At 64.9% G+C, this 53,105-nt stretch carries 61 protein-coding genes and 7 tRNA genes; 38 read left to right on the top strand and 30 right to left on the bottom strand.

Going from position 1 to position 53,105, the window contains the following annotated elements; genetic code table 11:
* Nucleotides 1-29: 29 nt before the first annotated feature.
* A complete protein-coding gene (locus BSG17_RS21540; RefSeq protein WP_089827450.1) occupies nt 30-791 on the bottom strand; it encodes a class I SAM-dependent methyltransferase in 762 nt (253 codons plus the stop codon).
* A 210-nt stretch (nt 792-1,001) separates the two neighbouring features.
* Nucleotides 1,002-1,568 (bottom strand): hypothetical protein, encoded by a 567-nt coding sequence (locus BSG17_RS21530; RefSeq protein ID WP_089827448.1) that lies wholly within the window; start codon nt 1,566-1,568, stop codon nt 1,002-1,004.
* Between the two features lie 289 nt (nt 1,569-1,857).
* On the opposite strand from BSG17_RS21530, the gene fdhF (BSG17_RS21525) reads away from it, so the two are divergent.
* Nucleotides 1,858-3,942 (top strand): formate dehydrogenase subunit alpha, encoded by a 2,085-nt coding sequence (gene fdhF, locus BSG17_RS21525; RefSeq protein WP_089827447.1) that lies wholly within the window; start codon nt 1,858-1,860, stop codon nt 3,940-3,942.
* A 112-nt stretch (nt 3,943-4,054) separates the two neighbouring features.
* On the opposite strand, the gene fdhF (BSG17_RS21520) is transcribed toward fdhF (BSG17_RS21525), so the two are convergent.
* From fdhF (BSG17_RS21520) to BSG17_RS27270, 3 genes are all read right to left on the bottom strand, one after another.
* Nucleotides 4,055-7,357 (bottom strand): formate dehydrogenase subunit alpha, encoded by a 3,303-nt coding sequence (gene fdhF / locus BSG17_RS21520; protein WP_089827446.1) that lies wholly within the window; start codon nt 7,355-7,357, stop codon nt 4,055-4,057.
* A 1-nt stretch (nt 7,358) separates the two neighbouring features.
* Nucleotides 7,359-8,960, bottom strand: coding sequence for an NADH-ubiquinone oxidoreductase-F iron-sulfur binding region domain-containing protein (locus tag BSG17_RS21515; protein ID WP_089827445.1), 1,602 nt, complete (start codon nt 8,958-8,960; stop codon nt 7,359-7,361).
* 112 nt (nt 8,961-9,072) lie between these two features.
* A complete protein-coding gene (locus tag BSG17_RS27270) occupies nt 9,073-9,231 on the bottom strand; it encodes a hypothetical protein (RefSeq protein WP_170864903.1) in 159 nt (52 codons plus the stop codon).
* A 103-nt stretch (nt 9,232-9,334) separates the two neighbouring features.
* On the opposite strand from BSG17_RS27270, the gene BSG17_RS21510 reads away from it, so the two are divergent.
* The 4 genes from BSG17_RS21510 to BSG17_RS21495 all read left to right on the top strand — a co-directional run bounded on the left by BSG17_RS21510 (nt 9,335) and on the right by BSG17_RS21495 (nt 12,654).
* Nucleotides 9,335-10,108: a nucleotide-binding protein gene (locus tag BSG17_RS21510; RefSeq protein ID WP_089827444.1), complete on the top strand. Its 774-nt coding sequence runs from the start codon at nt 9,335-9,337 to the stop codon at nt 10,106-10,108.
* Nucleotides 10,105-10,662 carry a DUF8054 family protein gene (locus BSG17_RS21505; protein ID WP_089827443.1) on the top strand — a complete coding sequence of 186 codons (558 nt, stop codon included), beginning with the start codon at nt 10,105-10,107 and terminating at the stop codon, nt 10,660-10,662. Before BSG17_RS21510 ends, BSG17_RS21505 begins: the two co-directional genes overlap by 4 nt.
* A 52-nt stretch (nt 10,663-10,714) precedes the next feature.
* Nucleotides 10,715-11,854 carry an AI-2E family transporter gene (locus BSG17_RS21500; RefSeq protein WP_089827442.1) on the top strand — a complete coding sequence of 380 codons (1,140 nt, stop codon included), beginning with the start codon at nt 10,715-10,717 and terminating at the stop codon, nt 11,852-11,854.
* A gap of 71 nt (nt 11,855-11,925) precedes the next feature.
* A complete protein-coding gene (locus tag BSG17_RS21495) occupies nt 11,926-12,654 on the top strand; it encodes a DUF8116 family protein (RefSeq protein WP_089827441.1) in 729 nt (242 codons plus the stop codon).
* A gap of 30 nt (nt 12,655-12,684) precedes the next feature.
* Here the strand turns inward: BSG17_RS21495 and BSG17_RS21490 are convergent, their stop codons facing one another.
* The gene (locus tag BSG17_RS21490) at nt 12,685-12,948 is read right to left on the bottom strand and encodes a hypothetical protein (RefSeq protein ID WP_089827440.1); all 264 of its coding nucleotides are present in this window, start codon (nt 12,946-12,948) and stop codon (nt 12,685-12,687) included.
* A gap of 214 nt (nt 12,949-13,162) precedes the next feature.
* On the opposite strand from BSG17_RS21490, the gene BSG17_RS21485 reads away from it, so the two are divergent.
* Together BSG17_RS21485 and BSG17_RS21480 are read left to right on the top strand one after the other, a co-directional pair.
* The gene (locus tag BSG17_RS21485) at nt 13,163-13,516 is read left to right on the top strand and encodes an SHOCT domain-containing protein (protein ID WP_089827439.1); all 354 of its coding nucleotides are present in this window, start codon (nt 13,163-13,165) and stop codon (nt 13,514-13,516) included.
* 321 nt (nt 13,517-13,837) lie between these two features.
* Entirely contained in the window at nt 13,838-14,032 is a 195-nt protein-coding gene (locus BSG17_RS21480) for a cold-shock protein (RefSeq protein ID WP_089827438.1), read from the top strand.
* A 269-nt stretch (nt 14,033-14,301) separates the two neighbouring features.
* On the opposite strand, the gene BSG17_RS21475 is transcribed toward BSG17_RS21480, so the two are convergent.
* Nucleotides 14,302-14,375 (bottom strand) — tRNA-Val (locus BSG17_RS21475).
* Between the two features lie 84 nt (nt 14,376-14,459).
* Here BSG17_RS21475 and BSG17_RS21470 point away from each other — a divergent pair.
* From BSG17_RS21470 to BSG17_RS21460, 4 genes are all read left to right on the top strand, one after another.
* Nucleotides 14,460-14,942 carry a DUF192 domain-containing protein gene (locus tag BSG17_RS21470; RefSeq protein ID WP_089827437.1) on the top strand — a complete coding sequence of 161 codons (483 nt, stop codon included), beginning with the start codon at nt 14,460-14,462 and terminating at the stop codon, nt 14,940-14,942.
* Between the two features lie 42 nt (nt 14,943-14,984).
* Nucleotides 14,985-15,251, top strand: a complete 267-nt coding sequence (locus BSG17_RS21465; RefSeq protein ID WP_089827436.1) for a DUF7538 family protein — start codon at nt 14,985-14,987, stop codon at nt 15,249-15,251.
* 145 nt (nt 15,252-15,396) lie between these two features.
* Nucleotides 15,397-15,546: a hypothetical protein gene (locus BSG17_RS27265; RefSeq protein WP_170864902.1), complete on the top strand. Its 150-nt coding sequence runs from the start codon at nt 15,397-15,399 to the stop codon at nt 15,544-15,546.
* A gap of 134 nt (nt 15,547-15,680) precedes the next feature.
* Nucleotides 15,681-17,624 (top strand): ABC transporter ATP-binding protein, encoded by a 1,944-nt coding sequence (locus BSG17_RS21460; RefSeq protein ID WP_089827435.1) that lies wholly within the window; start codon nt 15,681-15,683, stop codon nt 17,622-17,624.
* Nucleotides 17,625-17,682: 58 nt separating this feature from the next.
* On the opposite strand, the gene BSG17_RS21455 is transcribed toward BSG17_RS21460, so the two are convergent.
* Nucleotides 17,683-18,012, bottom strand: coding sequence for a DUF5789 family protein (locus BSG17_RS21455; RefSeq protein WP_089827434.1), 330 nt, complete (start codon nt 18,010-18,012; stop codon nt 17,683-17,685).
* An 89-nt stretch (nt 18,013-18,101) separates the two neighbouring features.
* On the opposite strand from BSG17_RS21455, the gene BSG17_RS21450 reads away from it, so the two are divergent.
* Entirely contained in the window at nt 18,102-18,839 is a 738-nt protein-coding gene (locus BSG17_RS21450) for a creatininase family protein (RefSeq protein WP_089827433.1), read from the top strand.
* A 6-nt stretch (nt 18,840-18,845) separates the two neighbouring features.
* On the opposite strand, the gene BSG17_RS21445 is transcribed toward BSG17_RS21450, so the two are convergent.
* A complete protein-coding gene (locus tag BSG17_RS21445; protein ID WP_089827432.1) occupies nt 18,846-19,370 on the bottom strand; it encodes a DUF5790 family protein in 525 nt (174 codons plus the stop codon).
* A 95-nt stretch (nt 19,371-19,465) separates the two neighbouring features.
* Nucleotides 19,466-19,810 carry a dihydroneopterin aldolase family protein gene (locus BSG17_RS21440; RefSeq protein ID WP_089827431.1) on the bottom strand — a complete coding sequence of 115 codons (345 nt, stop codon included), beginning with the start codon at nt 19,808-19,810 and terminating at the stop codon, nt 19,466-19,468.
* A 93-nt stretch (nt 19,811-19,903) separates the two neighbouring features.
* On the opposite strand from BSG17_RS21440, the gene azf reads away from it, so the two are divergent.
* Nucleotides 19,904-20,683 carry an NAD-dependent glucose-6-phosphate dehydrogenase Azf gene (azf, locus tag BSG17_RS21435; RefSeq protein WP_089827430.1) on the top strand — a complete coding sequence of 260 codons (780 nt, stop codon included), beginning with the start codon at nt 19,904-19,906 and terminating at the stop codon, nt 20,681-20,683.
* A gap of 6 nt (nt 20,684-20,689) precedes the next feature.
* Here azf and BSG17_RS21430 read toward each other — a convergent pair whose 3' ends face one another.
* The gene (locus BSG17_RS21430; protein WP_089827429.1) at nt 20,690-21,304 is read right to left on the bottom strand and encodes a DUF309 domain-containing protein; all 615 of its coding nucleotides are present in this window, start codon (nt 21,302-21,304) and stop codon (nt 20,690-20,692) included.
* 174 nt (nt 21,305-21,478) lie between these two features.
* Here BSG17_RS21430 and BSG17_RS26420 point away from each other — a divergent pair, with 174 nt between their 5' ends.
* Together BSG17_RS26420 and BSG17_RS28390 are read left to right on the top strand one after the other, a co-directional pair.
* A complete protein-coding gene (locus tag BSG17_RS26420; protein ID WP_139246753.1) occupies nt 21,479-21,724 on the top strand; it encodes a DUF7564 family protein in 246 nt (81 codons plus the stop codon).
* Between the two features lie 79 nt (nt 21,725-21,803).
* Complete coding sequence (locus BSG17_RS28390; protein ID WP_280141208.1) at nt 21,804-21,929, top strand: hypothetical protein; 126 nt, start codon at nt 21,804-21,806, stop codon at nt 21,927-21,929.
* Here BSG17_RS28390 and BSG17_RS21425 read toward each other — a convergent pair.
* Nucleotides 21,911-21,983 (bottom strand) — tRNA-Arg (locus tag BSG17_RS21425). The two genes, BSG17_RS28390 and BSG17_RS21425, sit on opposite strands and share 19 nt — an antisense overlap.
* A 233-nt stretch (nt 21,984-22,216) precedes the next feature.
* On the opposite strand from BSG17_RS21425, the gene BSG17_RS21420 reads away from it, so the two are divergent.
* From BSG17_RS21420 to BSG17_RS21405, 4 genes are all read left to right on the top strand, one after another.
* A complete protein-coding gene (locus tag BSG17_RS21420) occupies nt 22,217-22,795 on the top strand; it encodes a hypothetical protein (RefSeq protein WP_089827428.1) in 579 nt (192 codons plus the stop codon).
* Nucleotides 22,796-22,997: 202 nt separating this feature from the next.
* Complete coding sequence (locus BSG17_RS21415; protein ID WP_089827427.1) at nt 22,998-24,467, top strand: single-stranded DNA binding protein; 1,470 nt, start codon at nt 22,998-23,000, stop codon at nt 24,465-24,467.
* Between the two features lie 120 nt (nt 24,468-24,587).
* Nucleotides 24,588-25,019: a histone family protein gene (locus BSG17_RS21410; protein WP_089827426.1), complete on the top strand. Its 432-nt coding sequence runs from the start codon at nt 24,588-24,590 to the stop codon at nt 25,017-25,019.
* Complete coding sequence (locus BSG17_RS21405) at nt 25,019-26,032, top strand: histone deacetylase family protein (RefSeq protein ID WP_089827425.1); 1,014 nt, start codon at nt 25,019-25,021, stop codon at nt 26,030-26,032. The genes BSG17_RS21410 and BSG17_RS21405 overlap by 1 nt, the downstream gene beginning before the upstream one ends.
* On the opposite strand, the gene cca is transcribed toward BSG17_RS21405, so the two are convergent.
* Nucleotides 26,011-27,411 (bottom strand): CCA tRNA nucleotidyltransferase, encoded by a 1,401-nt coding sequence (gene cca, locus BSG17_RS21400; protein ID WP_089827424.1) that lies wholly within the window; start codon nt 27,409-27,411, stop codon nt 26,011-26,013. The two genes, BSG17_RS21405 and cca, sit on opposite strands and share 22 nt — an antisense overlap.
* Before the next feature lie 124 nt (nt 27,412-27,535).
* Between cca and BSG17_RS21395 the strand changes: the two genes are divergently transcribed.
* From BSG17_RS21395 to BSG17_RS21385, 3 genes are all read left to right on the top strand, one after another.
* Nucleotides 27,536-27,608, top strand: a tRNA-Asn gene (locus tag BSG17_RS21395).
* Between the two features lie 213 nt (nt 27,609-27,821).
* Nucleotides 27,822-27,894, top strand: a tRNA-Asn gene (locus tag BSG17_RS21390).
* 103 nt (nt 27,895-27,997) lie between these two features.
* Nucleotides 27,998-28,072, top strand: a tRNA-Ile gene (locus tag BSG17_RS21385).
* A 129-nt stretch (nt 28,073-28,201) separates the two neighbouring features.
* On the opposite strand, the gene BSG17_RS21380 is transcribed toward BSG17_RS21385, so the two are convergent.
* The 4 genes from BSG17_RS21380 to BSG17_RS21370 all read right to left on the bottom strand — a co-directional run bounded on the left by BSG17_RS21380 (nt 28,202) and on the right by BSG17_RS21370 (nt 30,215).
* A complete protein-coding gene (locus BSG17_RS21380) occupies nt 28,202-29,023 on the bottom strand; it encodes an arsenite methyltransferase (protein ID WP_089827423.1) in 822 nt (273 codons plus the stop codon).
* On the bottom strand, nt 29,016-29,375 hold the full coding sequence (locus tag BSG17_RS21375; protein ID WP_089827422.1) for an ArsR/SmtB family transcription factor: 360 nt from the start codon (nt 29,373-29,375) through the stop codon (nt 29,016-29,018). The genes BSG17_RS21380 and BSG17_RS21375 overlap by 8 nt, the downstream gene beginning before the upstream one ends.
* A 182-nt stretch (nt 29,376-29,557) precedes the next feature.
* Complete coding sequence (locus BSG17_RS28765; RefSeq protein WP_170864901.1) at nt 29,558-29,797, bottom strand: winged helix-turn-helix transcriptional regulator; 240 nt, start codon at nt 29,795-29,797, stop codon at nt 29,558-29,560.
* A gap of 7 nt (nt 29,798-29,804) precedes the next feature.
* Nucleotides 29,805-30,215, bottom strand: a complete 411-nt coding sequence (locus tag BSG17_RS21370) for an arsenate-mycothiol transferase ArsC (RefSeq protein ID WP_089827421.1) — start codon at nt 30,213-30,215, stop codon at nt 29,805-29,807.
* Between the two features lie 170 nt (nt 30,216-30,385).
* On the opposite strand from BSG17_RS21370, the gene BSG17_RS21365 reads away from it, so the two are divergent.
* Nucleotides 30,386-30,772 carry an ArsR/SmtB family transcription factor gene (locus BSG17_RS21365; protein ID WP_089827420.1) on the top strand — a complete coding sequence of 129 codons (387 nt, stop codon included), beginning with the start codon at nt 30,386-30,388 and terminating at the stop codon, nt 30,770-30,772.
* A gap of 14 nt (nt 30,773-30,786) precedes the next feature.
* Here the strand turns inward: BSG17_RS21365 and hcsS are convergent, their stop codons facing one another.
* From hcsS to BSG17_RS21340, 5 genes are all read right to left on the bottom strand, one after another.
* On the bottom strand, nt 30,787-30,978 hold the full coding sequence (hcsS, locus tag BSG17_RS21360) for a halo-CC-star protein HcsS (RefSeq protein WP_089827419.1): 192 nt from the start codon (nt 30,976-30,978) through the stop codon (nt 30,787-30,789).
* A complete protein-coding gene (hcsL, locus tag BSG17_RS21355; RefSeq protein WP_089827418.1) occupies nt 30,969-31,334 on the bottom strand; it encodes a halo-CC-star protein HcsL in 366 nt (121 codons plus the stop codon). The genes hcsS and hcsL overlap by 10 nt, the downstream gene beginning before the upstream one ends.
* Entirely contained in the window at nt 31,331-33,265 is a 1,935-nt protein-coding gene (gene arsA, locus BSG17_RS21350) for an arsenical pump-driving ATPase (RefSeq protein ID WP_089827417.1), read from the bottom strand. The genes hcsL and arsA overlap by 4 nt, the downstream gene beginning before the upstream one ends.
* Nucleotides 33,262-33,597, bottom strand: coding sequence for an arsenite efflux transporter metallochaperone ArsD (gene arsD / locus BSG17_RS21345; protein WP_089827416.1), 336 nt, complete (start codon nt 33,595-33,597; stop codon nt 33,262-33,264). The genes arsA and arsD overlap by 4 nt, the downstream gene beginning before the upstream one ends.
* A 637-nt stretch (nt 33,598-34,234) precedes the next feature.
* Nucleotides 34,235-34,669: a CBS domain-containing protein gene (locus BSG17_RS21340; protein WP_089827415.1), complete on the bottom strand. Its 435-nt coding sequence runs from the start codon at nt 34,667-34,669 to the stop codon at nt 34,235-34,237.
* A gap of 433 nt (nt 34,670-35,102) precedes the next feature.
* Between BSG17_RS21340 and BSG17_RS21335 the strand changes: the two genes are divergently transcribed.
* Nucleotides 35,103-35,669 carry a hypothetical protein gene (locus BSG17_RS21335; RefSeq protein ID WP_089827414.1) on the top strand — a complete coding sequence of 189 codons (567 nt, stop codon included), beginning with the start codon at nt 35,103-35,105 and terminating at the stop codon, nt 35,667-35,669.
* 59 nt (nt 35,670-35,728) lie between these two features.
* Nucleotides 35,729-35,802: transfer RNA gene (locus BSG17_RS21330), tRNA-Phe, on the top strand.
* 439 nt (nt 35,803-36,241) lie between these two features.
* Here BSG17_RS21330 and BSG17_RS21325 read toward each other — a convergent pair.
* From BSG17_RS21325 to BSG17_RS21315, 3 genes are all read right to left on the bottom strand, one after another.
* Nucleotides 36,242-36,577: a hypothetical protein gene (locus BSG17_RS21325; protein ID WP_089827413.1), complete on the bottom strand. Its 336-nt coding sequence runs from the start codon at nt 36,575-36,577 to the stop codon at nt 36,242-36,244.
* Nucleotides 36,578-36,934: 357 nt separating this feature from the next.
* Nucleotides 36,935-37,600 (bottom strand): hypothetical protein, encoded by a 666-nt coding sequence (locus BSG17_RS21320; RefSeq protein ID WP_089827412.1) that lies wholly within the window; start codon nt 37,598-37,600, stop codon nt 36,935-36,937.
* A gap of 65 nt (nt 37,601-37,665) precedes the next feature.
* On the bottom strand, nt 37,666-38,121 hold the full coding sequence (locus tag BSG17_RS21315; protein ID WP_089827470.1) for a pyridoxamine 5'-phosphate oxidase family protein: 456 nt from the start codon (nt 38,119-38,121) through the stop codon (nt 37,666-37,668).
* A 163-nt stretch (nt 38,122-38,284) separates the two neighbouring features.
* On the opposite strand from BSG17_RS21315, the gene nucS reads away from it, so the two are divergent.
* The gene (nucS, locus tag BSG17_RS21310; RefSeq protein WP_089827469.1) at nt 38,285-39,109 is read left to right on the top strand and encodes an endonuclease NucS; all 825 of its coding nucleotides are present in this window, start codon (nt 38,285-38,287) and stop codon (nt 39,107-39,109) included.
* Nucleotides 39,110-39,193: 84 nt separating this feature from the next.
* Here the strand turns inward: nucS and BSG17_RS21305 are convergent, their stop codons facing one another.
* Nucleotides 39,194-39,841 (bottom strand): type 1 glutamine amidotransferase, encoded by a 648-nt coding sequence (locus tag BSG17_RS21305; RefSeq protein ID WP_089827411.1) that lies wholly within the window; start codon nt 39,839-39,841, stop codon nt 39,194-39,196.
* 204 nt (nt 39,842-40,045) lie between these two features.
* On the opposite strand from BSG17_RS21305, the gene BSG17_RS21300 reads away from it, so the two are divergent.
* Entirely contained in the window at nt 40,046-40,576 is a 531-nt protein-coding gene (locus BSG17_RS21300) for a 50S ribosomal protein L16 (protein ID WP_089827410.1), read from the top strand.
* A gap of 46 nt (nt 40,577-40,622) precedes the next feature.
* Entirely contained in the window at nt 40,623-41,498 is an 876-nt protein-coding gene (locus BSG17_RS21295; protein ID WP_089827409.1) for an ATP-grasp domain-containing protein, read from the top strand.
* Between the two features lie 69 nt (nt 41,499-41,567).
* Here the strand turns inward: BSG17_RS21295 and BSG17_RS21290 are convergent, their stop codons facing one another.
* Nucleotides 41,568-41,939, bottom strand: a complete 372-nt coding sequence (locus BSG17_RS21290) for an Hsp20/alpha crystallin family protein (RefSeq protein ID WP_089827408.1) — start codon at nt 41,937-41,939, stop codon at nt 41,568-41,570.
* Nucleotides 41,940-42,168: 229 nt separating this feature from the next.
* On the opposite strand from BSG17_RS21290, the gene gap reads away from it, so the two are divergent.
* The 3 genes from gap (at nt 42,169) to BSG17_RS21275 (ending at nt 45,115) form a co-directional block, all read left to right on the top strand.
* The gene (gap, locus tag BSG17_RS21285; RefSeq protein WP_089827407.1) at nt 42,169-43,218 is read left to right on the top strand and encodes a type I glyceraldehyde-3-phosphate dehydrogenase; all 1,050 of its coding nucleotides are present in this window, start codon (nt 42,169-42,171) and stop codon (nt 43,216-43,218) included.
* A gap of 152 nt (nt 43,219-43,370) precedes the next feature.
* Entirely contained in the window at nt 43,371-44,576 is a 1,206-nt protein-coding gene (locus BSG17_RS21280; RefSeq protein ID WP_089827406.1) for a phosphoglycerate kinase, read from the top strand.
* A gap of 47 nt (nt 44,577-44,623) precedes the next feature.
* Nucleotides 44,624-45,115: a metallophosphoesterase gene (locus BSG17_RS21275; protein WP_089827468.1), complete on the top strand. Its 492-nt coding sequence runs from the start codon at nt 44,624-44,626 to the stop codon at nt 45,113-45,115.
* A gap of 46 nt (nt 45,116-45,161) precedes the next feature.
* On the opposite strand, the gene BSG17_RS21270 is transcribed toward BSG17_RS21275, so the two are convergent.
* Complete coding sequence (locus BSG17_RS21270) at nt 45,162-46,241, bottom strand: type II glyceraldehyde-3-phosphate dehydrogenase (RefSeq protein ID WP_089827405.1); 1,080 nt, start codon at nt 46,239-46,241, stop codon at nt 45,162-45,164.
* Nucleotides 46,242-46,434: 193 nt separating this feature from the next.
* On the opposite strand from BSG17_RS21270, the gene BSG17_RS21265 reads away from it, so the two are divergent.
* The 6 genes from BSG17_RS21265 to BSG17_RS21240 all read left to right on the top strand — a co-directional run bounded on the left by BSG17_RS21265 (nt 46,435) and on the right by BSG17_RS21240 (nt 51,285).
* On the top strand, nt 46,435-47,397 hold the full coding sequence (locus BSG17_RS21265; protein ID WP_089827404.1) for an aminopeptidase: 963 nt from the start codon (nt 46,435-46,437) through the stop codon (nt 47,395-47,397).
* A gap of 322 nt (nt 47,398-47,719) precedes the next feature.
* Nucleotides 47,720-47,905 (top strand): hypothetical protein, encoded by a 186-nt coding sequence (locus BSG17_RS21260; RefSeq protein WP_089827403.1) that lies wholly within the window; start codon nt 47,720-47,722, stop codon nt 47,903-47,905.
* A 155-nt stretch (nt 47,906-48,060) separates the two neighbouring features.
* The gene (locus BSG17_RS21255; RefSeq protein WP_089827402.1) at nt 48,061-48,723 is read left to right on the top strand and encodes an HVO_0476 family zinc finger protein; all 663 of its coding nucleotides are present in this window, start codon (nt 48,061-48,063) and stop codon (nt 48,721-48,723) included.
* An 11-nt stretch (nt 48,724-48,734) separates the two neighbouring features.
* Nucleotides 48,735-49,403 (top strand): protein-L-isoaspartate(D-aspartate) O-methyltransferase, encoded by a 669-nt coding sequence (locus BSG17_RS21250; protein WP_089827401.1) that lies wholly within the window; start codon nt 48,735-48,737, stop codon nt 49,401-49,403.
* Between the two features lie 48 nt (nt 49,404-49,451).
* Nucleotides 49,452-50,435 (top strand): methyltransferase domain-containing protein, encoded by a 984-nt coding sequence (locus BSG17_RS21245; protein WP_089827400.1) that lies wholly within the window; start codon nt 49,452-49,454, stop codon nt 50,433-50,435.
* Between the two features lie 85 nt (nt 50,436-50,520).
* On the top strand, nt 50,521-51,285 hold the full coding sequence (locus BSG17_RS21240; protein WP_089827399.1) for a protein-L-isoaspartate O-methyltransferase family protein: 765 nt from the start codon (nt 50,521-50,523) through the stop codon (nt 51,283-51,285).
* 27 nt (nt 51,286-51,312) lie between these two features.
* On the opposite strand, the gene BSG17_RS21235 is transcribed toward BSG17_RS21240, so the two are convergent.
* Nucleotides 51,313-51,783 (bottom strand): DUF7382 domain-containing protein, encoded by a 471-nt coding sequence (locus tag BSG17_RS21235; RefSeq protein WP_089827398.1) that lies wholly within the window; start codon nt 51,781-51,783, stop codon nt 51,313-51,315.
* A 94-nt stretch (nt 51,784-51,877) separates the two neighbouring features.
* Here BSG17_RS21235 and BSG17_RS21230 point away from each other — a divergent pair, with 94 nt between their 5' ends.
* Nucleotides 51,878-52,957 (top strand): ATP-binding protein, encoded by a 1,080-nt coding sequence (locus BSG17_RS21230; RefSeq protein ID WP_089827397.1) that lies wholly within the window; start codon nt 51,878-51,880, stop codon nt 52,955-52,957.
* A gap of 53 nt (nt 52,958-53,010) precedes the next feature.
* Here BSG17_RS21230 and BSG17_RS21225 read toward each other — a convergent pair.
* Nucleotides 53,011-53,083, bottom strand: a tRNA-Asp gene (locus tag BSG17_RS21225).
* Nucleotides 53,084-53,105: the final 22 nt, after the last annotated feature.

The raw sequence follows: 53,105 nt of genomic DNA, 5'->3' as shown, positions 1-53,105 counted from the left end.
TCGGGCGGAGGGCAAAAGTAGCCTCTGCCCTACCGTTCGACGACCCAGACCATCTCCTGATCGGTCGACTCGAGCGGGTCGCGGTCGAACCCGCCGTAGACGGTCCACTCGGAGAACCCCGTCACCTCCAACAGGAGTTCGAGTTCGCGTTCGAAGGCGACGTGGAGGTCGAACGACCGCTCGGCGACGAGTTCGTCGTCCTCGTCGAACAGTCTCCGGCGCTCGCGGGTGATGCACTCGATCTCGTCGACGAACGTCGTCTCCGAGACCATCCGGTACTCCTCGCCGTCGTGCTCGAACGTCGCCTCCTGTTCTTCGCCGTACTCGCAGATGACGTCGAAGTCGGGCGCGAAGACGTTGAACGCGAGTCGGCCGTCAGGCGCGAGCGCCTCGCGGATGCGTCCGAGCGCCGCTCGCTGCTTGTCGAGACTCGTCAGGTGGAGGAACGCGCGGAAGGGGACGACGACCAGCGCGTACTCGCGGTCGGCGTCGAAGTCGGTGATATCCGCCCGCCGAACGCTCGGGTCGAGCTGCTCGTCTCTCGCCTTCTCGCGGAGTCGGTCGAGCATCCCCGCCGAGAGGTCGATGCCGTCGGCGTCGACGCCCGCCCGGAGCAGTTCGAGGTAGACTCGGCCGGTGCCACATCCGACTTCGAGGACCGGACCGTCCGCGTCGGTCGCGAGGTCGACATAGAAGTCGATGTCGTCCTGCAACTCCCGATGCTCGGCGTCGTAGAACTCCGCCCACACGTCGTAGTACTCGGCGGCTGCTGCGTCGTCGGTGTCGCTCATAGCCGAGCGACGGCGGGTGACGGAAAGAGCGTGCCGGCGGTGTGACAGCTGTTCGACACGGATGCGTGGCCGACGGACTCCTGAGAGTTTCCGACCGAGCTGTCACTGGACAGCGAGCCGTCGCCGATCGGCGCACCGACAGTCCACGTCTTCGAACAGTCGGGGCGCGTGTTCGACACGACGAGAGGAGAGTCGGTGTGCCCGCGGTCGTCAGTCCTCCTGTTCTTTCGCCAGTCGCCACAGCGCCCGATACAGGGTCTGGAGGTCGACGTCGAAGTCGGCAGCCATCGACCGACACTGCTCGAGGTACGTGAGATACGCTGCCACCGACAGCGGGTCGGAGTAGGGGTCTCGGAGAGCCTCCGCCCGATGGAGCACCGCCCAGACTCGGTCGTCGACCACGACGTACTCGGTCGGATCCGTATACTGGAGAAACGCGGACGCGACCGGCACCGACACGCCGGACAACTCCGTCAGCCGTCGAACTCGCTCCGTGGTCTCCGACGTCTCGACGACCGACTCGATCGTCTCCCTGACGGCTTCCCAGTCGTTCTGCTTGAACCGACGCTCGACCGACTCGCGCGTCCGGTGTGAGAACGTGCCGAGATACCGCCGGTAGTACCACCGGACGACCCACTCTACGTCCTTCCACACGACGGTTCCGTTCTCGAACGCGTCGGGTAGCGTTTCGAGCCGTTCCTGTTCGACCAGATACAGTGGTTCGTGCTGTTCGTACTCGCGACTCTTCTCGAGCACGAGGTCTCTATCGAGTTTCATCTCTTGGTGCGGACGCCGTCCGGAGTGGCGAGGGCGGTCGACACCGCTCTCCTCGGCTCCGTCGTTCCCCGTCCGGGCCGATATAGCGTCCGAGATTATATAAAGGAAAGATCGACGGAACCGGTGTCCGGTGTCGTTCCAACTCAGCGAGGTTCGGCGTAACCTTCAACTCGTCGCGCGCCAGTTGTTAACTGTTACCACGAGTAACGACGTTCGGTTCGATGGTTCTACCGACCGTCGAATCTGGGATGCAAAATGCCGCAAACGAGCTGAGGATTACACGAAAACTATGAGTGAGAAATCCGAGGATGGCGTCAACACGATCTGTCCGTACTGTGGTGTAGGGTGCGGACTGAAACTTCACGAAGGAGACGAGCAAGGGGAGGTGAACATCAAGCCGTGGTTCGAGGCACCGGTCAACGAGGGAGCCCTCTGCATCAAGGGGGGCGCAGCGACCGAGGTGGTCGATCACGAGGAGCGCCTCATGGACCCACTGATTCGCGAGGACGGCGAGTTCCGTGAAGCGACGTGGGACGAGGCGTTCGAACTGATCACCGACGAGATGCAGCGGATCCGCGACGAACGTGGCCCCGACGCGATGGGGTTCTTCGGGTCCTCGAAGTGCACGAACGAGGAGAACTATCTGCTCCAGAAGTTGGCCCGTCGATACGGCACCAACAACGTCGACAACTGTACCCGCATGTGTCACGCGTCGACGGTCGCCGCGCTCAGACAGAGCCTCGGCATGGGCGCGATGACGAACAGCATGCGAGACCTGCGGGAGGCCGCCGACGTGTTCTGGATTCAGGGAGCCAACCCTGCCGAACAGCATCCCATCGCCCACAGTCAGTACTTCCGGCAGGCCATCTTGGAGGATGCGTTCGTCGTCCAAGTCGACCCCCACGTGAACAAGACCTCTCGCGACGCGGACCTGCATCTGCAAGTGAAACCCGGGACCGACATCCCGCTTCTGAACGTCGTCCTCAAGATGATCCTCGACAACGACTGGGTCGACGAGGAGTTCATCGAAGCGCGGACCGAGGGATACGAGGAGTTCGTCGAGACGCTCGACGAGTTCGACAGCGAGGAGGCAGCCGAGATCTGCGGCGTCCCACTCGAAGACATCCAGCGGGCGGCCGAGGAGTACGCAACCGCGGAGAACGCCGCCATCTTTACCGGCATGGGGATGAGCCAGCACGCCTGCGGCACCGACAACGTCCAGAACCTCATCAACCTCGCACTCGCGACCGGGAACCTCGGCCGCCCCGGAACCGGTGTGAACCCGCTCCGCGGACAGAACAACGTCCAGGGTACCTGTGACGTCGGCACGATGTACAACACGTTCCCCGGGTACATCCCCATCGACGACGACGAGAAGCGGAAGGAGGTCGAGGAGGTGTGGGGGTTCGAGTTACCGACGACGCCGGGGCTGTCCAACGTGGAGATCTCGAAGGCCGCGGGCGATACAGTCCACGGCCTCTACGTCATGGGTGAGAACCCGATCATCAGCGAGCCGAACGCCAACGAGGTCAAACGGCGACTCGAACAGCTCGAGTTCATGGTCGTCCAGGACATCTTCATGTCCGAGACCGCCGAACTGGCCGACGTCGTGCTGCCCGCCACGTCGTGGGCCGAGCGGGGCGGAACCGTCACCAACACCGACCGCCGCGTCCAGCGGATGCGTGCGGCGACGCGCGTCCCCGGCAACACCCGACACGACCTGGACATCTTGACCGAGGTCGGCACCCGTCTGTTCGGCGACGGCTTCGAGTTCGACGCGCCGGAAGCGGTCTTCGAAGAGATTCGTCAGGTCATGCCCATCTATCACGGGATGACCTACGACCGCCTCGGACTGGAGGGACTGCAGTGGCCCTGCTACGACAAGGACGACGAGGGCGACCCGTATCTCTACCAAGAGACGTTCGAGACGGCGAACGGACTCGGGAAGATGCGGGGCGTCGAGCACCAACCGCCCAAGGAGGTGCCGGACGAAGAGTACCCGTTCGTGCTCACGACGGCCCGACTGGAGGAACACTACAACACCGGCACGATGAGTACGCGTTCGCCCACGCTGAATCGGCGGACGCCCGAGAACTTCGTCGACGTCCACCCCGAGGACGCCGAACGACTCGGTATCGAGGACGAGCAGTACGTGAAACTCGTCTCGCGGCGTGGGGAAGTCGTCGTCAAGGCGAACGTCAACGAGAACGTAGAGCAAGGGGTCATCTGGTCGACCCCTCACTTCGCCGACTCGCCGATCAACCAGTTGACGAACGACGTGCTCGACCCCGTCGCCAAGATTCCGGAGTACAAGGCCTCGGCCGCGAGAGTCGACGTGGACGTCGAACCGACGGCCCAACCCGGCGACGACTGACAGCTCGACAGCCGCCCGGTTTTTTTTTGTATCCGAGAGTTCGAGGAGCCGCCGCTGTTCTCGTCGTTGCGGCCGACGACGTGAGACAGCCGGGCCGTTCGACGCGGCCCACTCAGTCGTCGGCGGTCCCCTCGTCCGGGCGTCCCTCGATCTCGCCGGTCGGCGGTTCGACCGGGAGCGGATCGGCGTCCGGGTCGGGACCGAGCGGTTCGATGCGGACGCTCGTCACCTTGTACTCGGGGATGAACGAGTCGGGGTCGAGTTCGTGCTGGGTGAGTTCGTTGATCGCTCCCTGCGCGAAGTGCATCGGGATGAACACGACGCCGGGGTCCGAGACGTCCGCGACGTTCGCCTTGACGACGATGTCGCCGCGACGAGAGGTGGCGCGGACGTACTCGCCGTTCTCGACGCCCAGCTGCTCAGCCATCTCCGGGTGGATGGTGACGTAGCTCTCCGGGACGTGGTCCATCGAGACCTGCGTCCGCCGGGTCATCGTCCCCGTGTGCCAGTGGTAGAGCACCCGTCCGGAGGTGAGCATCAGCGGGTACTCCTCGTCGGGCATCTCCACCGGCCCGGCGTAGTCGGCCGGGACGAACCGCGCCTTCCCGTCGTCGAAGTTGAACTCCTCCTCGTAGAGATACGGCGTCCCCGGGTCGTCCGCGTCCTCGCAGGGCCACTGTATCCCGTCGGTGTGTTCGTCGAGGCGGTCGTAGCTGACCCCCCCGTAGATGGGGACGAGGTCGGCGATCTCGTCCATCACATCGGCCGGCGAGTCGTACTCCCACTCGTAGCCGAAGTGCTCGGCCAACTCACAGAGGATCCGCAGGTCGCTTCTGGCCTCGCCCGGCGGTTCGATGGCGGGACGGACTCGCTGGATACGCCGCTCGGTGTTGGTGAACGTGCCGCTCTTCTCTGCGGCCGACGCCGCCGGGAGGACGACGTCGGCGAACTCCGCGGTCTCGGTGAGGAAGATGTCCTGCACCGCCAGGAAGTCGAGATCTTCGAGAGCGTGTTCGGCGCCGCGGATGTCCGGTTCCGACAGCACCGGGTTCTCGCCCATGATGTACATCCCCTCGATGTCTCCCTCGACGATGGCGTCGAACTGTTCGGGGAGGCGGAGTCCGATCTCCTGGGGCGGCCGTTCGCCCCACGCGTCGGCGAACTTGTCGGCGACGTCGTCGTCGAGTTGGTCCTGGTACCCCGGCAGGTTGTGCGGGGCCGGACCCATGTCGCCGCCACCGCCCTGCACGTTGTTCTGGCCGCGGAACGGCGAGAGTCCGGCCCCCGGCTTGCCGATGTGGCCCGTCACGAGCGCGAGGTTCGCCAGCGCGAGCACGTTGCGCGTGCCGTGGGCGTGCTGGGTCATCCCCATCGCCCACCCGAAGATGCAGGTGTCGGCTTCCGCGATCGTCTCGGCGGCGTGCGTCAGTTCCTCCGGCGAGACGCCCGTGAGCTCCTCGACCTTCTCCGGAGTGAACGGGTCGACCTTCTCTTCGAGTTCCTCGAAGTGGTTCGTCCGCTCCTCGATGAACTCGACGTCGTGGAGGTCCTGTTCGATGATGTACCGGATCATTCCGTTTATCCACGCGATGTCCTCGCCGGGGTTCGTCCGGGTGTACTGCGTGGCGTGCTCTGCGAGACCGACCTCCCGCGGGTCGAAGACGAACAGGTCCGCGCCGTCGCGGGCGTTCTGCTTGATTCGCGTCGCCAACACCGGGTGGCTCTCGGTGGTGTTCGACCCGGTGACGAGATAGCAGTCGGTCTCGCCGATGTCCTCGTTGATGCGGTTGGTCATCGCGCCGTAGCCGACGGTCTGTTTGAGACCGGTGACGGTCGACGAGTGACAGAGACGCGCACAGTTGTCGACGTGCGGCGTGTTCAACACCTGTCGGGCGAACTTCTGGTTCAGGAAGTTCTCCTCGTTCGTACACTTCGAGGAGGAGGTGACGGCGACTGCGTCGTCGCCGTGCTGGTCCTGTATCGACGAGAGTTCCTCGTAGATGCGCTCGTACGCCTCCTCCCAACTCGCCTCGCGGAACTCCTCGCCCTCCCGAATCAGGGGGGTCGTCAGTCGGTCGTCGCTGTCGACGAAGTCGTAGCCGAACTTCCCCTTCACGCAGGTCGAGAAGTCGTTTGCGGGCGTCGCCTCCGGGTCCGCCGGGCGGACGCCGAGCACGTCGCCGTCTTTCCCGTACAGTTCGAACCGACAGCCGACCGCACAGTAGTTGCAGGTCGTCTCGGCCTTCGTGATGCGTCCGAGACGGGCGTCGCTGACGACCTCGGCGATGTCGAACATCTGGCCGATGTTGAGCGTCTCGGAGGCCATCTTCTCGGAGACGTGTTCTGCCTGTTTCAGCGACTCGTCGACGAGTCGGTCGCCCGTCTCCTTCGCACGCCGTTTGGCCTTCGCCATGAACTGGGCGACGCCCGACTGGTCGGGGTCGACGTCGACTTCGCCCGCCCGTTCCGCGGACGACTGTCCCCAGTTGGGGACGTCCGCCTCGTCGGCCGTCTCTGCGCGCTCTCCTTCGACGACCTTCCCGATGGAGTTCTCCTGATTGAACCCCGGCATCGGGATGGTCGCGCTGTCGACGAGTCCCTGTTCGACCAGCGACCCGGTCGGACAGACGGTCGCACAGTGGCCACAGGAGACGCAGGTCGACTCCTGCATCGTGTCGACGTCGGACTGGAAGCCGATGCGCGTGTCCTGTCCCTGTCCCTCGATGCGGAGGACGCCTTCGACCTGCACGTCGTTGCAGGCCTCGACACAGCGGTTACAGAGGATACACTTGTTGCGGTCGATCTGGATGACCGAGGAGGTGTCGTCCAGCGGTTCGTACTCGTCGCGCTCCTCGAAGACGCCGTACCGCGGTTCTTCGACGCCGTGTTCGATGGAGGTGTCCTGCAGTTCACAGCGGCCGTTCTTCCCGCAGGTGGTACAGCGGAGGTTGTGGTTCGAGAGGACGAGATCGAGGTTGACGTCGCGGGCCTCGGCGGCGTCCGTGGCGTCGGTGCGGACGGTCAGGTCCTCCTCTGCCGGGAAGCTACAGGAGGGGACGAGTCCGTACTCCTCGGTCTCGACCATACAGGTCCGACACTCGCTGCGCGGGCCGACGTTCTCTCCCTGTTCGGTGTCGCGGTCGTAGTAACAGAGCGCCGGCACCTCCTCCTCGGTGTCGACAGCCTCCATCGCCTCGATGACCGTCGACTCCGGCGGGACGGCGATCGACTGACCGTCGACCGTGAGGTGGGTCATCTCCTCGCCGCGCGTCCCCACGTCGGGGTCGTTCGCCGTGCCGGTGTTGAAATCCTCCGTCAACGGCGTGCTGGGTCGGGGGTCTTCGAGGTCCGGTATCCCCGGCATCGCCGGTGCGGGTGCCGATTCGCCTTCGCCTGAGGGGTCTTCCATACTCATCTTAGCTCGCCTCGCTCGTCTGCGCTGCGCTTCCTGTGTCTCCTTTCGTCGCACACTCGCCGCTGGGACAGCGTCCCTCGGCGTGTGCGCGGAACTCCGTCTCGAAGACGTCCATCGCCGTCCGGACGGGCCGGGCCGCCTCCCGTCCGAACTCGCAGGTGCTCGTCGTCCCCATCACGCGCGTCAACTCCCGGAGCATCCCGTCTTTGTAGTCGCCGCCGTAGACGTCCCTGAGCAGGTCGGTCAGCTGCGTCGACCCCTCCCGACAGGGGACACAGCGGCCGCAGTTCGCCTCCTCGGCGAAGCGAGCGCGCTTGCCGGCGGTCGCGACCGCACAGCGGGCGTCGTCGAACAGTTCGACCGCGCCGTTGGTGCCGAGTCCCGCACCCGACAGCCCGGGTGCGCTCGGCGGGTAGTCGAGCGAGCGAGTGAGCCCGCCGAACTGCCCGCCGACGCAGGCCATCTTGAACGACCCGCCGAACGTCACCGCCTCGCGAACCGCCGCGAGCGACCCGCCGGTCGAGAGTTCGACCGTCGCGGGCGCAGCCACGTCGCCGGAGACGGTGACGAGTCTCGTCCCCGGGTCGGCGTCGTCGGGGTCGAACGCCTCGGGGTCGACGAGCAGCTCTCGGAGCTGTGCTATCGTCCGCGGCGTGTGGATCACGGTCGGCCGACCGTAGAGCCCGTGCTGGGCGGGCGTCGGTGGCCGGAGGCGCGCCTCCAGTCGGTCGTTGCCCTCCATCGCCTCCAGCGCCATCGTCATCTCGCCGGCGATGTACTGGTCGGGACCGGCGACCACCTGTGGCCGTTTCGGCGGGTCGACACGCTCGCAGACGGCGTCGACGGCCGTGCGGAGTCGCTCACGTGCGAGCCGCTCGGACTCGTTGCAGTAGAACACGACGTCCTCGACGCCGAGGAGGTCGGCCACCGCGAGCGCGCCGTCGACGACGGCGGTCGGATCCGCCTCGAGCAGCGTCCGGTCCGTCCGGTTGCGCTCGTCGCTCTCGTTGCCGTTGACCACGAGCACCGGCTCGTCGCCGCCGGACTCGATCGTCTCTCGGGCGCGATCCCACTCGTCGACGACGGGGTCGTCGGTGCTCCCGTCGCCGCGACCCCGTCCGAGCAGACCGACCGTTCGAACGCGGTCGTCTACGGCGTCGGGGTCGTCGCGGGCGACGGCCGTCGCGAGGCGGTCGTCGTCGCTGAGGTGACCGGGGACGACCCACCCCGCCCGGGCGAGCACGCGTCGGTGACCGACGTCGAGCGGTCCCGTCTCGGGCGCCGGAAGCGTCCGCGTCTCGGGGTCGTGGTCGACGACCGCGTCCGCCTCGTCGGCCGCGACGTCGCCGTCTTCGACCGCGCGGACCAGTCGACGGACTCCGTCGGCCGACGGTGCGGCGTGGAACGCGGTCTGCCCCTCGTGTGTCACCAGAACCAGCGGGTCGAGGTCACCGACGCCGGCGGAACCGACCTCGAGGACCGACGCCAAGGTCGCCTCGTCGCGGGCGGCGGTCGCGAGCGAACGGGCTCGTTCCAGCGTCCCCGACCCAGTACAGATTCGGACGACGTGCGCCGTCGCAGTCGTCCCCTTCGTCTCGGTCATCTTCTGATGGTGTGAGCGGGTGGGTGGAAAACGTTGGGGCAGTTGCTAGCACGTTTACGATCGCGTTTTCAGTCGTGGCGGTGGCGACGACGGAGCGAACGAGGCCGACAGGTCAGAGCGGCGGTTCGAGACCCGGCGGTCGGTCGTGGCGCTGGCCGAGCAGGAACGAGAGGACGACCATCGCCGCGACGGCGACGGCAGCAAGTTTGCGCGCGCGAGAGGCTTCCGAGGAGTCGGCTGTGTCCGGTGGGTCGGGCGACTGCTCGTTCATCGGTTTCACTACCGTCGTCGGCCAGTTAGCCCTTCCGGCAGGCCGACGATTCTTTCGCTCATCTCTCCCAAGTTTTAAATCGGTCGACGAGGCTACCAACGCCATGGTCGAGGCGTTCGCGGTCGCGAGCGGGAAAGGTGGGACGGGGAAGACGACGAGTACGCTCGCACTCGGGATGGCGCTCGCGGCCGACCACGACGTGACGGTGATCGACGCCGACACCGGGATGGCGAACCTCCTCTTTCACGCCGGCCTCGACGACGTCGAGGTGACGCTCCACGACCTGCTGATCGAGGAGACCGGCACCGCCGTCGACGAGGCAGTCTACGACCGGTTCGGTATGTCGGTCGTCCCCTGCGGGACGAGCCTCGCCGCGTTCGAGGCCGCCGACCCCGAGCGGTTGAAGGGCGTCGTCGCGGACCTCGCTGCCGACACCGACGTCGTCCTCCTGGACTTGCCGGCAGCGCTCGGGTCCAAGAGCGCCGTCCTCCCAGTCGTGCTCGCAGACCGGGTCGTCGTCGTCCTCCAGCCGACGATCCCCTCGCTGTCGGACGGGCTGAAGGTCCAGGAGTACGCCCAGTCCTACGGCACCGACACGGCCGGTGCGCTGTTCAACAAGGTCCACGACGACGACCGGATCGACCGCGTGGCCGACCAAGCCGCCCGCTACTTCGGCGGGGAGACGCTGGCGACCGTCCCCGACAGCGACGTCGTCCGGGCGGCCCGTCGGGCTGGCGAGCCGCTTCTCGCACACGCCCCCGAGTCGGCCGCGGCAGACGCCTACCGGGAGGCCGCCGCCGCGATCGACGTCCGGGACGGCGACGGAGACGACGTCGCCGCGCGCTTCCGGAGTGCGGTCGTCCCCGACACGCCATGAGACTTCCCGAGGGCGACCTCGTCCGGTCGCGGGTCGTCGCCGACCCCGGTGTCGCACTCTCGACCGCGCTCGACCGACGACTGACCGGCTACGCGGTGTTACGGCCACAGGACGCGCTCCTGCTCGGTGGCGACCGCCGCGCGGTGCTGACGTTCGACGACGGGATCCCCGTCCTCGCGTACGACGGGGCGTCGGACCGCGGCGGCGTCGAGGCGCTCGGCGACCTCGCCGTCCCCGGCCCGTACCGGGTCGAACTGTACGAGGTACCGTCGGACGCACTCGCGACGGCTCACGACACGCCCGAACTGCGCGTGCCGCCGGACCGACCAGCCGAAGAGCTCGCCGCGGACCCCCAGTTGGTCGAACGGACGCGTGCGCTCGCTCCTGCCGACCGCGACGACGACACCGACCGGACCGCGGTGGAGGCGTTTCTCGCCGACGAGGAGAAGATCGACGCGATCCGCGAGGAGGCCCGCGAAGAGGCCGAGCGGCGGGCCGCCGAGTGGGGGTTCACGGAGCAGCTCGAGGGGAAAACTGTCAGCGAACGTCGGTGACGTCGCCGAATCGGGCAGTAGCTACAAGAAACCGGGCGACGTCGCCTCGGATATGCACGAGCGCCTGCCGTTCGACCTCGAGCGCAGACGCGTCGGTTGGTGGATCGTCGGAGTGGCGCTCTTCGGAACGCTGTCGTTCTTTCTCTACTCGTTCGTCGGAACGTTCGTACTCGGTCTGTTCGTCTACTACGGCGCACGGCCGATCTACGTCCGCCTCGAGCGCCGACTGTCGGACGGGCTCGCGGCGACGTTCACGCTTTTGTGTCTCGTCATCCCCGTCCTCGCACTTCTCGGCTACACCGGGTACGTCGCCTTCCAGGAGTTCAGCGCAGTGGCCGGGCCGAGCGCGGTCGACGCCGTCGTCCAGCGACTGCCGGGGAACTCCCAGTCGCTGGCGACCGCGCTGCAGCAACCGATGCAGTTCGTCGGTCAGCTGGGACAGATCCCGCAGCTCCAGAACGGCGTCGACACGGCCATCAAGACGCTCGGTGCCGTCGGTACCGGACTGCTCCATCTCACGCTCGCGTTGACGTTCGCGTTCTTCCTCTTCCGCGACGGCGACAGACTGGAACAGTGGTTCCGCGCGGAGGTCGGCGGCGAACACACGCCCGCCTACGCCTACCTCACGGCCGTCGACCGTGACCTCGAGACCGTCTACTTCGGCAACGTGTTGACGGTGCTGCTCGTCACGGTCGTCTCGGTCGTCGTCTACAACGGACTCGCCTACGTCTCGCCGGAGTCGCTGTCGGTGCCGTTCCCCACGCTGCTGGCCGTCCTCACGGGGCTGGCGACGTTCATCCCGCTCGTCGTCGGAAAGGTGGTCTACGTCCCCGTGGCGGCGTGGCTGGGGATCCAGTCGGTCCAGTCCGACGCGAGTGGCGTCCTCTGGTTCCCCGTGGTCTTCGCCGTCGTCGCGTTCGTCGTCCTCGACTTCCTCCCGCAGGCGGTGTTGCGACCCATCATCTCGGGGCAGACGCTCCACCGAGGGCTCATCCTCTTCGCGTACGTGCTCGGGACGGCGCTGTTCGGCTGGTACGGGCTCTTTCTCGGCCCGCTGGCCGCCGTCCTCGTCGTCCAGTTCGCCAACGTCGTCTTCGGCAACCTGATCCGCGGCGAGTCGTTGAACCCGCAGGCGTCGGGTGCGACGACGCTCGGGAGCGAACCGAAGACCGAGACGGGCGCGGACGACTGAACGGGTCGCCGTCGCCGGCGACGGCGACCGCCGCCGACAGCGATACCTCCGTCGGGTCCGAACCCGCTCGTGTGTCTGTCCTCTCGCTTCTCGAACTCGACTCGCCCTCGGAGTTCGCCGACTGGTACCGTATCGGCGCGGAGTACGTCTACACCGTCTCGACGGGGATGGGGTTCGACACCGGCACGTTCGCGGCCGACGCTCGCGAAGCGACCGACGCGATGCGTGCCGGCGACACCGACCTCCGGCCCGAACTGGCTCGCTCCGTCGCCGCCGACCTCCTCGCCGACGCCGTCTTCTCCGACCCGTTCTGCGAGTGGATGCCGCTGTGGTACGAACTCGCGCTCGCTCCGTTCGTCCAGTTCGCCGACTACCGACTGCGCGCGGTCGCCCGCGAGTACGCGACGGGGCTCGACTACCTCTCGGTCCCGCGGTTCAGCCGTCCGCGAGACGTCTACGTCGGGGGTCGCTCACCGCTCTCGACCGTCGACGGCTTCGTCAACCGGTTCGTCCTCGCGGACGCGCTCATCCATCTGGAGTGGTACGTCTACGTCGCCCGCGAGTCGGGGATCGACGTTCCGGCCTCGCTGGTCGAACGGACCCGCGAGGAGACAGTCGCCTACTACACCGGGCAGCGGGAGACGCTCTCGGCGGACGTCAGACGGTTCCAGGAACTGCTGTTCGCCGACGACGCCTGGGTCCGCGACATCGGCGACGCCTACGGGCTGAACAGCGCGCTGTTCGGCGTCTGGGAGCGTATCCTGCGGACCGAACGCGAGCGGTTGGCCGCGACGGCGTGAGCGGTCGTGCCGAGCGCGTCCCGGCGGCCGTCAGCGGTCGTCGGCCGCGTCGACGAGCTCGGTCCCGTCGCGCGGACAGTTGTGGTACTCGGGGTCCCGAGTGCGGAACCCGCAGACGGGACACTGCTTCGGCCGAGGAGAGTCGCCGGTGCTACCGCGTCGACGGAACAGAAACGGGACGAACGGGAGAAACAGGAACAGGAGGAACGTATCGAAATAGACGTAGGCGACGACGCTGACGACCAGACTCGCGAGGAGCCCAGCGAGTGCGGTGAGCGTCCGTGAGCCGACCATACGGCCGTTGTGGCCCGCACGCGAAAACCGTTGTCGGCTTCGCGAGGAGAGGAACGAACGTTCGGCGAGGGAAATCGACTCTCCCATCTCACCTCGGTTTCGAAAGTATCGTGCGCGAAAGAGACAGGAATCCCAACGGAAAGTGGGGTAAACGTCCGCCTCGTATCTAGAGACGAGGGGACGACCCGCAGTCGTCTCCGGATGGTGAGCTAAGATGGCCACAACGACAACGACCAACAGACTGATCGTCGCCGCATTGATCGCGCTCGCACTGCTCGTCTTCCTTCCCGGCTTGTTCATGGGCGGTGGGATGATGGGGTTCGGCGGACCGATGATGGGGTGGATGTACGGTACGAACGCTCCCGGGTGGATGCTGTTCGTCGGTCTCCTCGGACAGCTCCTCGTGGTCGCGCTCGTCGTCGGACTCGGCTATCTCGGGTACAAGGCGCTCACCGGCGCACAGACCGACACGGCGATGGAGGAACTCCGGACGGCGTTCGCCCGCGGCGAGATCGACGACGAGGAGTTCGAGCGCCGGAAGGAACGCCTCAAGCGCGACGAACGGTGACGACGCCTCCGGCGTCGGACTCCGGCCGCACGCTCGCTTCACCGATTACGCGCTGTCGCTTCGTCGCATTCGTCCGTCTGCAGAACGCAGACCGGAGTCGGGGCACGTGCGAGAACGTCCCACGGGACGCGCGATGAGAACTGCCGATACTACGGAAGTTCACCGTGGTTACGACGGAGCGACCACCGTATCCGCGCAGAACGACTACTTTGGATATTCGAGTGCGATTCGGACACCAGATTAGACTTTTGTAAAGTTGGGCTCGACATTTACAGACGAATGCAAATCCTTATCCGTATCGTCGGCCTGTGTTCAGTTGCAATGGCATCCGGTAAGGTCGACTTCTTCAACGACACAGGCGGTTACGGTTTCATCTCGACGGACGACGCAGACGACGACGTGTTCTTCCACATGGAAGACGTCGGCGGCGAGGACCTCACGGAAGGAACCGAGATCGAGTTCGACATCGAACAGGCCCCCAAGGGTCCGCGCGCGACGAACGTCGTTCGCCAGTAACTATCTCGTCCGTCGCCACACGGCGACTCGACGCGACTTCGTTTTTTGAGCCGAGTCAATCGCCCGGAGCGGCCGCTGTTCGCCGGCGTGTGGCTTCGGTCGTCCGGCTCTCTCCTCGGGACCCGATTCAGCGCTTACTGTCGCTCGCGGGTTGAAGTGGGCTCGGGCGATTCGAACCACGGTCACTCTACTCGCTCCGCTCGTTTCGTTCTCTGCTTCGAACCGCCCTCAGTGATGTTTCTGGGCTCACGTTGTTCGCCACAGAGACATGGGCTCGGGCGGATTCGAACCACCGATTTCGGCCTTGTAAAGGCCGCGTCATAACCAGCTAGACCACGAGCCCGTACCCCGACAAATCCGGGCCGCACCCATAACGGTTACTTTCTGTCCCGGAACGCTTACTCCCGTGTCGCCCGTTCTCTCGTTCATGTCCTCTCGGAGTCTCGTCGCGATTGTCGCCGTCCTCCTCCTCACCGTCGGCGGCGTCGCAGCGTACGACCTCGGCTATCTGGCCGGCGGCGAGTACGAACGGACGACCGTCACCGTCGTCGAAGAGGGGACGTGCGACACGCTGGCGGCGGTCGATGCCCGCGTCGCCGACACCTTCGAGAAGCGATACACCGGGCTGAGCGACACCGAGTCGCTCGACGCCGACGAGGGGATGCTTTTCGTCCACGACTCGGAAGGCCAGCGAGCGTACGTCATGCGGGAGATGGCGTTCCCCATCGACATCGTCTTCGTCGACGCCAACGGCACCATCACGGCGATCCACCACGCGCCGGTCGAAGACGGGAGCGACGGGCAGCTAACCCGGTACGAGGGGACCGGTAAGTACGTTCTCGAGGTCCCGTACAACTACACCCGCGACAACGGCATCGAGGTCGGCGACCACGTCCGCGTCGACGAGTGAAGGACCGAAACCCCCTCGTCCCCCGGGAGACAGAGAGGAGGTATGGACAGCGTCGACGCTCTCTCTACCCTCGATGGATGGCACGCCGAAGGGTTCGCGGCACGCGTCCACTACCGGGGTGCCGACGACCGGTACAGTGTCGAGTACTACGCGCCCAGCGACTGCGTCCTCTACTGGAAGGTGAAAGACGACGGAGAGACCGCAGTCCCGGTCGGCCGCGACACGGTTCCGACACCCCTCCGCGAGCGGATCCGACGGGACCTCGCCGACGCGGATATCGACCCCGAGATCGAGTCGCGAGTGCTGTAGACGTCGACCGCGTTTTCTCCGTCCTCCCGTCGGCCGAGGTCACTTTGCCGGTCCGGTCGCGCCGCCACCGGACGCTAGTGACGGCCCTCGGAGACGAAAGTGATATGATGGTTCGAAGACATGAGAAGATCGGGTGGGTGCATAGATGGAGTTTCAGTTCGACTGTGGGTGTGGGGAACAGGTTTCAGACTTCACGCGAGGGGACAACGAAGAGATCACGACGCGCGTTCGCTGCTCCGGCTGTGATGCGGTCTACGCGTTGACGCTCACTCCGATCGTCAAACGCGACGCCTGAGAACGCGGCCGTCGCCCCGCGAGCGGAGTCACCGAGAAGTTCTCGCCGAGCGCACTCGGCTCGATGCTCCTCGAGGAGACGGGGTTTCGATTCGTAGGGAACCACTTTTGTTCGCTCGGCCCGGCGACAGTACAATGAGTCTCTCTTCCGACGAGGACGACCCCTTCGAGGAACAACGTGAACGGGCCGAGAACCCCATGCGTCGGTTGTTCACGGTGTACGGCGGCGACAACGCCTTCCAGTTCGTCGTCGGCGTCGTTGCGAGTATCGTCGCTCGCGTCCTCGATCTCTTTCCCCCCGTCATCCTCGGGCTCGCGATCGACGCCATCTTCCGGGACACGAAGTCGTTTGCCGGCGGGTTCCCGCTCGTCCCGGAGGCGTGGATCGCACCGTACGTCCCCGCCGACAAGACCGGCCAGTTCTTCTTCGCGGTCGGGCTCATCGGTGTCGGCTTCTTCGGCGGCGCGGCGTTTCACTGGGTGCGAAACTGGGGCTGGAACTCCTTCGCACAGGAGATCCAACACGACGTCCGTACCGACACGTACGACAAGATGCAGCGGCTGAACATGGACTTCTTCGCCGACAAACAGACCGGCGAGATGATGTCCATCCTCTCGAACGACGTCAATCGTCTGGAGCGGTTCCTCAACGACGGGATGAACTCCTTCTTTCGGCTGTCGGTGATGGTCGTCGCTATCGCAGCCATCCTCGTGTCGTACAACTGGCAGCTGGCGCTCGTCGCCCTGCTCCCGGTGCCGGTCATCGCGCTGTTCACCTGGCAGTTCATCAAGATCATTCAGCCGAAGTACGGCGACGTGCGCTCCTCGGTCGGACAGATGAACTCCCGACTGGAGAACAACCTCGGCGGCATCCAGGTGATCAAGACCTCGAACACGGAGACGTTCGAGTCCGACCGCGTCGACGACGCCTCGATGGACTACTTCGACGCCAACTGGGGGGCGATCAACACCCGCATCAAGTTCTTCCCCGCCCTGCGGATCATCGCTGGCATCGGCTTCGCCGCCACGTTCCTCGTCGGCGGACTCTGGGTGCTCACCGGCGAGGGCCCCGGTCCGTTCACCGGAACGCTCGAGATCGGAGAGTTCGCGACGTTCATCCTGCTCACCCAGCAGTTCGTCTGGCCGATGGCCCAGTTCGGACAGATTATCAACATGTACCAGCGCGCTCGCGCCTCTAGCGCCCGCATCTTCGGGCTGATGGACGAACCGTCGCGCATCGTCGAAGAGCCGGACGCCGACGACCTCGTCGTCTCTGAGGGGCGCGTCGAGTACGACGACGTCACCTTCGGCTACGACGAGAGCGAGACGATCGTCGAGGACGTCTCGTTCACCGTCGAGGGCGGCGAGACGCTCGCGCTGGTCGGTCCGACGGGTGCGGGGAAGTCGACCGTCCTGAAACTCCTCCTCCGGATGTACGACGTCGACGAGGGGGCGATCACCGTCGACGGACAGGACCTCCGTGACGTGACGATCCCGAGTCTCCGACAGGCCGTCGGCTACGTCAGTCAGGAGACGTTCATGTTCTATGGGACGGTCGAGGAGAACATCGCCTACGGCACGTTCGACGCCAGCGAGGAGGAGATAGTCGAGGCCGCCAAAGCCGCCGAAGCTCACGACTTCATTCGGAACCTTCCCGACGGCTACGACACGGAGATCGGCGAACGCGGCGTGAAACTCTCCGGCGGGCAGCGCCAGCGGCTCTCCATCGCCCGCGCCATCCTGAAAGACCCCGAGATCCTCGTGCTCGACGAGGCGACCTCCGACGTCGACACGGAGACCGAGATGCTCATCCAGCGCTCGCTGGACCGACTCACCGAGGACCGGACGACGTTCGCCATCGCCCACCGTCTCTCGACGATCAAAGACGCCGACCAGATCATCGTCCTCGAGGACGGACGCATCGTCGAGCGCGGGAGTCACGATGACCTCCTGTCGGAGGACGGCCTCTACGCCCACCTCTGGGGTGTACAGGCCGGCGAGATCGACGAACTCCCCGAGGAGTTCATCGAACGCGCGAGTCGTCGACAGGCCCGAACCGAGGCCGAAAGCGACGACTGAGTCGAGACGGTCTGCGACGCTCGGCCCGAAACGGCCGAGAAAAGTCCGATTCCGTCAGTTAGACCGACTCGTTGGTGTCGGTCTCGTCTGTCGTCTCGCTCTCGACGCCGCGGTCGCTGTACCCTTCTCGGCCGACGGCCTCGGCGTCGACCATGTTCTTCACTGCCGACCGGACGTCGTCAGCGTCCTGGAACTCTCCGTCGGTCGGTTTGTACCCCTCAAGCGCCTCCTCGAACGTCATCTCCCCCTTCGGGAAGTCGAGTTCGCGGTCGCCGTACTCCGCGACGAGATCGTCCTTCGACGCAGGATAGTCGTGGGAGTCCAGTTCGTCGTCGAGGTCGCCGAAGTCGACACCGTGCTCGCGGTCGTCGGAATCGCTGTCGGTCATACACCTTCGGGTACGCCGCCGGAGTTGAAACCGCCTGTGGCCGTCGTCCGCACCGAGGCTTACAAGTCGCTCGCTCGTCTGCGGTCGGTATGCAGCTCGCAGAGGCAACATGGACCGACGTCGACGACTGTGACACCGACCTCGCGCTCCTCCCGGTCGGCAGTACCGAACAGCACGGCCCGCACGCACCGCTCGGCACGGACACCGTCACCGCGACCGCCGTCGCCGACGCTGCCGCCGACGCCTACGACGGCGAGGTCGTCGTCGCCCCCGCTATCCCCGTCGGCGTCGCCGAAGAGCACCGCCAGTTCACCGGGACGCTGTGGGTCTCGCCGGACACCTTCCGCTCGTACGTCCGCGAGACGGTCCAGAGCCTCGCCAGCCACGGTTTCGACCGAGTGGTCATCGTCAACGGTCACGGGGGGAACGTCGACGCACTCAAGGAGGTCACGGGGATCGTCTCGCGTCACGACGACGCTTACGCCGTCGCCTTCACCTGGTTCGAGGCGGTCGGCGACCACTCCGGCGACATGGGTCACGGTGGCCCGCTGGAGACGGCGATGCTCCGCTACCTCGCACCGGAGACTGTCCACGAAGACCGTATCGGGGAGGCCAGCGCGGGCGCTTCCGACGGGTGGGGCGAGTGGACCTCCTACGTCAACCTCGCGCACGACTCGGCGGAGTTCACCGACAACGGCGTCGTCGGCGACCCTGCCGACGGCGACGCCGACCGCGGCGAGACGTTGCTGACGCTGGCACAGGAGTCACTCGTGCGGCTGCTCGAGACTGTCGCGACGCGGGACGTCACTCGACCCGAGCATCGCTGAGCGGCACTACTCCTCGTCTTCTTCCTCGCTCTCGTCGGCCGCGTCGGCCTCCGACTCCTCGTCTGCCGCTTCGTCGTCCGCTGCCTCAGCGTCCTCCTCGCTCTCGTCGGCCGCGTCGTCTGTCGCGTCCTCGCGTGCCTCGGCCGCCTCGTCGAGTGCACCGCGGAGTTGTGGCATCGTGCTCGTCAGTCCGCCGACCTGCTCGCGGGCGTCCTCGAGCATCTCGATGACCTCCTCGACGGCCTGAATCTCCTCGACGAGGTCGTCTGCGTCCTCGAAGGCGTCCGCCCGCTCGCCCATCGTGTACCACTTCTTCGCCTGTCGGAGGTGCTCCTCGGCGTCGCCAGCGTCGAGTCCCGAGCGCAGTCCGTTGAGGACGCCGAGGACGTTGTCAGCCTCCGTGTTCCAGATCTCGTCGCTGTCCGGCAGCTCCGCCCACGCCTGCCGGAGATGCGTCTCGACGTCCGCGCGCATCTCGGCCGCTGCTTCGCCGAACAGATCGTCGTTTTCGAGCGTCGACTGACTACTCATAGCCCTCTTTTTGTCCTTCCCCCATTTAAAAACGCGCCCGAAAGTGAAAGTGAAATCGGGGGAGTCGCCCGTCCAGATAGTCGAACTCGTCGTACCTATTCGTCGACAGACACGAGCTTCATCAGCGGGTAGTCGCCCTCCATCTCCATCTCGGTGTGAACGGTGATGCCCTCGTATTCGACGCGCATCCGGACCTCCATGAACCGCCCCGTGAGTTCGGTGTAGTCGGCCGACTGGGCGGCGAGCGTCTCCGCGAGGACGTCGTCGAGGATGTCGACGTCGACGGCCACGCAGTGCGGTTGGTTCTCGATGGCTTCGGCCATCGCCGTCTCTAGACTGCGGGCAGAGGCGGGGCTGACTGGCGTGCCCGCGAACTGGTGATAGAGGGTCCCGAACTTGATGCCTGCCTCGAAACACGCCTCGTGTGCGTCTGTCGGCATAGCCGTCGAGTCGGTACGACGTCGCTAAATTCTGTCGAGTCGCGGGACAGAACCGGACGTTACTTAGCCTCTGACTCTCCAATATGCTCCTGAATGGACGACCCGGTTCTGCTCACGGGTGCCGGCGGGCGCGTTGGTCAGGCCATCCTCCGCGATCTCGCCGACGACTACGACTGGCGACTGCTGGACCGCGAACCGCTTCCGCGCGAGAAGATCCCCGAGAGCGTCGACGACGACGCCGTCTACGTCGCAGACGTCACCGACGACGACGCCGTTCTGGAGGCCGTCGACGGTGTCGGCGGGATCATCCACCTCGCGGGCGACCCGCGTCCCGAAGCGCCGTGGGACAGCGTGCTCCGCAACAACATCGACGGCACGCACACGATCTTCGCGGCCGCCGTCGAAGCAGGCGTCGAGAAGGTCGCGTTCGCCTCGTCGAACCACGCAGTCGGTGCCTACGAGACCGACGACCGCACGCCCGACCTGTACCGCCCGCACGACGAATACCGTCTCGACGGGACCGAACCCCCCCGTCCGAGCAACCTGTACGGCGTAAGCAAGGCGTCGGGTGAGATACTCGGTCGCTACTATCACGACAACCACGACCTCTCGGTCGTCTGCGTCCGCATCGGCAACCTCACGCGCGGCCACCCGCCGTGGAACTACGAGCGCGGACAGGCGATGTGGCTCTCCTACCGCGACTGTGCCCATCTGTTCGACCGCTGTCTCCAGGCGGACTACGGCTACGAGGTCGTCTACGGCATCAGCGACAACGAGCGCAAGTACTACTCCATCGACCGCGCGCGTGACGTGCTCGGCTACGACCCCATCGACAACTCCGCGGAGTTCGAACAGCATCCGAAGAACCAGTAACCCTTCTCAGTCGAACAGCCCGGCGACGTCGCGCTCCTGCTGCCGTCGCCGCTCGACGTGTTCCGACAATCGCTGGTAGATGACGTCGCGGTGGGTATCGTCGGCCGCGAAGTCCATCACGAAGGTGATGAAACGCGTCCGTGCGCTCCCCAACTCCTCGCGTGCGAACTCGATACCGGCGGCGACGACGGCCTCGTCGTACCGGTCGTACTCGTCGGCGAGGACCTCCGCGGCGACCGAAGCGGCCTCGAACTCGAGATCGCCGGGGAGCAGCGTCTCGCCGTCGATCGCCAGCGACGGCGGTCGCGTCCGCTCGATCCGTTCGGGGTCGGTCCGAAGCGACGCGAGCGCAGTCCGAACCGCGTCGACGTCGACGCCGCGATAGGTCGCTGGCAGGACGGAGAGATACTCGCGTGCGCTCTCGGCGAGTCCCGTCGCACCTGACCAGTTACCTCGACGCGCGTGGTAGACGGCGGCGGTGAACTGGATGAGTCCGTGGAGGAACCGTTCGTCGTCGCTTCCCCGCTCCAGTTCGAGCCAGTGAGCCTCCCAGGCGTCGTGGGCGGCGTGGTACTCGCCGGCGTTGTAGACGGCGACACCCGCCCGGAGGATGTCGTCCATACTCTCCTTTCTCGGCAGCGACCTAAAACGGTTCGTGAAGCGTTCTCGGCGGTTAGGTCGGGGATACTCGACGCACACGACGAGAATACATATATCGCTGCGCGACCGACAGTATCCTGTGTGATAACACATGGCAAGCACCGCCCTTCGAACGACTCGTCCGGGTGTCGGTCGATGAACCTCCATCCGACCTGCATCGACTGCGGAGAAACGTATCTGAGCACGAACGGTTACCACGGCTACTACTGTCCGACCTGCCACCAGGCGTGGCGCGGCAAACAGCGGCCTGCCCCGAAGCGTAGCCGGCGTCTCCGCCTGTCGGGCCGCCTCCCCAAGCAGCCGACGCCGTCGACGCGACCCAGCGTCACCCGCCGTCCGCCCGAACGAGACGTCTCTCGTCCCCGCGTCCGAGAGGACTGATCCGCTCGCCCCTCCACCGACGTCGTCGACTCGACTGCCGGTCGACCCGGCTAGTGACGAGTGTACTCGTCTTCACTCTGTGCCCGTTCCGGCAACCGGCGTCGCCGGTGACGACGTGAGCGTCCTGACGGAGTCCCACGCGAGCGGACGCGAGCGTGGGGCAAGTCAGGTCGTGAATGAAATGAACGTCCTGACGGAGATTTGAACTCCGGTCCCTGGCTCCGCAAGCCAAGAGGATAGTCCACTACCCTACCAGGACATGTGTGCTTTCGCGCAGTCTCGCACTGCGTCTGCAACTCTACCAATTCGACCCACTTACTTAACACCCCCGGTATAGCTGCCGTGTGCAGCATGTACGCACGGGAGAGAATCGCACGACAGCGGCGTGCTCGAACGACGGAACGAGTACGAGACGGCGAAGGGGTCAACGGAGGCACAAAGAGCTTTTTGACTCTACAGAAGGTCTTTGAAATCACTCACCGAAGGTAGAGTATGAAACGTCGAACGTTCCTGCGAACCGCGACGGCGACGCTGGGCGTCGGGTCGATTGCCGGCTGTCTCGCGAACGAGGACGCACCGGGCGGTGACGGTACGAACACGGGCACCGAGACGGACGAACCGACCGACACACCGGCGGACGGGACGACGACGGGCGAGCAGACGACGTCCGAACCCACGACCGACGGGTCCTCGACCGACGAACCTACCGACACCCCCACGTCGACAGCGGACGCCGAGTCGATAGCGTCGAGTACGCTCGAAGCCACCGGCGACTGTTCGGAGACGGGGACGGCGAGCGTCGCCTTCGAGTCGCCCGACGTCGTCGTCACCGGCTGTATCCAGGGGCCGAACGGCTGTCACCAGCCCGTCCTCGGCGACGTCACGATGGACGGGGACACGCTGACGGTCGTCGTCACCACGGAAGAACAGGGTGGCGACGTCTGCACGCAGGCGCTCGTCCAGCGCAGCTACGAAGCGACGGTCAGTTTCGAAGGCGAACTGCCGGCGACGGTCAGCGTCGTCCACGAGAGCATGGGCGAGCGGACGACCGTCGCCACGGCCGACCGGTAGCCGATCGGGAGCGATCGGCAGTCGGCTCGCTCTCGGTGGGGGCGACCACCCGAACCTTTTTGACCGAGTTCGCGGCCAGACGCGGCATGGTCGCGACACCGGACAATCCGCGTCGGCGGCAGGAAAAACCGCCAGACAGCGTCGAGTCGTCTCGACAAGGACAACGCTTAAGCGCGCGCTCACCTTGCTTGGCTACACGATTATGGGCGCGATAGAGGACGTCTACGAGGGCCTCGAAACAGAGGTTTCTTTCGAGGAGTTCGAGGCGGCAGTCGAGGAGAAAGTCGAACAGATGGGGGGGCTCGCGGACGACGAGACGGCGGCGATGCTCATCGCCCACGAGCTGACAGACCAGGGTGGGGAGGTGAGCGGGATCGCCGACGTCGAACCGGGCATGGACGAGGTGAAGTTCCTCGCGAAGGTCGTCAGCATCGGCGAACTGCGAACTTTCGAGCGCGACGGCGAGGACGAGGACGGCCGCGTCGTCAACGTCGAGGTCGCCGACGAGACCGGGCGACTCCGCGTCTCCTTCTGGGACGAGATGGCGGCGGACGTCGTCGACAGCCTCGAAGTGGGTGAACTGCTCCGTGTCGCCGGTCGCCCGAAAGACGGGTTCAACGGCGTCGAGGTCAGCGTCGACAAGGCCGAACCCGCTCCCGACGAGGAGGTCGACGTCCAGCTGCTCGACAGCTACCAGGTCGAGGACCTCTCGCTCGGCCTCTCGGACGTGAACCTCAAGGGGAAAATACTCGACACCTCCGAGATTCGGACGTTCGACCGCGACGACGGTTCGGAGGGCCGCGTCGCCAACCTGACGGTCGGTGACGAGACGGGTCGCGTGCGGGTGACGCTCTGGGACGAGCAGGCAGACCGCGCCGACGAACTCGACGCCGACCAGACGGTCGAGGTCGTCGACGGCTACGTCCGCGAACGGGACGGATCGCTCGAACTCCACGTCGGCTCGCGCGGCGCAGTCGAGGAACTCGAGGAGGAGGTCCAGTACGTCCCCGACACCGCCGACATCGGCTCGCTGGAGATCGGACAGACGGTCGACATCGCCGGCGGCGTCATCGAGACCGACCCCAAGCGCACGTTCGACCGCGACGACGGTTCGCAGGGACAGGTGCGGAACGTCCGCGTCAAAGACGAGACGGGCGAGATCCGCGTCGCCCTCTGGGGCGAGAAGGCCGACACCGACGTCGACCTCGCGGACCACGTCGTCTTCACGGACGTCGAGATCAAAGACGGCTGGCAGGACGACCTCGAGGCCTCTGCGGGCTGGCGCTCGACGGTGAGCGTCACGCGCGACAGCGTCGGCGACGGTGGAAGCGACTCGACCGCCGCAACCGGGAGGAGCGAACAGGGGCTCGACGCCTTCGGCGAGTCCGACGACGCGTCCGAGCCGGGCGATGACGCCGAGACGACGACCGCCGAGAGCGCGAGCACGAGCGGCTCCGGCACGGCCGCGGCGGTCGCGACGAAGGCCGACGACGCGAACGGCGAGACCGTCGAGTTCACCGGGACGGTCGTCCAGGCGGGGAGTCCGGTCGTCCTCGACAACGGGACGAAGACGCGAAGCGTCCGCACGGACGCGCGGCTTCGACTCGGCGAGGAGATCACCGTCCGCGGGACGCTTCGCGACGGTACCATCGACGCCGACGACGTGTTCTGAGTCGGCCCCGTCCCGCGTTCGACTGCCCAACGACGCGGCGAGGGCTGAGCAGCCCGCGTCTCGACTGCGGAAAGGGCCTTAACGGAAAGGATTATACAGCGCACGGACCGGTATGTGGGTATGAGTGTTGAGCTGCCGTTCGCCCCGGTGGACACTATCATCCGGCGCAACGCCGGCAATCTCCGGGTGAGTGCGGACGCTGCCGAGGAGCTCGCGCGTCGCATTCAGCAACACGGCGCGGTCCTCGCGAAGGACGCCGCGGTACACGCGACCGACGACGGTCGAAAGACGCTGATGGCCGAGGACTTCGGCGTCGAACAGGTCGTCGAGCGCGCGGACCTCGAACTCCCCATCGCGCCGGTCGACCGGATCGCCCGCCTCGAGATCGACGACCGATACCGCGTGTCGATGAGTGCGCGCATCGCGCTGGCGGATATCCTCGAAGACTACGCCGACAACGTCGCCAGCGCGGCCGCCAAACTCGCCCACCACGCCGACCGGAGAACCATCCAGGCCGAAGACATCCAGACGTACTTCTCCCTCTTCGAATAATGCGCTTCGGCTACAGCGACACCTGTCTCGAACACGACACCGGTGCCCGACATCCGGAGACGGCCGACCGACTGCGGGCGATCAAGCGTGGGCTGGCGAAACGACACGGCGTCGAGTACGTCGACGCCGACCCGGCCACGGAGGACGCTGTAGCCGCCGTCCACGACCCAGACTACGTCGAGGAGGTCAAGCAGTTCTGCGAGAGCGGTGGCGGCAACTGGGACCCCGACACCGTCGCCAGCGACGAGACGTGGGACGCCGCACTCCAGAGCGCGGGACTCTCACAGTGGGCGGCACGCGAGGCGCTCGACGGGAACGCGGGGCGACAGACCCCCTTCGCACTCGGTCGGCCGCCGGGACACCACGCCGTCGGCGACGACGCCATGGGCTTCTGTTTCGTCAACAACGCCGCCGTCGCCGCACAGGACGTCCTCGACGACGACCTGGCCGAGCGCGTCGCTATCTTCGACTGGGACGTCCACCACGGCAACGGGACACAGGACATCTTCTACGACCGCAGCGACGTCTTCTACGCCTCGATCCACGAGGACGGCCTCTACCCCGGGACGGGCGAGGCCGACGAGATCGGCGACGGCGACGGCGAGGGGACGACGCTGAACGTGCCGCTTCCGGCCGGGAAGGGCGACGCGGACTACCTCTTCACCATCGACGACCTGCTCGCGCCCGCACTCGACCGGTTCGACCCCGATCTGCTCGTCGTCTCGGCCGGGTTCGACGCCCACCGACACGACCCCATCTCCCGGATGCGCGTCTCGACGGAGGGCTACGCACTGATGACCGATCGCGTTCGCCGTCTCGCCGACGAGGTCGACGCCGCACTGTGTTTCGTGCTCGAGGGCGGCTACGGACTCGACACGCTCTCTGAAGGCGTCGCGACGGTCCACGAGACGTTCGACGGTCGCGAACCGATGGATCCCGACGACTCGCCGGACGAGAACACGGAGGAACTGATCGCGGAGCTCCGGTCGACTCACGGTCTCGGCTCGAAGTAGGCCCGAAGCTCCGAAGCGAACTCCTCGGCGAGCGCGACGACGTCTCCGTCGACAAGTACGGTGTACGACTCCTCTAACTGTCCTTCGATCTGTGCGCCGAGCGCGACGTCGAACAGCGCGTCGCTCTCGAGGAACGCTCGCGGCGTGGTGAACTCGCGTTCGCGTTCGACGACGTAGCGACTGCCGTCGAGGAACGGGCCGTAGACGTCGGCGTCGGCGTACTTCTCGTAGAATCCCGTCGCATGCTGTCGGACGTGGACGGGCGGGCCGTCGTGTCGCTGTATCGTCGGGAGCGCGTCGACACCGAGTTCGACGAAGAGCACCGCGCGGTCGAACGGTGCCCCGTCGTCGGCGTCGTCTCCGGTCTCGCTGGCGAACGCCGTCGCTCGTAGCGGCTCGAACTCTCGACGGTCGAGTTCGGAGACGACGCCCTCGAGCGACTTCTCCAACTGCGGGTAGAGTTGATCTTCGACGACGGCCGGCGCGTCGAAGGCGACGGCGACGGGGGTGGTCCCACGACGGTCGAGTTGTGCCCGGAGTTCCTCGGCCGTCATCGGGGGGCGTTCGGAGGGAAAGAACAACTCCTCACGAGGGTCGGCGAGCAACTCGCGGGCGTAGTGTTGGAGTCGTGCGACGTTCTCCGCGGAGAGCACGGCGGCGACGTTGCGCTCGGGGTCGGTCGGGTCGACGACGACGAGCGGGTCGGAGAACGATCGACGGCCGTGATCTTCGGGGTCGCGTTCGACTGGGGGATGCCAGTCGGCGGCGGCCGCGACGAGCGGTTCGAAGCCGCCATACTCGAGGACGAGCAGTTCCGCGAGGTAGCCCGAGAACCCCTTGGTCCGGAGGTCGCTGCCGTAGGCGCCGATCCCCTTCAGGAACCGTTTGAACACGCGGACGTCGGCGGCGAGGTCGTCGTCGAGTCGGTCGAGGAGGTAGGCGTTGTGGAACGGCGTCCGGTCGACCGCAGAGCGGATGTCGGTCGCGGCGGGGACGTCGTAGCAGGGGACGAGGTCGACGTCGAACCCCTCGAACTCGCCTTTGACGTAGGGGTGTTCGGCGAACTCCTCGTGGCCGTCCGGGAGCACCTCCCGGCCGACGGCGAGACCGAACCGCTCCAGCTCCGCGCGGGAGAGTTCCGGTGGGAAACGGACGAAGAGGTCGATGTCGCGGTCGCCCGCGAGCCACGTCCCGCGGGCGGTGCTTCCGACCTGCACGACGTCGGCCGTCACGGGGCGGTCCGCGAGCGCCTCCCGGACGCGCTCTGAGAGTGCGGCGGCCGCCGCCGCGAGACGCTCGCGCTCCGCGGGATCGGGGTCGATGCGTTCGCGGACGCGGGCGACGACGGTCGCGAGCTCCGCGGCGTCCTCGGTGGTCATGTCCCGGTCTTTCCCGGGCGGCGGCGAAAGGATGTCGGTGTCGCCTGCGCCGAGTGAGACCGACAGACGGCGACTGAAAGCGAAAACACTTTCAAATAACCTCGAATACGTAGAGATGCAACGAGCCGTCGTAGCTCAGATGGTAGAGCACCTCGCTGTTAACGAGGTGGTCCCAGGTTCGAGCCCTGGCGACGGCGTCCCTCTCTCTCTCGTGGCTCACATCCGAAAGCGGCGTACTGAGACTTTCGATGACCGTCTTCGTCTATCGATCGGCGCCGACAGCCCGTATCCTTTGACCGGTCGTCGAGACCCGATACCAGAGATGTCGATGTCACGTGCTATCACCAGTCAGCCGACCGACCGAAACGAAACCGCTTTCAAACTCTCCTGGATAGAGGAGACTACAGTAAGCCGTCGTAGCTCAGATGGTAGAGCACCTCGCTGTTAACGAGGTGGTCCCAGGTTCGAGTCCTGGCGACGGCGTTCTCGTGACTCGCTTCCGTGAGTAGTGTGAGTGCTGTCCGTCGGCGTCGGAGTGACAGGACAAAGCAACGCTAAAGGGGTATCCGAGGATAGCACCGTACGAGGGCCCTTAGCTCAGTCTGGTTAGAGCGCTCGGCTCATAACCGAGTGGTCATTGGTTCGAATCCGATAGGGCCCATAACTCATCCGCGAGCGACAGCGAGCGGTGAGTTTCACGCTCTATCGGTTCGAAGCAGGGAACGAAGCAAAGCGGAGTGACCGTGGTTCGAATCCGACAGGGCCCATCTGGGTCACGAGGCTACAGTCATTACTGTAAGGCCTTTTTCGCCTCGATTGTCGCGGAGACGACGTAGTCACTGACGTCACGTTCGTCATCCCACTCTCGAATAAATTCCTCACTCTCGGCTTTCGGCTCGATTCGGATCTGCTCGAACCCGGCGTTCGACAGCATCGTCTCGATCTCCGGAACCGGAGACGCACCGGCGACACAGGACGCGACCGAGTCGGGGTCGGCGTGTACATCGCTCGGGAGTTGTGCAGTCAACACGACGTCGGAGATGGCGAGTCGGCCTCCGGGCCGAAGCACCCGATTCGCTTCGTGGAACACCTGCTGTTTGTCCGGAGAGAGATTCACCACACAGTTCGAGATGATGACGTCGACCGTCCTGTCGGCGACAGGGAGGTGTTCGATCTCGCCGAGGCGGAACTCCACGTTCGTCGCGTCGTTCTTCGCTACGTTCTCGCGGGCTTTCACGATCATCTCTGGCGTCATATCGACGCCGACGACACGCCCTGAGTCTCCAACTTCCTGCGCTGCGAGGAAGCAATCGAATCCCGCCCCCGACCCGAGGTCGAGTACTGTTTCACCAGCCTCCAAGGCAGCGATCGCGTTCGGGTTGCCACAGCCGAGTCCAAGATTCGCGCCCGCTGCAACGCCGGATTCGTCCTCTTCAGAGTAGCCGAGTTTCCTGTTCAACTCCTCGCGGTCAGTAGTCGAACTGTCTGAACTCTCACAGCAGCTCGAGTCGTCGGTGGCGATTCGGGCATACCGCTGGCGAACCGCACGACGCTGTTCGTCGGGTGAGAGTCCGTCCGTCTTCGAGTCCGAGGATTGGTCGTGTTCACTCATCGGTCTGCCTCCGAATCTCGCCGAGTGCGTCGAGAATGCGCTCTGCTTCCGCGGTTGCCGCGTAGTATCGCCACCGACCCTCCTTCCGCCGCGTGACGAGTCCAGCGGTGTACAACCGAGAGAGTGCCTGACTGACAGCGCTCTGGCTCACTCCGAGTGCGGGTTCGAGTTCACAGACACACACGTCTCCGTCTGCTTCGGCGATGAGTCTGAGCGCCTCGTAGCGCGTGTCGTTCCCCATCGCAGACAGCACCTGTACGTCTGCGGCGAGTTCCGATTCGGTCAGCGTGTGTTCCGCCGTACAGCACGCCTCGGCTGTGTCGGGTTGGTGTGACGGCGAGTTCTGAGCCATTTTAGCGATTGCTAATATTAGCGTCCGCTAATATATGTGTTTCGCACAGCATAGGAGATACTAACAGTTGTCCACACCGAGTGATTTGCAAAAAGCGGCGATTCATTCTGATGGGCGATGAACCGTACGAGAGAGTCGGTTGCCGTTGTTCCGACACTACCGTTGGAACGAAGCGTCGCTGTTCACTCACCGATGTGGAAGTAAACTCGCTTCCGTGCGTCAGAGAGGTCGACTGCCTCTTCAACTACGTCACACAATTCGAGCGCGTCAACCGCTCGCCGAACCGTGCTTCTGTCCAGACCCGTTTCGGCAATTAGCCTCGACTGCGACGCTCGTTGTTCGTGTTTTATAATCTGATAGACGAGTTTTGCACTCGCCGTCTGGTGAGCGACACACGCCCGTCCTGTTGATCGCTCAGTCATGCTTAGTCTACTCGAGAAGTTCGTCGAACAGGCCCGAGACGCGCCGTTCGATCTCGTCGCGAATTTCGCGAACACTGTCCAAGTCCTGTCCGTCGGGATCATCGAGTCCCCAGTCGCGGTTCTCACCGCTCCAGGTCGCCGGGCAGACGTCTCGAGCCGAACAACCCATCGTGATAACGTAGTCGGTCTCTCGGAGTTCTTCAGGCGTAATATCACGAGGCGTTTTCTTCGAGAGATCGATGCCTTTCTCTTGCATCACTTGAACGACTTCTTCATGGACATGGTCTGCGGGTTGCGTCCCCCCAGTGAGAATCTCGATCTCGTCCTCCACGCCGCGTTGCGCCCGTCCCCGTTCGGCGAACGCTGTTGCCATCTGGCTTCGACCCGCGTTCTGCACGCATACGAATGCGACTTTCATATGAGCGTCTCTTTCAAGTGAGACTATATCCGTTGTGTTCAAAATCTACAGAGAGCTATATTGTCGAACATGCGTTCACAAATGCGACCTCCCGGAAGTCCACTTCAGTATAGCGTCTGGATGGTTCTCAGTCAGAACGCTTATTCAAGCGTTCGCTCAAGTATTTCCTGATGGCGACGAACGACCGGCTTCAGCGGTACCTCGCCGATGAACTCGGTGAGTGCCGAGACGAGGACCTTACTCAACGAATCGACGAGTTAGAAGAACTCGATGCAAAAGCAGGTATCAGTACAATCGAGTCCGACGTCGGAGTCCTCTCGGCGATTGCAAACGAAACACGGTACAAGATCATTCGGCTCCTCTATGCGGCCGACGAGGAACTGTGCGTCTGCGAACTCTCTCCCCTTCTCGACGTCAGTGACAGTGCAATCAGTCACGCACTCTCGCAGTTACTAGAAGCTGGCCTCGTTACGAGACGAAAAGATGGAAAGTGGCGCAAGTACCGTGCGACAACCCGAGCGACCGCACTCGTCGTGGCGCTCGAAGGGACGAGATAGCCAACTACGCTACGTTAACAGCAGTCACTGCCAGCGTCGCACGCGTCGCCGTAGTCGATACCGGTCGCGTCACTGATCGCCTCGTTACATTCTTCGAGTAGCGACTCGAACCCTTCTCGTGTCGACTCCGATTTTGCCTGCCGGAGCTCGTCACCGAGAGACTCGGCGGCAGCCAGCACGTCTTCGTCGGTAGTACTCAACAGCACCCACCTCCGAGTGACTGTGCGAACTCCTGTCCGATTCGTTCGCTGATCACGTCGTTGGTCTGATTGAGGAGGTCGACGAGTTCCTCCTGGGCTGCTTGGTGGCGTTTGATAGTTTCGTTGTTCGAGAGTTCGGTCTGGAGTTCCCGTAGATCACTCATGACCGATGGGTCGAACTCCGCCTGTAACTGCTGTTGTTTCTGCTGATAGGCGTCGAGTAGTGCCATCGCCTCGGAATCCGCCTCGAGTTCCGCTTGGGTGTCGATGACCTGCTGGTAGGTTTCTGACTCACGGAGCGTCTCGAGGAACACGTCGAGTTGCTCCTCGACAGTCGGCTCCTCGGATTGAGCTCCACTCATGACACCGTCACCTCCTCGTGTTCCTTCTGACCGATCTCCGACAGTCCCGTAACCTCCTCACCGAACGCACGGAGTGCGTCCAGCCCGACCGGCTCGTCCTGACGCAGCGGTGCGAGCATCATCGGCGCGTCGAACCGGTCGCTGATCTCACTGAGGTACTGCTCTTGTTGGGCACGACGGTTCTCAAAGAACGCGTTGTCACCGTACTCCTCGGGGAGTAGGTAGTTTGCCACGACCAGTGAGGTCTCGATACCGACCTGCTCACGCAGGTCTTCGGCGGCTCGGTACGCTTCCATCATCGGTGTGTACTCGGGGTACATGACGAACGCGAACGAACTCTTCTCCGGGTTCTGCATCGTCTCGATGACAGTGTCGTACTTGCCTTCCTTCTCCGGGGCTGCACCCTTCGTCAACGATCCGAGATCCATGAAGCCCTTCCAGTCCGATGGGAGTTCGAGGAGCCGTAGTGTGTGGCCAGTTGGGGCGGTGTCGAAGACGACGATATCGTAGCCGTCTTCCTCGAAGTAGCTGACGAACTTTTCGAGTGCCGCCATCTCCTCGGCGCAGGGTGACTCCAGTTCCTCCTTGACGTTCTCGATTGCGGCGTCGACGTCGATTTTGGAGTCGTCCTTGTCCTCGTACATCTCAGTGACGTGGTCGAGGACCTGTGTCCGGTACTCTTCGAGCGCTTCCTCTTGATCGATTCGGGCCGCATCGAGGTTCGCTTGTCCGACAGAGGTCGGGTCGTGGCCGACTGGTTCCTCGAAGATGTCCTCTAGGTGTGCCGCAGGGTCAGTGGTGACGACGAGGGTTTCGTAGCCGGCCTCAGCGAGTGCAGTCGCCGTCGTCGAAGCGATGGTGCTCTTTCCGACGCCACCTTTCCCGGTGAAGAAGAGATAACGCGTCCCGTCGACCGGTCGCAACTGCTCGGCGACGGCGTCCGGGTCTGTGAGCGAGTCGAAGTCGACTGTCCGGTCTTCGTTCGTCGTGTCACCCGCGCGTTCGATGTCGACGGATGTCTCGTCGCCATCGTAGAGGACCCCACCGACGTCCGACAGTAGGTCGAGGCCAGTTATCTCGCCAGGCTGGAGGGGATAGGTCGCAATTGCCTGCTCGTCGAACGTCTCTTCGACGCGGTCGAGAACCGCCTGTTCGTCGGCTCGTTTGCTCTCGAAGAACGGATCGTCACACACCGATTCCGGGAGGTAACCGTTGACGACGAGGAGTTGCGATTCGATGCCGAGCCCTGCAAGGTCGTCGGCGCTGCGTTCGATTTCGTCGATCGAAGAGTCTTCTGGCTTCCCGACGAAGGCGAACGAGGTTCGGTCGTCGTCTTGGAGCGTGTCGATGGCACGCTCGTAATCGTCCTTCTTGTCTTCCATGGAGGCAGCCGGGCCGATACAGGTCGACCCGCCCTTCTCGAGTTCGGCGTTCCAATCGGACGGGAGCTCCATCAACCGGATGGTGTGACCGGTCGGGGCGGTGTCGAAGACGACGACGTCGTACTCAGGACTGTCCATGAAGTCGACGAAGTTGTCGAAGGCAGCGATTTCCTCGACACACGGACTGTTGAGTTGCTCCTCGATCGTCTCGATCTGCTCGTCGTCGAGGAGTTGTCGCATCGGTTCGATCGTCTCTTGGCGGTACTCCTCGGCAGCAGCGTCCGGGTCGATCTCGATGGCCGAGAGGTTCTCGACGTCGTCGATGTCAGTGACCTCGTGGCCGATGTCCTGCCCGAAGATGTCGGAGAGGTTCGGCGCAGGGTCGGTGGTAACTAACAGCGTCTCATACCCGTTGTTAGCGAGCCAACTTGCCGTCGCACAGCTCACGGTACTCTTGCCGACGCCGCCTTTCCCGCTGAAGAAGACGAACTCGGTCTCGTCGTCCGTCGGTTCGACGACTGCTCGGGCGTCGGTCGATGTTCCAGTCACTGTTCGGTCTCCTGCGGTGAGCTGTGACTTTCGAGAGCCGCCTCGAGTTCGTCGTAGGAGAGATACTCGGACTTCGCGACGATTTCGTCGTCGACGACCGTAATCGGCAAGATCGACGGACCGTGTTCCTCGACCAGTTCGGAGATACGCTGTGTTTCGAGGAACTGATCGATGTCGTGCTGCATGTTTGCCCGTGAAATTTCGACGCCCTCGAATTCGTTTTCGAGTTGGTCGAGAGCGGCGCTGACTTCCACGAGTTCGTCGTCGGGATCGGGTCCACAGACGCCGGTGGAACAGCACATTGCTTCTTCGTAGAGGATGAGTTCAGTCATTCGTGTTGGTTAATATCTCGTTCAATTGTTTTAGCACCGAACGAAGGGTCTTCGACTGCTAATTGGCTGTCTTCTTCCATGCACATCTGAGCGATTTATCAAACAATCTCATAAGAACTTCGCTTCAGTATCTACCAGCCAATGAAAGGGAATAGAAACGGACTGCCAGTTGTAATTCCACACGCCTCCAGTAGTTCGATGTGGGATGCCGCTCATCCGCACTGCCGACTTGTTTTAGAGATTATTGAAATATTCTCGTTATCGTCGAACGTCTACCGTCAGATATCTCTACCACCGTTGATTTACAAACTACTAAATTATCTACTGAGAATCTACCAAGAGATCAGAGCGATAGTTTAGCGAGCTATCTCATTGACGGCTGGCATCCCCACCTTTGACGGAAGAACATCCTTGTGTCCCGTGCGTGAACAACGATTCCGAAAGTAGAACGTGGAGAGTACAGGAGACACAACGGCATATAGGAAGAGTCCAAACAGGTAGCTGTTCGATGGTAGGATGTGAGCGAGTACGTGAATGATAACAGAAGATAGAACGATTCTCTGGGAGCTTCTTGACTATCGATACGACCTAACGGAGAGAGGGGGTCGTCGACGACACACCCTCGAGACCTCCCGGATCAGGCGTGGTCGTACGGGGGAATCTCGGCTTCGACCACCTCACCCAGCAGTTTGAGTTCACGGCCGAGGAGGACGACGAAATCGTCGAACGTGACGATTCCAGCGAGGTCCCCGTCCGAGTCGACGGCCGGAACTCGCCGGACTTTCGCGTCTGCCATCACGCGGAGGACGTCGAAGATGCCGCTGTCGACGGCGATTGTCTCGACACGGTCGCTCATCACGTCGGCAGCGGTCTGTGACGAGGCATCTGTACCACGTGCGACGACTTCGATCGCGAGGTCGCGATCCGTGACGATTCCTCGAGGCCGTTCGTCGTCGACGATCACGACGCTCCCCACGGTCTCCTCGTCCATCAGTTGAGCTACCTCCGTAAGAGGAGTCTCCGGGGACGCGCTCACTACTGTCTCGCGAACGATCGATTTGATTTCGGGCATGGAACTCACCGCGACTGGACTGACGGTCGCTCACCAGTCGCAGTCGTCTGTTCGCTAGAATGCGTGATAATATCTTGCACGACTCTCGTCCGAGAGACGTCTCTTCGCTTCGGCACATCTTCTCGCCTCCACGCACAACCTTCGCCGGGGAGGCGACAAGAGTTGGACCCCCTTCGTACCCACTGCACCGTTTCGCTCTGACTTCTGCCACGGAGACGGTGCAGTAGCATCCTGTCGGGGTCGGTGTCCCGTTCCTGGACGAAAAGATCCGAGAGTCGCTAGAGGAGACAGTCTGGCTGGAACGCCTGGCTCTCTCCTCGTAACCGTAGCGCTGCTCCAGTGCGAACACCCAGTGGCAACAGACATATCAACGCAGAGTTGTGACTCGACGTATGAACACACGACAGAGCCGTACCCGAGAGAGGAGTCGCGGATGAGCGGTCGGAACGTCGGTATCGTCGTCGTCTCGCTCGCCGTCGCGGGTGTCGTCGTCGGTGCGCTGGCGGTCGATCTCGGGCCGGCAGCGCCGCTCGTGGACTCGGTGTTCGACGAGACGGGGACGGACGTCGACGCGAGCGGCGGTGACGACGACGGTTCCTCGACGGCCGACAGCGAGGAGGCGGAGAGCGGTGGCTCCACCGGCGGTTCCGACGACGGAAGTGCCGCCGAGGCGGAGTTCCGATTCGACGTCCGAAACATCGACAGTTGCGGACAGACCTGTCGTGACGTGACCGTGGCGCTGACGAACACCATGAACGACACGGCGACGAACGTGGAGGTGAGCACGGAGATCTACACCGGCGGTGACGAGATCTGGTCGGCCAGCCAGTCGTTCCCCGCGGTCGAGTCGACGGAGACGAAGACGCGCACCAAACGCGTGGACCTCGGCTATCTCGACGCGGCGAAGGTCAAACAGAACGGCGGCGAGATCCGTATCGAGACGACCGTGACGTGGGACGGCGGCGAGCAGTCGTTCACCGAACGGCGAAAAGTCGCATAGGGCGCGGCGGTTCAATTCCGAAATCCTTTTGCACCAGTCAGCCATCGACTGGAGTGTAAGCCGCCTTAGCTCAGACTGGGAGAGCACTCGACTGAAGATCGAGCTGTCCCCGGTTCAAATCCGGGAGGCGGCATTTCCCTGCGAACGAGTGACCTCCTCCCCGCCGTAAACGGCGGGGCTTCCCACGAGCAAAGGCCCGCTGAGTTGGGAGATTCACGGTTTAACACCCGACAAGTGCTGGCAGGGCCATGCTACCGTTACTCCTATCCTCTCCACGAGGACTCAGAGTTATCTGATTATTTTGTGTCGGTTAGGTCGTCCGAAGGCTTACGTTTTGATGAGGTAAACACCGAGTCAACTGCCAGTTTTCGGACAGTCAATCACGATGGAGGAACCATCGCAACGACAGTCACAGAAACGTCGTGTGAGCACTTGTACGTTCGGTTCACAGTGTTCACAACCAAAGACGGCGCTGTTTCCCCGCCCTGAAGAACGGGGTTTTAGCGCCTGACAATTAGATAACAGAGTGAAGCGACTGAGCCGTCGTCGCGGAGATAGCGTTCGTCGCTCGACTACAGACAGCGCTCGTGGACGATCTGGTTGTTAGCGTTCGGTCGTCGGGACTCGCCCACGACGATCGGTTCGCTGCAGGCTGGACAGCGCATCCCGCCGTCCTCGCCGGTCGTCTCGACGTCGCGCACGGATTCGTCCGCCGCGTCGCTCTCCTCGGTCACGTCGGGAGACCGGACCGCAGCGGTGTAGCCGAGTCCGACCGCCCCGGCGCCGGCCAGCACGCCGAGGAGACGGTTCTTCTTCCGAAACGAGCGAAGCGAGACGACCGCCAGCGTGCCGGCGAGCAGTGTGCGAGTGAGTCGATCACGATCGTCGAGGATGGTCTCTAAGTCCATGTGTAATGATGGTGACCCACGTACATGTAGTTCTCTCGTTTCGACGACAGGCGAGCAGGACGTCGGTCACCGAGAGCGCTCCGTCGCGCTGGTCGTCGCGTACGGTCGTCAGAGAGGGCGCGTCTGTCGTGCTACAGGAGCGACCGGAGCAATCGAAGCGGGAACGTGATGATCGCGATGACGAGACTGATCGCTTCCTGTGCGAACGAACGGAGTGTACCGAGCATTACAGTCGAACGTACTCCCAAGACGAGGAAACCAGATGTGGTTGTATCTCCAAGCAGTTTATATGTGCTGTTCGGAGGGCCGGCGTAGAGACGTCGAGAGCGCCGTTCGAGAGAAGACGAGTCGAGACGATCAGTCGCTCGTCGCAGCGAGCGACGCGACGTCGACGACGGTGGGTGTCGAGAGAACGTCGCCGCCGAGTGTGAACGACGGAACCGTCGGCCGGTCGACGTCGCCGCTCGCGACAGTGAGCTCGGAGACCGGTCCGAGTACTCTCGTGAGTCCGGTTCGAATCGCCTCGACCGCTTCCTCGGGGACGACGAGGCGAACGTCGAGGAGACGAGCGGTCTCCCACGCCACGAGTTCCGTGGCGACCTCGCCGTCGTCGCGGTGAACCTCGACACGGAACCCCCACGGCGTTATCACGAACGGGCGGCGACCGTCGCTGTCGCGGACGCTCCATCCCTCCGATTCGGCACGACGCACACGGTCCACGACGGCGTCGAACTCCGAGGTGACGACGCCGAGGTGGTCGAACCGGAACCGCCGTCCGGGAGCGAGCGTGAGGTCGACCGCCCCTCGTCGAAGCGTCTCGAGTCGGAGTCTCCACTCCGTCGGTCGCCGCTCGTCGGGGCCGAGCGACGTGAACTCTCCGTCGTCCCAGCCGAACCGACGGTGTAAGGGGAGTCCGACGTCGGCGAGTGCGGCTTCGAGTCCGTCGACGTCGGGAGTGTTGTAGTGGAGGTGAAAGAGTCGGGTCGCCGGTGAGTGCGACACCGTCTGCCGTTTTGGGTCCATGGCGAGCAGTCGGCTCACCGAGTCAAAAGCGTTCGCGACCGGGCGGACGGCCGAGACCGACTCGACTACGTCGTCTCGTGACTTTTCTGCCCCGTTATCTCGTCGACGACGAACCGCCAGCCGAGGATATCCTGCATCGGTTGCGTCTCGGAGAATAGACTCGGGAACCAGGCGTTCTCCTCGAGGGCGTCCCGGAGGGCCGGCCACTCGTCGTCGTCGACCGGTTCGACCCGACCCGTGACGACGACGCTCCGCCAGTCGTGTTTGTCGTCGACGTCGTAGACGAGGAAGCTCGCGGTCTCGGTCTCGCGGATGAACGCCTCCTTCTTGCTCTGTGCGCCCGGTCGGAGCAGGACGAAGTAGAGGTTTTCATCGTCGTACCCGAAGGAGATGGGGATGCCGTACGCCTCGTTCTCGCGGGCCAGCGAGAGCACGCCGAACCCTTGCTGACGGAGGAAGCGCTCGGCCTCCTCGCCGCTCATCTCGATCCCCTGAAGTTCGGCAAATCGGTCGTGTTCCATGGACAGTCGTACGTGTTCAGAGACCATAATTATCCTCCCAGTTGCAGACGGCGTGCGGTCGACTCTGATCGACGGACCGACCGACCGACTGGGCGGCCTCACCCCGTTCGGTCGGACGCGCCGTTTTTATCTTCTCGTCCCCAACCGCTCGACGGCACTCCGTATGCACGCGACGACGCTCCACCGGCCGACGCACCGCGAGACGCTCTGGGAACTCGAAGAGGCGTTCGAGCGCGGCGACCTCGTCACCGTCTTCGGCCGCTGTACCGTCGACTACGACGGACGGGCGACGAGCAGCCTCGGTTCCGGCAACCGGCTCGTCATCCTCAAACCCGACGGGTCGACGCTGGTCCACACCGACGAGAAGCGCACCCCGGTCAACTGGCAGCCGCCGGGCAGTGAACACCACGCCAGCGTCCGAGACGGTCGCCTCCGGGTTCGCGGGACGCGTCGGAACCCCGCGGAGACGCTCGACGTCCACTTCGAGCAGGTCCACCAGTTCTCGGCGCTCTCGGTCACCGGCGGACGTGACCTCGACCTCCACGGCAGCGAGGAAGACCTGCGCCAGCACGTCCTCGACGACCCCTCGCTCGTCGAGAGCGGGTTCATCCCCCTCGAGACGGAACGCGAGAGCGCGGCCGGCCCGATGGACATCTACGGCGAGGACGGCGACGGGACGCCCGTCGTCGTCGAGCTGAAGCGTCGTCGCGTCGGTCCCTCGGCGGCGAGTCAACTCCAGCGCTACGTCGAGGCACTCCACCGGGAACTCGGCGACGAGTCCGAGGTGCGTGGGATTCTGGTCGCCCCGTCCGTCACCGACCGGACGAGCGCGCTGCTCGACGAAGAGGGGCTGGAGTTCGTCGCGCTCGACCCCGACACGGGACGGCCGCCCGACGGCGACACCGCGACCGGCGACTCGGAGGAGACGCAGAACACGGAAGAGACGGAGAAGACGGCCGATACGGGCGACTCGGAGGGAACGTCGTAGGAGTCGGAACGTCGCTCCGTCGGTACTCGTCTCACGTGACCGGATCAACCGAACGAGCCGGTCCGATAGCGACGAGAACGCCGATCAGACGCCAGATCCGGCGAGTCGGACGAAGTTCGCGAACGTCCGCTCGACGGAGACCGCAGAGAAGTCCCGGGAGCCCTGCCAGTCGAAGTCCGCGGCGATACGGGGGAGGAGTCGGTCGGTGAACTCCGGGTGATACTGGACGGTCCAGAGCGGTGCGTTCTCGTGGCGACTCGCGGGGAAGGGGTAGTAGTCGGCCGAGGCGATAGGTTCCATCCCGTCGCCGAGGTCGGTGACGTGGTCGCCGTGGACCATCGGGACCGTCGACGCGACGCCCTCGAAGAGCGGGTCGTCCGCGAAGTCGACGTCGACGAGTTCCGCGGTGAGTCCACGGTGTTCGACCGTGCCACCGAGCGCGTCGTTGACGAGTTGATGCCCGAAACAGACGCCGAGCGTCGGCAGCTCGTGGGCGACGAGGTCGGAGACGAGATACCGGAGGTCGTCCATCCACGGGTAGTCGGAAGACTCGTATACACCGGCGGTGCTCCCGCTGAGGACGACGCCGTCGACGAGATCGACGAGGTCGGCAACCGCCGGGACGTCACCGTGAGCGACGTCGTGAACGCGGTACTCGGGGAGGTGGCGAGTGATCTCGGGGACGAAGTAGCGCTTGTCTCGATCGACCTCGTTCTCCAACACGAGGAGCATCGACCCGAGTTGGCGACGGAGCCTGATAAACTCCCGTGGCGGGTCGACGAGCAGCGGTCTCTCGTCCCCACCGCCGAGATCGTGGGACCCAAAGGGCGGCCGTCCGGAGTCAAACCCGAGTGTGAGGCCGTCACAGGGCGCGACAGCGAGGGACTGTATCGAAGGCTTTATTCCCGGAGTCGGCGTTTTCCCGAACAAGTAACCATGTCAGACAAGCCGGCCTCTATGTACCGGGATATCGATACTCGCCCGTACACGCGACGGGAGTACATCACGGGGATTCCCGGGTCGAAGATCGCACAGCACAACATGGGTAACCTTCAGACCGGTCCAGAGGACTACCCGGTCCAGATCAGTCTCCGCATCGAGGAGCAGTGTCAGATCCGTCACGGTTCGCTCGAAGCAGCGCGTCTGTCCGCGAACCGACTGCTCCTGAAGCACGTCGGACAGGAGAACTACAAGATGGTGCTCCGCAAGTTCCCCCACCACGTCCTGCGTGAGAACAAGCAGGCGACCGGTGCGGGTGCGGACCGTGTCTCCGACGGGATGCGTCAGGCGTTCGGGAAACCGGTCGGCACCGCCGCTCGCGTCCCGCGCAACGACGCCATCTTCACGGCCTACTGCAACCCCGAGGACGCGGAGGTCGTCAAGGACGCGTTCCGCCGCGCCTACAACAAGATGACGCCGCCGTGCCGCATCGTCGTCGAGAAGGGCGAAGAGCTGCTCGTCTCGTAGACCGGAAACCCGTCCCGTTTTTCTCCCTCCACTCCTCCCGTAGCGTATGCTACGCCTCGCGGCCACCACCCGCGCGGAGACGTTCGAGCGGATGCGTGACCCCCTCGCCGACAGAGGGATCCAGATCGTCCACGTCCAGGCAAAAGAGCGGACGCTCCCGCTGACCGACGCCGACCCGCTCTCCGGTGTCGGCGACGTCGACGTCGGGTTCGTCTACCCGTCGCGACCGATGGAGGGGGGTGCCGTCGACGCCCTCCTCGACGTCCCCTGGGTGAACGACCGGGAGGCGATCCTCACCTCGCGAAACAAGGCGGGCGTCGTCGCGGCGCTGTCGCAGGCGGGGGTTCCGGTGCCGAAGACGACGTTGGTGTCGAACCCGGTCGACGAGGCGGCGGTCGTCTCGGCGCTCGAGGCGTTCGACCGGCCGGTGGTCGTCAAGCCGAACTCCACTACTCGCGGCGTCGGCATCGCGAAGGTGTCGGACGTCGACTCGGTGCTCGGAGTCGTCGACTATCTGAACCTGCTGCACGACTACAAGGCGACGGGTGACCGCTCGTATCTCCTCCAGGAGTACCTACCGGACGCTCGCGACTACCGGGCGATGGTCGTCGACGGTACGTTCGTCGGGGCCGTCGAACGTCGCCTCCCCGACGACGCGCTCGCTGAGGGGCGGTGGAAGCACAACGTCCACCGCGGCGCGGAGGCCGTCGGCGTCGACCTCCCCGACGAACACCGACGGCTGGCCGAGCGAGCGGCCGAGGTGCTCGACGTCCCGTATCTCGGCGTCGACCTTCTGGAGACCGAGGACCGACTCGTCGTCACCGAGACGAACGCCCGCCCGACGATCGATACGCCGACGAAGTACGAACCGGGGTTCTACGACCGTCTCGCGGTGCTGATCCGGAAGCAGGTCGAGAGCTGAGAACGTCTACAGCGCCGAGTCGGCGCGTCCGCTCCCCGTGTGAGCGGAGAGAGGAGGATCGCGTGGGCGTTACTCGACGTCGATGGCCGCCGAGTCCTCGACGCGGTCGAGCGTCACCTGCAGGACGCCGTTGTTGAACGACGCCTTCGCGGAGTGTTCGTCGACGCGCGCCGGGAGCCGGATGCGCTCGTCGTACTCGCGGCGGTCGGAGGCGGCGCTGATGGTCAGCACTTCGCCGTCGCACTTCAGTTCGATTGCGTCCTTCTCGACACCGGGAAGGTCCGCGACGAGTCGAATGACGTCACCCTCGTCGAACACGTCGACGTGAGTCTCGGTGGCGAACCCGCTCTGATCGCGCGCGCCACCGGTCATTCCGTTCATCATCCGTTCGATCTCGTTGAAGATGTTGTCGAACGGGTCGTCGCGGTCGTCTCTATCCATGTGCCACGGTATGTCACTCTCGCTCAAAAGCTTTCTGAAGCATGGTGCCTGTTCACGAGTGACTGATGTGTACCGACGAGGATTTCCCGCTCGGCGTCACCGCCGAAAGGTCTTCCCGACTCCTCGCCGTATCGACGCTGTGAACCCGTGAGGACTGTCCTTATCGATTGAGTGTTCCGAAAGCGATAAACGGGCGGATTTTAATAGTTTGAACGCAACTAACTCACATATGAGTGAAAAATCGTATCTAAACGCGGGCGACGAGGTAGCCGAGGAAGAGGTCGTCCGGGTCGGCCTGAACGGGTTCGGACGCATCGGACGCAACGTCTTCCGTGCAGTCATGGACGACCCGCGCGTCGAACTGGCGGGCGTCAACGACGTGATGGACTTCGAGGACATGGCGTACCTCGCGAAGTACGACACGGTGATGGGTCACCTCGACGGCGTCGAACTCGAAGAGGACCACCTCACCATCGGCGGAACGTCGGTGCCGCTGTACAACGAGCAGAGTCCCGCCGAACTGCCGTGGGACGACCTCGACGTCGACGTCGCCCTGGAGTGTACGGGCATCTTCCGGACGAAGGACGACGCCAGCGAGCATCTGAAGGGCGGCGCGGACAAGGTGGTCATCTCGGCGCCGCCGAAGGGTGACAAGCCGGTCAAACAGCTCGTCTACGGCGTCAACCACGAGGAGTACGACGGCGAGGACGTCGTCTCGAACGCCTCGTGTACGACCAACAGCGTCACACCGGTCGCGAAAGTGCTCGAGGAGAACTTCGGCATCAACACCGGCCTGCTCACGACGGTCCACGCCTACACGGGCAGTCAGAACCTCATCGACGGGCCGAAGGGCAAGAAGCGCCGCGGCCGCGCCGCCGCCGAGAACATCGTCCCGACGACGACCGGCGCCGCGCAGGCCGCCACGGAGATCCTGCCGGAACTCGACGGCAAACTCGACGGGATGGCGATTCGCGTGCCGGTCCCGAACGGTTCGATCACGGAACTCGTCGTCGACCTCGAGGGCAACCCGAGCGCCGAAGCGATCAACGAGGCGTTCCGCGAGGCCGCCGACAACGAACTCGCCGGTGTGCTGGGTTACACCGACGACGAAGTCGTCTCCTCGGACATCGTCGGGTGGCCGTTCTCCTCGACGGTCGATCTCCAGTCGACGAACGTCGTCAACGACGGCGAGATGGCCAAGATCCTCACGTGGTACGACAACGAGTACGGCTTCTCGAACCGCATGCTCGACATGGCCGCGTTCGTCTCCGCCGAGTAACTCTCTCGGGTCACTCGACTCGACTCGCGCCCGCGTCGGTACATCTCCCGCTTTTCTCGACCGACGAGCGACAGGTCCTCTCGTCCGCGTCGGCGGGCAACGCTTCCCCGCTTCGTACACCACTAAGTGACTCGCCCGCGTCTCGCCGCGTGATGACGTTCAAGACGCTCGACGACCTCGAACCCGGACAGCGCGTCCTCGTACGCCTCGACCTCAACTCCCCCGTCGAGGACGGCGAAGTGCAGGACAACCGTCGGTTCGACCGTCACGCGACGACGGTGAAGGAACTCGCAGAGAACGACCACAGCGTCGTGTTGATGGCTCACCAGGGCCGTCCGGGCGGCGACGACTTCGTCTCGCTGGAACAGCACGCCGACATCCTCGCGGGGCACGTCGAGAGAGACGTGAAGTTCGTCGCCGACACCTACGGAGAGGACGCTCTCGACGCCATCCGCTCGCTCGAAGGCGGCGACGTCCTACTCCTCGAAAACACCCGGATGGTCGACGAGGAGCTGCCCGAGGAAGACCCCGAGGTCAAAGCCGACACCGAGTTCGTGAAGACGCTCGCCGAGGAGTTCGACGCCTACGTCAACGACGCGTACTCCGCCGCACACCGCAAGCACGCCTCGCTCGTCGGCTTCCCGCTCGTGCTCCCCTCGTACGCGGGCCGCGTCATGGAGTCCGAGTACGAGGCCAACTCCTCGATCGCGACGCGAGAGTTCGACGGCGACGTGACGATGGTCGTCGGCGGGACGAAGGCCACCGACGTCATCGGCGTGATGAACGCGCTGGACGAGAAGGTCGACCAGTTCCTGCTCGGCGGGATTGCGGGCGAACTGTTCCTCCGCGCCGCGGGCCACGAGGTCGGCTACGACGTCGACGACATGGACCTCTTCGACGACCAGTGGGAGGCCAACGAGGAGACCATTCGGAACCTGATCGACGAGAAGGGCGACCAGATCACCCTCGCCACCGACCTCGCGTTCGAAGACGAGAACGACGAGCGCGCCGAAGTGCCGGTCGCCAACATCACCGAGAAGGACACCGCCTACCTCGACGTCGGCAGCGACACGGTGGCGACGTACACGCCGTACATCCACGACTCCGAGGCCGTCTTCGTGAAGGGCGCACTCGGCCTGTTCGAGGACGAGCGGTTCGCCGTCGGTACCACGGGTGTCTTGGAGGCCATCGCCGAGACCGACTGTTTCTCCGTCGTCGGCGGCGGCGACACCTCCCGCGCCATCGAGATGTACGGGATGAGCGAGGACGACTTCTCGCACGTCTCCATCGCGGGCGGTGCCTACATTCGCGCGCTGACCGGCGAGTCGCTGCCCGCCGTGGAACTACTACAGGAGTAGCCGACAGTGACCGAGTGTTCTTGGGGATGCCGGCCGTCATCCCACCCATGCTCGTCGGCATCTGCTCGGACACCCACGACAACCTCGACCTCGTAAACACCGCCGTCGACTACTTCACCGAACAGGACGTCGACGCCGTCGTCCACTGCGGCGACGTCGTCGCGCCGTTCTCGGCGACGCCGTTCGACGCTCCCTTCGAGTTCTACGCCGTCCGCGGCAACAACGACGGCGAGTGGAACCTCCAGAACGCGATCGCGGAGTTCGGCACCTACCTCGGCGAGATGGGGGCCATAGAGTTCGACGGCGTCGACGTCGCCGTCTACCACGGGACGAGCGAGGACGTCGTCGACGCCCTGCTCGGCTGTGGCGACTACGACTACGTCCTCCGGGGACACACCCACGAACGGGTCCACGAGGAGCGAGAGGGGACCGTCCACGTCAACCCGGGTGGGCTTCCTATCCCGGGTGCGGACGACGAGTACTCCGTCACGACGCTCGACACCGAGACGGGCGAGGTCGAGTTCCAGAGAGTGGGATAGACGAACGGAGCGAGGAGGAGAGGAGAAGCGAACGAAGCGAGCGGGTTCAGTCGTCGGCGTTGAGGTCCCGCGGCGTGATGCGCTTGCGGACGCCGCCGAAGACGCTCTCGAGGCCGACGCCGAGGTTCTCGTCGGTCGCGCGCATGCTCTCGCGCTGGTCGGCGGCGTCGGTGATCGCGCGGATGGCGTCGACGTTCTCCGGGATGACGTCGGACTCCTGGTGAATCGACTGGAAGAGATACAGGTCGTCGCCCTCGACGGAGATCGACTCACCCCAGATGCAGTTCTCCCAGAGGTCGCCGCGCGGGCGGCCGGTGTCCATCGCGAACTCTTTCAACTGCCCCGTGCCGTCGATGCCGGCGACGTCGGGGACGAGGAACAGCCGCGACTCCTCGTGGAGGAGGTCGCGAACGTCCTCGACGGTCGGCGTCTCCGAGAGCGTGACGTTGACGCTGTGGAGATGCATCAGCGTCGCGGGCACCTTCACGCCGACGGTGTCGATGTTCAGGTCGGGGAAGATGGTGTTGACGTCGGGACCGTGGTGGGAGGGGACGGTGACCGGGTCGGGGAGGATGTCGTTGATCGGGCCGCGACTGGCGTCGGCGGGGTCGCCGCCACGGCGGATGAGGGTGATGCGCGCCTTCTCGACGCCGAAGGCCTCGTCGAGCGGAGCCATGAGTCGAGAGAGGCCCGTAGTGTTACACGAGACGACGCGGGCGAACCGGACGTCGTCGTCGCGAGCGCTGTCGTAGTTCGCTCGGGCGTTGAAGCTCGCGTCGACGACGTCGGCGTCCTCGCCACCCTGGAACAGTGCGCGGGTGTCGTAGCGTTCGTACAGTTCGCGGTTCTGTTCGCCGATACCGGAGGGCGTACAGTCGACGACGACGTCCGACTGCATCACGAGGTCATCGATCTCTCCGGCGAGGTCGATACCGGCTTGGCGGAAGGCGTCGGACTTCTCGGGGATGGCCGCGTAGAGCGGGTATCCCTTGCGAACGGCGGCTTCGGCTTCGTAGTTCGGGCGGGTCTTCGCGACGCCGACGAGCTTCATGTCGGGCTGGGCCCGGACGGCGTCTGCGACTCGTTTCCCGATCGTCCCGTATCCGTTTACGCCGACCTTGATCATTTCGTCCGAAACTGGATCACCGAGATAGATAGTTATTCCGGACCTAAGTGCGTAGAAATTAACTCTCCAGCGAGTAACGAGCGTGATTTTTTACGAATCCGGGTAAGAGCGCGTCGTACGTCACGTTAACGTACGACATACGGTCGAGGAGCGAGGCGCAACAGCCTAATCCCGCCGCACACATCCGACGGGTATGAGCGACCACTCCGCGGCGGCGCTCCGCGAGGCCGCCGAGACCGCGATCTGGCAGTGTATGGACCTCGGGAGCGACGAGAGCTGTGCCGTCGTCACCGACGACGAGCGCCAGCCCATCGGCGAGGCGCTGTACGAAGTAGCCAGCGAGGTCACCGACGACGCAGTAATCGTCCGCTACCCGCCGGGGAGTCAACACGGCGAAGAACCGCCTGCACCCGTGGCCGCCGCGATGAAGGACGCCGACGTGTTTCTCGCGCCGACGACGAAGAGTCTGAGCCACACTCGCGCTCGCGGAGACGCAACCGAGGCGGGCGCTCGCGGCGCGACGCTCCCCGGCATCACCGAGGAGGTGATGGTCGTCGGTCTCGACGCCGACTACGGCGCGATCGAGCAGCACTGCGACGACGTGCTCGCACAGGTCGAAGACGCCGACGAGGTTCGCGTCACGACGCCGAAGGGAACGGACGTCACCTTCACGCCCGGCGACCGCGAGTGGTTCGCCGACACCGGGATGGTTCACGAGTCGGGGCAGTTCTCGAACCTCCCCGCCGGCGAGGTGTTCGTCAGTCCCGAGGACGTCAACGGCACCTACGTCGTCGACGGGACGATGATGCCCTACGGACTACTCGACGAGGGCCAGGAGCTCCGCTTCGAGGTCGAAGACGGCTACGTCACCGAGATCAGCGACGACGAGGTGCGCGAGCAGGTCGAGACAGCAGCGGAGGATGTCGGGCAGGACGCCTACAACCTCGCGGAGCTCGGTATCGGGACGAACGTCGGCGTCGACGAACTGGTCGGGTCGGTGCTCCTCGACGAGAAGGCGGCGGGGACGGTCCACATCGCCATCGGCGACGACGCCGGCATCGGCGGCGACACGGACGCGCCGCTGCACCTCGACGGCATCATCACGGAACCGACGGTGTACGCGGATGGCGAGGAAGTGGAGCTTCCTCGTCCATAGTCGAACGGTGAAACCGTGAGACTGGGAAGTCGTAGACCTCCCAACTGTCGAGCGGTCGTAGACCGCGAGACGGGGAGAAAGTGGAGCTTCCTCGTCCTTAGTCGAACGGCAGAGCCCCGAGACGAGGAGGTCGTAGACCGGGAGACTGCGAGGCGGTGAGTCTCCCCGACCCGTCGCTCGGTAAGCAGTCCGACTGCGTCGGTCGCCGTCGATATCGGAGTCGTGTCGCCTCTCGTATCGCAGCGTCGCCTCGACAGAGGAGGCCAGGTGCGACAAGCGTTATACTGTGACACACCTTAGCTTCGAACCGAGGTGAGAGGAGATGGGGCTCATCAGTGCACTCAGACAGCGGATGGGTCAGTGGGAGTCGCCCGACCCGTATCACTACGAGTGTACCGTCTGTGAACGCTCGTTCGAGAACGAACGCTCGACCTGTACGGACTGTGGTGGCGACGTCGAACGTGTCGCCGGGATGTTCGACTCGACGGCGGTCGACCCCCACCCGTGACACACCCCACAGTCTCGAATCGATGCACACCGGTCGTGAATCTTTCTGCGGTCGCCAGCGGAGTTACAGCCGTCTCGGGGACTGTCCGTGCCACCCCGACCCGCACCGACGCGCAAAGACGCGGGTTTTTACGGCGCGACCGGGTATGCACGTTCATGAGCCATCCAGGACCCGACGCCGGCGAACGCGTCGCCCTCTCGTGTCCGTCGTGTTCGCCCTACGAGGCGACCGTCCACGAGGTGCTGAAACCCGGCGGTCAGGTGACCGTCCGGTGTACCGAGTGTAGCCACGTCCACAAGGAGAAACTTCAGATCGAGAAGGAGATCGAGACGGACGTCATCGTCTCTCAGGAGGGTGACTCCATCCGGACGACCGTCGACGTCCCGGAAGACGAGACGCTCGCCGTCGGCGAGGAGTTCATCGTCGACACACCCGAGGCGATCATGCAGGTGCGCATCACCTCGATCGAGGTCGGCGAGGAGCAGCGCGCCGACGAGGCGTCGGCGGAGGACGTCGACACCGTCTGGACCCGCGTCGTCGACAACGTCACCGTCAACGTCACTGTCAACCCGAAAGACGGCAGCCGCGACGACACCCGGAGCCTGAAGGTGCAGGTGCCCGGCGACTTCGAGTTCCGCGTCGGCGAGACCGAGGAGTTCGGCGACGAGAAGTTCTACGTCAAGTCGGTCCAGGTCCGCGATGACGCGAGCAACTACCGGTTCGAACAGTTCGACCGCGAGGGCGACATGGTGTACGCCAAGGACGTCAAGCGCGTCTACGGTCGAGACGAGACCACCTCCGCCTGGTCGGCCTGGTAACGAGAGAGAACATGGACACCACCGCCGCACGCCGGCGGCTGGTCGACGGGCTCGTGAGTCGCGGCGCGGTCGATCGCGACGCCACGGCCGACGCGTTGCGGGCTGTTCCTCGTCACGAGTTCCTCCCCGAAGAGCGCCGCGACCGAGCGTACGTCGACCGGCCGCTGCCTATCGCCGCCGGCCAGACCGTCAGCGCACCGCACATGGTCGCGATGATGACCGACCTGCTCGAACTGTCCCCCGGCGACCGCGTCCTCGAGATCGGGACGGGGTGTGGCTATCACGCCGCCGTCACCGCCGAGGTCGTCGGCGCGACGACCGGTGAGGACGCCGAAGCGCACGAACCGACGGGTCGTGTCTTCTCCGTCGAGTACCACGAGGAGTTGGCCGAACGAGCACGGCGACGACTCGACCGTCTCGGCTACGCGGTGTCCGTCCGCGTCGGCGACGGTCACGACGGGTGGCCGGAGCACGCCCCGTACGACGCGGCGTATCTGACCTGTGCGCCCGCCGAGATACCCCGCGCGGTCGTCGAACAGGTCAGACCCGAGGGCGTCGTCGTCGGTCCCATCGGGGGAGCGGGTCGCCAACGGCTCGTCCGTCTCCGACGGCGACCCGACGGAACTGTCGAACGGGAGGACCACGGCGGCGTCCGGTTCGTCCCGATGCAGTCCGACTGACTGCCGATTTCTGCGTGGTTTTTGACGACGGCCGTCCACGTCGGAGCTATGCCCACTCAGGACCGCGAGAGACTCCCGACCGAACAGTTGCTGCTCCTCTGGGCCGCCCGCCGGAGCGGCGCTCTCGACGCCCTGCTGGAGAGCGCCGGGACGCCCGCCGATGTCGCTGAGACGGCCGACGTCACCTTACACGCCGCCCGCGTGACCGTCGGAGCACTCGAAGCGATGGGGTTTCTCGAGCGAGTCGGGACGGAGTACGAGATCACCAACCGTGCGCTCGGCTTCCTCGCGAAGCGGGACGTCCGCTCGATCGGACGACTCCCGCACGCACTCGATCTGCTCGACCTCTCGACGGAGCTACCGGAGACGATGGCGACCGGTTCGTCTCCCGAGAGACCGCCGAACTGGACTCGGAACCGACTCGGTGCGCACGCTGCCACCGACGAGGCCGACGTCCGTGCCTGCGTGACCGCTGCCGTCCGCGAGTACCCCGGAACCCCGCCAGCGCGCGTCCTCGACGTCGCCGGAGGGTCGGGCGTCTACGCCCGAGAGTTCGTCGCTCGCGGGTTCGACGTCACGCTCGTCGACGACCGAGAGACCGTCGATGTCGTCTCGCCGCTGCTCGCACCGACGTCAGTCGACCTCGTCGCGACCGACCTCCCGTCGCTCGCTGCCCTCGGTAGCGACGGTGCTTCCTCACCGGTCGAACAGGTCGACCTCGTCTTCGGCGTCGACGTCCTTCGACGGTTCGCCGCTCGGGAGAACGAGTCGCTCGTCGCCGAGACGGCCGACGTCCTGGCACCGGGTGGGACGCTCGTCCTCGCCGACGTGTTCGACGGACAGCGCGCGGACGCCGCGGAGACGGTCCGCATCGCCGTCGAGGCACTGGCGACGGGCGACGGTGGCCTCTACGACGAGAGAACCGTTCGAGCCTGGTTCGAGGACGCCGGTCTGGTCGACGTCGCCGTCCGTTCTGTTCCCGGGACGGACCGCAGAGCCGTCGTCGGACACGTACCGACCGGCAGCGAGTGAGCAGTCCCCGGTTCTCTCATCGCGGAGTCGGTCGACGCTGCCGGCAAGCGTACAGTTGATTAGTGCGCATCCCCGAGGCGAACGCATGGACCCCGCCGTGCTTCGCGACGACATGGTCGACGGCCTGGAGGAGGCGCTCTCCTCCGAGTTGGTCGACGAGGACGTCGCCCTGGCGATGCGCACCGTCCCGCGCCACGAGTTCGTCGCCGACCGCGCCTACGAGAACCGCGCCAGCGAACGCGGCGGAACGCGCGTGCTCGCACCCGGCACCGTCGCCCGGATGCTCTCCGGGCTCGACGCCGAACCCGGTCACGACGTGCTCATCGTCGGTGCGGGCGTCGGCTACACCGCTGCCGTCGTCGCCGACCTCGTCGGTGACCGACACGTCCACGCCGTCGACATCAATCGGGGTGCCGTCGTCGACGCGCGACAGAACCTCCGCGAGGCGGGCTGTGAGGCGGTTCTCGTCGACTGTCGTGACGGCGCAGACGGGTTGCCCGAGTACGCCCCCTTCGACCGCATCCTCGTCGAAGCCGCGGCCGTCCGGCCACCACGTGCGCTGCTCGATCAGCTCGCGCCGGACGGACGACTCGTCATGCCGATGGGCGGCCCCGAACAGACGCTCGTCGCGGGCGAACTCGCCGACGGCGACGGGAGCGGGTTCGACGTCGTCGGCGAGTACGGCCCCACGACGTTCAACCCGCTTCTCGTCGACGGGGAACAGGCGGGCGGTCTCTCGCGGAACCGGATGGAGCGCGAGGACCGCGAGTTCGCTCAGCAGGGCTACTTCGCCCCCTCCGGCTGGGAGTACGAGTGGGTCGACTGGGACGAACGACTCGACGGTCGATAATCGGCGTCGCCGACGTCGCTCCGTTCACTACTCGCTCACGACCAGAATCTCCGTGTTCCCTCGCTCGTCTACGAACTCGCTTCCTGCGGGGGGTTTGACGTCGACGACGAGCGTGCCGTCCTCCCTGTTCGGGCGCAACGAGGGGTCGACTCGGACCGACGCTCGCCCGTCGCTCCCCGTCGTCGCGGTCTTCACGCCGTCGATGTCGGCGGTACCACCCTTGACGACGACCGTCGCGTCCGACACCGGGTCGCCGTCGGCCCCAACGACGGTTAACTCGACGGACCGCTCGCCGGGCGTGACGACCTCCGGTGACGGCCGCGCGTCGAGTTCGGTGACCGACAACCCCTGCAACCCGCCGAGCATGTTCATCATCACCGAGAGGCTCGCGACGCCGACGACGAGGGCGATGACGAGTCGGATGGGGAGTCCCTCGATGGCGCGTTCGTCCGCCTGGAAGCTCTGGGATCGACTGATCTCGTGGAACCTGTCGAGCATAGACCGCGGTGGCCTTGTTCTCGATGATAAACCCTCGGCCGAGCGTGCACGAGCACACGAGCGTTGATGTAGGGGGACGCGACCAGCCACGACCATGCACGTCCTCGGCCGTTCCGAGACGGGAGCCGCGAGCGGTGACGAGTCCGACGGACCGATCGGGCTGCTCGGCAGCTACCGCGCACGGGACGGGAGCGCCGGCGCGGCCGTCGGCGTCGACTTCGACCGCCCGCACGCCGCGCTCGTCGTCGGCAAGCGCGGGTCGGGGAAGTCCTACACGCTGGGCGTCCTCGCCGAGGCGGCAGCGCGCGCGACCGGCGTCGCCCCCGTCGTCGTCGACCCGATGGGCGTCTTCGCGGGGTTGACGCGCGGCGACGACTCCGTCCCGGCGAGCGTCGTCGACGACCCGGAGATCCGTGCCGACGCACTGCCGCCCGCAGCGTGGCCATCGCTTCTCGGACTCAAGGCGACCGACGCGACCGGCGCGCTCGTCTGGGAGGCCGCCGGTGAGACGGCATCGCTCGACGGGATGCGAAGCCACGTCGCCGACGCGGACGTCGAGCCGACGGTCCGACGCGCCGCACGGAACCACCTCCGACTCGCCGAGTCGTGGGGCGTCTTCGACGGCGAAGGGCTGACGTCTCGGGCGCTCGCAGGCGGCGAGGCGACCGTCCTCGACCTCGCGGGGACGCCGCCGGCGGCGGCGAACGCCGTCTGTGCCGCCGTCGCTCGCGGACTGTACGACGCGCGAGTGACGGGCCTGATCGACCGCCTCCCGTGGCTCCTCGTCGACGAGGCACACGCCTTCTTCGATGGTGTCGCCGCCGACGCGTTGCGGACGCTGTTCACCCGGGGGCGTGCACCCGGCGTCAGTCTCGTCTCCGCGACCCAGCGACCGAGCGCGCTCCCCGAGGTAGCGGTCTCACAAGCCGACCTGCTCGTCTCCCACCGACTGACTGCGGAGTCGGACGTGAGCGCGCTGGCGGCGGCCCAGCCGACCTATCTCGGCGAGTCGCTGGCGAGTCGTCTGCCGACCGAGACGGGCGACGCCCTCGTCGTCGACGACGCTACCGAGTCCGTACACACCGTCTCCGTCCGTGAACGTGAGACACCACACGGTGGGTCGAGCGCTCGGGCGAGCGATGTCTCTGTAGACGACCGGTCGGTTCGACAGTGAGGTCGGCGTCGAGGAGACGGACTGCTCGCTCGGTAGTTAGCTTCGGTAGAAGACGCCCGAGGCGGGATTTGAACCCGCGTCACAACCGTGACAGGGTTGTATGATGGGCCACTACACCACCCGGGCACACAAGCGTGGTACGAAAGTG

The organism is Halogranum amylolyticum, from assembly GCF_900110465.1.
Lineage (GTDB): Archaea > Halobacteriota > Halobacteria > Halobacteriales > Haloferacaceae > Halogranum > Halogranum amylolyticum.
Note: the sequence above shows the minus strand (reverse complement) of the source record. Positions and strands in the feature narration are given on the sequence as shown.

Bases quoted from the DNA above. Each gene is read 5' to 3' on its own strand.
- BSG17_RS21540 (WP_089827450.1), bottom strand. From the start codon at position 791: ATGAGCGACACCGACGACGCAGCAGCCGCCGAGTACTACGACGTGTGG.
- BSG17_RS21530 (WP_089827448.1), bottom strand. From the start codon at position 1,568: ATGAAACTCGATAGAGACCTCGTGCTCGAGAAGAGTCGCGAGTACGAA.
- fdhF (WP_089827447.1), top strand. From the start codon at position 1,858: ATGAGTGAGAAATCCGAGGATGGCGTCAACACGATCTGTCCGTACTGT.
- fdhF (WP_089827446.1), bottom strand. From the start codon at position 7,357: ATGAGTATGGAAGACCCCTCAGGCGAAGGCGAATCGGCACCCGCACCG.
- BSG17_RS21515 (WP_089827445.1), bottom strand. From the start codon at position 8,960: ATGACCGAGACGAAGGGGACGACTGCGACGGCGCACGTCGTCCGAATC.
- BSG17_RS27270 (WP_170864903.1), bottom strand. From the start codon at position 9,231: ATGAACGAGCAGTCGCCCGACCCACCGGACACAGCCGACTCCTCGGAA.
- BSG17_RS21510 (WP_089827444.1), top strand. From the start codon at position 9,335: ATGGTCGAGGCGTTCGCGGTCGCGAGCGGGAAAGGTGGGACGGGGAAG.
- BSG17_RS21505 (WP_089827443.1), top strand. From the start codon at position 10,105: ATGAGACTTCCCGAGGGCGACCTCGTCCGGTCGCGGGTCGTCGCCGAC.
- BSG17_RS21500 (WP_089827442.1), top strand. From the start codon at position 10,715: ATGCACGAGCGCCTGCCGTTCGACCTCGAGCGCAGACGCGTCGGTTGG.
- BSG17_RS21490 (WP_089827440.1), bottom strand. From the start codon at position 12,948: ATGGTCGGCTCACGGACGCTCACCGCACTCGCTGGGCTCCTCGCGAGT.
- BSG17_RS21485 (WP_089827439.1), top strand. From the start codon at position 13,163: ATGGCCACAACGACAACGACCAACAGACTGATCGTCGCCGCATTGATC.
- BSG17_RS21480 (WP_089827438.1), top strand. From the start codon at position 13,838: ATGGCATCCGGTAAGGTCGACTTCTTCAACGACACAGGCGGTTACGGT.
- BSG17_RS21470 (WP_089827437.1), top strand. From the start codon at position 14,460: ATGTCCTCTCGGAGTCTCGTCGCGATTGTCGCCGTCCTCCTCCTCACC.
- BSG17_RS21465 (WP_089827436.1), top strand. From the start codon at position 14,985: ATGGACAGCGTCGACGCTCTCTCTACCCTCGATGGATGGCACGCCGAA.
- BSG17_RS27265 (WP_170864902.1), top strand. From the start codon at position 15,397: ATGGAGTTTCAGTTCGACTGTGGGTGTGGGGAACAGGTTTCAGACTTC.
- BSG17_RS21460 (WP_089827435.1), top strand. From the start codon at position 15,681: ATGAGTCTCTCTTCCGACGAGGACGACCCCTTCGAGGAACAACGTGAA.
- BSG17_RS21455 (WP_089827434.1), bottom strand. From the start codon at position 18,012: ATGACCGACAGCGATTCCGACGACCGCGAGCACGGTGTCGACTTCGGC.
- BSG17_RS21450 (WP_089827433.1), top strand. From the start codon at position 18,102: ATGCAGCTCGCAGAGGCAACATGGACCGACGTCGACGACTGTGACACC.
- BSG17_RS21445 (WP_089827432.1), bottom strand. From the start codon at position 19,370: ATGAGTAGTCAGTCGACGCTCGAAAACGACGATCTGTTCGGCGAAGCA.
- BSG17_RS21440 (WP_089827431.1), bottom strand. From the start codon at position 19,810: ATGCCGACAGACGCACACGAGGCGTGTTTCGAGGCAGGCATCAAGTTC.
- azf (WP_089827430.1), top strand. From the start codon at position 19,904: ATGGACGACCCGGTTCTGCTCACGGGTGCCGGCGGGCGCGTTGGTCAG.
- BSG17_RS21430 (WP_089827429.1), bottom strand. From the start codon at position 21,304: ATGGACGACATCCTCCGGGCGGGTGTCGCCGTCTACAACGCCGGCGAG.
- BSG17_RS26420 (WP_139246753.1), top strand. From the start codon at position 21,479: ATGAACCTCCATCCGACCTGCATCGACTGCGGAGAAACGTATCTGAGC.
- BSG17_RS21420 (WP_089827428.1), top strand. From the start codon at position 22,217: ATGAAACGTCGAACGTTCCTGCGAACCGCGACGGCGACGCTGGGCGTC.
- BSG17_RS21415 (WP_089827427.1), top strand. From the start codon at position 22,998: ATGGGCGCGATAGAGGACGTCTACGAGGGCCTCGAAACAGAGGTTTCT.
- BSG17_RS21410 (WP_089827426.1), top strand. From the start codon at position 24,588: ATGAGTGTTGAGCTGCCGTTCGCCCCGGTGGACACTATCATCCGGCGC.
- BSG17_RS21405 (WP_089827425.1), top strand. From the start codon at position 25,019: ATGCGCTTCGGCTACAGCGACACCTGTCTCGAACACGACACCGGTGCC.
- cca (WP_089827424.1), bottom strand. From the start codon at position 27,411: ATGACCACCGAGGACGCCGCGGAGCTCGCGACCGTCGTCGCCCGCGTC.
- BSG17_RS21380 (WP_089827423.1), bottom strand. From the start codon at position 29,023: ATGAGTGAACACGACCAATCCTCGGACTCGAAGACGGACGGACTCTCA.
- BSG17_RS21375 (WP_089827422.1), bottom strand. From the start codon at position 29,375: ATGGCTCAGAACTCGCCGTCACACCAACCCGACACAGCCGAGGCGTGC.
- BSG17_RS28765 (WP_170864901.1), bottom strand. From the start codon at position 29,797: ATGACTGAGCGATCAACAGGACGGGCGTGTGTCGCTCACCAGACGGCG.
- BSG17_RS21370 (WP_089827421.1), bottom strand. From the start codon at position 30,215: ATGAAAGTCGCATTCGTATGCGTGCAGAACGCGGGTCGAAGCCAGATG.
- BSG17_RS21365 (WP_089827420.1), top strand. From the start codon at position 30,386: ATGGCGACGAACGACCGGCTTCAGCGGTACCTCGCCGATGAACTCGGT.
- hcsL (WP_089827418.1), bottom strand. From the start codon at position 31,334: ATGAGTGGAGCTCAATCCGAGGAGCCGACTGTCGAGGAGCAACTCGAC.
- arsD (WP_089827416.1), bottom strand. From the start codon at position 33,597: ATGACTGAACTCATCCTCTACGAAGAAGCAATGTGCTGTTCCACCGGC.
- BSG17_RS21340 (WP_089827415.1), bottom strand. From the start codon at position 34,669: ATGCCCGAAATCAAATCGATCGTTCGCGAGACAGTAGTGAGCGCGTCC.
- BSG17_RS21335 (WP_089827414.1), top strand. From the start codon at position 35,103: ATGAGCGGTCGGAACGTCGGTATCGTCGTCGTCTCGCTCGCCGTCGCG.
- BSG17_RS21325 (WP_089827413.1), bottom strand. From the start codon at position 36,577: ATGGACTTAGAGACCATCCTCGACGATCGTGATCGACTCACTCGCACA.
- BSG17_RS21320 (WP_089827412.1), bottom strand. From the start codon at position 37,600: ATGGACCCAAAACGGCAGACGGTGTCGCACTCACCGGCGACCCGACTC.
- BSG17_RS21315 (WP_089827470.1), bottom strand. From the start codon at position 38,121: ATGGAACACGACCGATTTGCCGAACTTCAGGGGATCGAGATGAGCGGC.
- nucS (WP_089827469.1), top strand. From the start codon at position 38,285: ATGCACGCGACGACGCTCCACCGGCCGACGCACCGCGAGACGCTCTGG.
- BSG17_RS21305 (WP_089827411.1), bottom strand. From the start codon at position 39,841: ATGCTCCTCGTGTTGGAGAACGAGGTCGATCGAGACAAGCGCTACTTC.
- BSG17_RS21300 (WP_089827410.1), top strand. From the start codon at position 40,046: ATGTCAGACAAGCCGGCCTCTATGTACCGGGATATCGATACTCGCCCG.
- BSG17_RS21295 (WP_089827409.1), top strand. From the start codon at position 40,623: ATGCTACGCCTCGCGGCCACCACCCGCGCGGAGACGTTCGAGCGGATG.
- BSG17_RS21290 (WP_089827408.1), bottom strand. From the start codon at position 41,939: ATGGATAGAGACGACCGCGACGACCCGTTCGACAACATCTTCAACGAG.
- gap (WP_089827407.1), top strand. From the start codon at position 42,169: ATGAGTGAAAAATCGTATCTAAACGCGGGCGACGAGGTAGCCGAGGAA.
- BSG17_RS21280 (WP_089827406.1), top strand. From the start codon at position 43,371: ATGACGTTCAAGACGCTCGACGACCTCGAACCCGGACAGCGCGTCCTC.
- BSG17_RS21275 (WP_089827468.1), top strand. From the start codon at position 44,624: ATGCTCGTCGGCATCTGCTCGGACACCCACGACAACCTCGACCTCGTA.
- BSG17_RS21270 (WP_089827405.1), bottom strand. From the start codon at position 46,241: ATGATCAAGGTCGGCGTAAACGGATACGGGACGATCGGGAAACGAGTC.
- BSG17_RS21265 (WP_089827404.1), top strand. From the start codon at position 46,435: ATGAGCGACCACTCCGCGGCGGCGCTCCGCGAGGCCGCCGAGACCGCG.
- BSG17_RS21260 (WP_089827403.1), top strand. From the start codon at position 47,720: ATGGGGCTCATCAGTGCACTCAGACAGCGGATGGGTCAGTGGGAGTCG.
- BSG17_RS21255 (WP_089827402.1), top strand. From the start codon at position 48,061: ATGAGCCATCCAGGACCCGACGCCGGCGAACGCGTCGCCCTCTCGTGT.
- BSG17_RS21250 (WP_089827401.1), top strand. From the start codon at position 48,735: ATGGACACCACCGCCGCACGCCGGCGGCTGGTCGACGGGCTCGTGAGT.
- BSG17_RS21245 (WP_089827400.1), top strand. From the start codon at position 49,452: ATGCCCACTCAGGACCGCGAGAGACTCCCGACCGAACAGTTGCTGCTC.
- BSG17_RS21240 (WP_089827399.1), top strand. From the start codon at position 50,521: ATGGACCCCGCCGTGCTTCGCGACGACATGGTCGACGGCCTGGAGGAG.
- BSG17_RS21235 (WP_089827398.1), bottom strand. From the start codon at position 51,783: ATGCTCGACAGGTTCCACGAGATCAGTCGATCCCAGAGCTTCCAGGCG.
- BSG17_RS21230 (WP_089827397.1), top strand. From the start codon at position 51,878: ATGCACGTCCTCGGCCGTTCCGAGACGGGAGCCGCGAGCGGTGACGAG.